This is a genomic window from Nocardia sp. SYP-A9097 (genome assembly GCF_009649815.1).
GTDB lineage: Bacteria > Actinomycetota > Actinomycetes > Mycobacteriales > Mycobacteriaceae > Nocardia.
On sequence record NZ_WJIC01000024.1, the window covers coordinates 1 to 54,656 of the forward strand.

A 54,656-nucleotide genomic window follows, 5' to 3' on the forward strand; every position below is an offset into this window, starting at 1 on the left:
ACACCGCCGCTGCGTGCGCGACTACGAGACCAGACCCGACCACCACGAAACGATGATCCACATCGCCATGATCGCCGTTATGTCACGCCGCCTCGCACGCCGATAACCGAGTTCTCAGACGCGGTCTAAGTCACAAGATGATCCACGACCAACCGAGGATCGGAGAAACGTTATGCCATCAGGAATGTTCCGGATCAGCAGTTTGACCGACGGCACACAACCAGCCAGTATCAACCCGACTCGACCGGCATTGCAGAAGGTCTACCTGGGTGGGCCTATCATCGAATGGGCCGTCAGGCGAATGGACGCCAATGTGTACAGCCTCTCCATCGGCGGCTACCCGCACACCAGCGTGGTGGACGGGAACCTCGCCGCCACTGTTTTCGAGGAGCAGGACGTGGACTGGCTGATCGAACGTCAGGAGTTCCAGGATGCCTTCACTATCGCGTCGAGCTCCGACCCGTCCATCGTGTGGACAGTGGCGAGCAGCAACGGCAGTCCCGCTGCGGTCTCGTTGAAGCCCCTCGTATCCACGGCTTCGATCCCTCCCAGGTCTCAGCTGTGGCGACTGGACCCAATGTGGGATTAGTGACCGCCTTCTAGAACAGCGACTGACGCTCGAGGGTGCTCGCTTGAAGGCACCTCGGATCCGTTCGAAGTTGCGCCCTCGAGCGCCACGCCGCTGACCAAAACATCCGGAACTGCCGCATGCCGTGCTGTTCGAAGCGGCCACACGGCTCGCTCAAAGAACAACACGCCGAGGTTATCTCGGCCTCGGGGACACGCCATCATGGTGAATCTCGCGCATTTGAGCGGCAACATCCGAACCTGGGGATGGGGTGTCTCAGTAGGCCAAACCGCTGCTCGTAGACAATCAGCTGGTGCGGGTTGTCGATCCACGACAGGATCCGGGTATGGGTGTCGATATCTATCCGGCCATCGCGCACTGGGATCGCGTAGCCGACACATTGAATGCGGCTGGTATTCAAGGTATTTGGCAGCTATTTGACGCCTTGCCGGACTGGGAAGTCGACGAACCTGATGACGTTCGCCTGCGGTGGCCTCTGCTCGTGGATTCGTGGTATGCCGAATGCACATTCCGTGGATTGGGGTCCACGGGATCGTACAAGCCGCACTTCTTCCTAGGGCATCTGTGGGAACACGCCCGTGAACGGCCCGATATGCCAGCTGATGTCGTGGCGCTGTTCGATGAGTTCATCGGCCGGCTCGTGCTCGGCGTACCTTCTGCGAGAGTCGATTTGTCAGAGCAGCTGCCCGGACAAGCTGAGCTGATGAACTGTTTTCCGCCGAGCGAGGTCTGCGGCCTCGCGCGGTTGTGGCGCGAATGCTCCGACCGGATCGGTGCATTGCGTCCGGTTTTGGCCGCGCAACTGATCGAAGATCGTTGGTTCGGTGATGTCGGGCAGGTGCTTTCACTGCTGCAGGGTTGGGGTGACGTCCTTCATGAGGCTGAGCGCCGCGGCTGGGGATTGTTCTATCTGACCTCGTGAACTACGTCCGCGCTTGCCGCATACCGCACTGACTGAACCGGCTACGCGGCCGTCTCGAAGCTCAACGCACAGAAGTCATCTCAGGACGACGGGCGAGAATGATCCCTCCGAGCGGACTCTCGGCCGAGGTGAGAGTTCGCTGTGCCTCGATGGCGAAGCCATGATCCTCGAGCCACACGCGCATCTGACTGTGCCCACGACGATGGACGTAGAGGTGCATCGGCTGCCCGCCATAGCCTTGGGTCTTAAATTGCGACTCGTCTCCGACGTGGAAGCCGATCAGCAGGGGTCCGCCGGATTGGAGTACTCGCTGGAAATGCGCGAAGACACAACTGATCTCGTCGTCGGGAATGTGGATCAGCGAATACCACGCGACCAGGCCAGATATAGAGGCGTCTGCGAAAGGGAGGTCCGTCATGGAGCCGATATCGAACCGGAGGCCGGGGTGATCGCGCCTGGCCGCCTCGATCATGCCGGGCGACAGGTCGATTCCGAAGGCATCCACACCCAACTGGCAAAGGTGCGCCGTGATCCGCCCTGTCCCACATCCAACATCCGCAACTGGACCCCCTCCCTGCGTGCGCACCCGGTCGGCGAACATCGCCAGGACAGCGCGCTCTTCGGGTGTTTCCTCGAGGAGGTGACGTGTCAGGTCTGCATAGCTATCGGCGACAGTGTCGTACGAGGTCCGTGTGTCTTCCAGCCAGTTGCTGCCGCTCAGTTCCATCCCCACGCCTCAGACTACCCAACGATGCCAGTGAGACGGCGTCCCATTCGGCTTGGATTCAATTGCGCCACAGTTGTTCCCAACTTCCAGACATGCCGCTTCCCGCATGGGTCGAAGCGGCCAGTCGACCATCCTCAAAGATCAACAGCCTGAGTCGGTCTCGTCGTCGGAGTGCACACTTCTGTCGACTCGAGAATATCCGTGGCGCGGATACACCGGCTCATGGTGGCGGTTGATAGAGGGTGATCGTGTGCTCGACGCAGCGGGTGATCAGCTCGGCGTCGATTGGTTCCGTTGTCACCAGTAGCCGGAAGTACAAGGGTGCGGCAAGGGTTTCCAGGACCTCTCGTGGGCGTGCGTCGGTGCGGAGGGTTCCGGCGGTGCGGGCACGTTCGACGACTGGCGCGATCTGGTCGAATCGGTTGTTCCAGAATGTCGTTCGGGCGTGGGTGAGTTCCGGATCGGCGTCGAGTGCGGCGGCGGTGCCCAGCAGCCGGGCGACACCTGGCCGGGTGATCAGGCGTGCGATCTGCTCGAGGATCTGTTGCAGATCCTCGCGGAGCGCCCCTGTCTGGGGCGGCGGATTGCCTACCGCCGCAAGATCATTCACCGCGTCCGTGATCAACGCGGTCCGCGAACCCCATCGGCGATAGATCGTCGTTTCCGAAACGCCGGCGCGGGCGGCCACAGAGCCGAGGGACAGCCCTTCGATTCCGTGGTCGAGGACCTGCTGCAAGGTGGCGGCGATTACGGCTTCTCGAACTCGTGCACTGCGTCCACCGCTCCGCCGGCGAGGTTGCGGTTTGTCGGGCCCGATATCGGAATTCATTGCCGCCCAGCTGTTGTCGCGGATTCGATCCAGTTCGAGAATTCACACGCCAGGTGCCAGCGAGGACCCGCGACCATTGTGGGCAGGGTCGGCAAGGGGAATTCGACGGTCAATCGAGCGTGGAAGCCGTCCTCGGTGTCGCGGAATTGGTGCCGGACTCCGCCGATCGCGGTGCCGTCCTGCGCGCGGGCAACACCGGTGACCTGGTAGGGGAAAGATGCGTCGGGTGGAGTGAGCAAGCTCGACACGTCGGCATAGTCGATGAAGAACAGCGCCGCGAAGGGACTCGAACCCGTCGTCTCGAGTACCTCCTGACCTCGTGCACCGAACGCGGAGTCGAAGTGATCCGGGCATGCGCGCAACATCGCGGTCGGATCGACGGCGTTCGTTGTGCTGTCGAACCAGGCCACGAAATCCGCGGCGGACCCGCCCGATACGCGAAGCTCGGCAACGCTGCGCCGCCGTTGCCGGCTCACCCGCGCTTGGGCGCGGGCGACGCGGTCGGCCCAGCGGGTATCGCGCGCCAACCGCCTCCGAATCTCCTGCGATCCGAGTTCGAGCTTCGCCCGCAGCAGTGCTTCCCTCCGCTCGGCGATATCGCCGAGCCGTGGTGCGGCCACGCCGAGTTTCTTCGCTGCGGCATCGATGCGACGGTCCTCCCAGGCCAGCACCTGCGCCCGCTCGACCCGGCGGCCTCCGATCTCGGCACTCTTCGATGCGGCCACACCGACTCCTTAAAGTTAGGATTACTACACTTAACAGGGTAGCCGATTCAATTCCGGGGAGTCGCGGAGTGCGGCGACAAAGGCGCGGTCATGCCGCATATCGCACGCAAGGGGCCTGTTCGTGGACGGTACTTTCGGTGCCGCAATTGCGGCATCTGTCAGCTGGCTACAGCCCTGATCTGTGCAGCGACGTGAGTGGGATCGACGGCGCGCGTGGTGTCGACGATGAGGGTGGGTGCCACCCCGAGCGGAGTGGCGTGCGATGCCCAGTTGTCCCAGTGCTGGGCCAAGCGTTGCTCGTCCCGGTAGAGGGCAGGCCGCTGACGGGACGCGTAGCGTGCCTTCGCAATTTCGGCGGGGACCTCGCACCAGATCTCGACAACTCTGCGAGTTCCTGCCCGCTCGATGCCCGCCCGCGCGAAAGCGAGATCACGTGGCTTGAACCACCAGGAATCGATGACCAAGTCGACCGGTGATGTCTGAGCCAGACTCCATATCGTGTCCATGGCGATCCCGCCGAGTTCCGGTATCCCGGCGGCGTTTTCGAGGCAGCCGGCCAACGCCTCCTTGATGGCGTCTTTGGACAGGAACCAGGCGTTCATGGTTCGGGCCACCGCGGTGCCCAGGGTGGTCTTGCCCGACCCGGGAAGTCCGTTCACCAGTACGAGAAGTGGGTCCATCGATCGATCATGACCGACATCGAACGTGGATGTCCGAACGCCCTATCTCGCCGCAAACCGTGCTGTTCGAAGCCGCCCCATCGCTCGCTCAAAGATCAACGCGCCGAGACTGTCTCGGCCTTGGGAACGCGTCACTGAACCGGCCGGCGCGATACCTCGGGAGATGTACGGGCAGGGGGCATCCGGCGACGGCTCCCGCGTCTGCGGGTCGAGGTACTGTCGGCGATCAGGAGGGGGATCGATGACAGATACAGTTACTCGGCGGGGTCGTGACCGTGCGGTTCGCGTGGGCCGGGTCGCGGTTGCGGCGGTGGCGCTGGTGGGGCTTCCGTGGTTCGGAATACATCGATTTCACCAGTGGCAGGACCGTTCGGTCGAGTCGGTGCGGATCGCCGGCGAGGTGACTGTCGCCGGGTTCGAGAGAGTCGCGGTCGTCACTTGGTCGCCGGGCGACGATCTGCCGGAGGGTTCGGCGTATTTCGCTGGGCAACAACCGGATCCGGATCCGGTTGCGGCTGTGACGGTCCCGTCGATTTCACTGCGGCCCGTCGATCGAGTACAGCAGAAGTCGGACCGATCGATCCAGGTCGCGAGCGGGTCGCGCCCCGATCGCTGCAGTGCTTCGGTGTATTTCAACCCCGACTTGACCATGTACATGGGGAACTACCCCGCAGTGTCGGCGAAACTGACCGCTGCCCGCAGTGCCGGGAAGCTCCTCATCCAGGTCCACGTCAGGGGTTGCGGAGTATGACCGTCGATCTGGAGCACGCGTACAACCGTCCCCAGGCCAACACCTTCGCGGTCCTCTCGGTAGTGGTCGGCCTGCTGGTAACGACCTTCACCGCACTCATATCTCTGATTGTGATGGCGAGCTACTCGGACTTCATCTACGGTGGCGGCGACTGGCATCGGCTCACCACGGGCGCGTCGAAATCGGTACCGGCACAGGCGTTTCTGTGGATGTCCTGGTTCATCGCGGGACTGACATGCATGTACCTCGGCGGGCGCGCAGTAGCGCGCGATCGAAATTTCGTGTGGGCACTCGTGATCGCCGTGATCATCTACGAGGTCGGACTGGACGTGACCATCGAGATCGCAACCCGTGGAGTGGATGCGGCCTACGATCGGCCTTGAGCGTCCCCGCCGCCTTGGTGCGGCTTCACGGATATCGAGGCGTCGGTATCCACGTGCCCAAGCTACTCAACCTGAACTGGCGACAGGCGACTATGTTTGCGCCACAGAAACATCCGCAATTGCCGCGCTGCGCGCTGACCGAACCAGCCAGCGCGGCCGGCGGACCCCGAGACACACTGCGGTGCAGCAACATTCGCTACCGCTGACGAGGGTGTCGTGGCATCCACACGAAATCGCAGAGCGGATCGACGCTCTCGGAACTAAATTCGGAGTGTGGACACCGAGGAGGACTGGCCAGTACTCGCTTCAAGACCTGTTCGAGATGTTGGGATTGCCCAGCGGTTTCGAGGACATCGACCAGTTCGTTACCAGGCATTCGATCCTGAAGCGGAGCATTCGTCTGTCCGAAGCTCATTTCTGGACTCCACAACAGCGGGAATTCTTCTGGGAACTGTACGAGGACGGACACTATGAACGAGCCCTCGACGAGCTTGATGACCTCCTGCGACGAACCTAGCTGCTACAGCTGTGCCCGTTGGTTGGCGGAGGCAGGGCCTGCGGGCCATGTCGATTCTTGCCGCTGAGGGTATGCGGGATCTGCCCTCCACGAACATCCGCGACTGGCTCCCATACCGCGCTGGCCGAACCGGCTAGTGCCGAGCAGTTGATGAGCGAGACCAACTGTGGAGCAGAGCATCCGCTACTTCCGAATGGGGGGTGGTTCAGAGCGAGTATCGCTGCTGTTCGGCTCGTGGTCCGGCGCCTCGGGTCACGGGCGGAAGCTCGAACGGCGGGCACTGCCAGCGTCTTTGCGGGCTCGCTCGCATAGCCATTGAGCGGCTCCGTATCAGCGATCGCCAAGTTGCATCGGTGAGGTGTGCCAGCGTTCAACGGCCTGGACCATCTCGCGGCCGAGGTAGTCGAGATATAGGCCGATCTCGGTCAGGCGGAGGCCCGCAGGGGTTGTTGCACCGAGGAGTTCCGCACCGCGGCGAGCGGCCTTGACCTTTTCATCGGAGGCGCGGGCAAGGTTGAGCGTGGTGCGGTACCAGGTGTGATCGTCGATGTAGTACCGGTCGCGGCGCGGCGAATCGCGGTCCCGGCGAATGAGATCCCGCTTTTCCAGTGCGCACACAGCTGTCGAGATGGAGGCCGGGCTCACTCCGAGGCGGGACACCAATTCGGCGGCGGTGAGACTGCCAGAGTCGGTGAGATGCAGGCAGGTCAGCACCCGCGCTTGCATTCGAGGCATCCCGTCGTACACGAACAGGTCGGTGAACTGCGCCGCAAACGCACTCACAGCATCGTCCGGAGCGGACTCGGCTGTCGGTGCCGTAGCCGATTGCGGGAGCACGGTTGTCTTGCTTCGTCGTAATCGTGTTGCGGTTGCGCGGTGCGCTCGGTCGGCGCGATACCGGCTGGGTCCGCCGTTGCGAGTTACCTCGCGGCTGACCGTGGAAGCCGGCCGCTCGAGCTGCCGGGCGATCTCGGTGTATCCCAACCCGTCGGCCAGTCCTGCTGCGATGCATTCTCGTTCCTGCAATGTAAGTCTGGCTCCCGGCATCGGTGCGGTTCCCTCTCGGCATCGTCGTGTCGGACCGGCATGCGTTCAACGGCATCTCATTGCAAACCAAATGTTCGTTCGTGCATTCTCTGGCATGGTCATTGCATTCACGATATTCATTCAATCTGCGGAAACTGCAGTCTCCCACAACATTCTCGTTGAGCGCTGACGGCCGTTGACCTACTGTTCGGTGCAGTCTGAACGTTAGGTGCTGGAAGGAACCCGATGACCGAACCTGCTCACCACGATGCCGAAACAGCAACCGCTGCTCCGACATTCGTGTTCGTACACGGCCTGACCAGTAACAGCTTCTATTGGGCGCCCGTGGTCCGCGAACTGGCCCTGCTCGGCCACCGCAGCCTGCCGGTGGATCTTCCCGGACATGGGCTCGATGCCTCGATACCACTGGCCTACCAGACGCAGGACATTGCCGGGTTCTCGGCGTCGCCGTCACCGATGGCCACAATCACAGTGCAGGACAATGTCACCCGCGTCATCGACGTGGTGCAGAAGGTGCGTCGGCACGGACCGGTCATTCTGGTCGGGCACAGCCTCGGCGGCATCACGATCGGTTTGGTCGGCAACGCCATACCCGAGGCCGTCCACCGCCTGGTCTACCTCTCCGCATTCTGCCCATCCACTCCGGATGCACCCAGTGCAATGGCGCTGAGTCAGACCCCCGAGGCCATGAAAGATGTGCCGATCCCCAACACCGACCACTCGCTGTTTCTGGGAATGGAACCGGTATCCCGCGGCCTCATACGCTTCAACCTTCGTTCCCCTGATCCCGTGGCCCTGGAGGACTTTCGGCTGACCAACATGCCCGAAGCCACCCTGGAGCAGACATTGACGGTGATCAACTACGGCATGCAACCCGAAGACGGGGCACAGACCAGCTTCGCCGACGCCCGAGTGGAAGCCGACACGTGGGGACGGATACCCCGCAGCTTCATCCGCCTCACCTGGGACAATGTGATCTCTCCGGCGCTGGCCACGAAAATGATCGACGACGCCGACCATCTCACACCGGACAATCCCTTCGATGTCCACAGTCTGGCATCCGGACACGTAGGTGTCGTCCTACAGGCCCGCGAGCTGGCCGCCATCCTCGACCGCCTCGCCTGAACCAACAACGACTTCTCGAAGATGTTGACGCGTCCCGAACTCAACTGAACCCTCGAGTTTTCGGGGGAGCGCCCGTACTGCGCCAACACACTGTCATGCCGCGTATCGCGCTGGCCGAACCGGCCAGTCCTGCGCGTCGGAAGATCAACGGGCGGAACCCAACCCGTGTCGGAGAACGCATTGAACTGCCGATGATCGAGCACCGTGAGTGCTGGTTCTTCAGCATCCGCTGCGATCATGGCCGGTGAGTCACCGAGGAGACAGGAGTCGAAATGGCCAAGCTCGATCGTGAGCAACTCATCGAACTGGTCGCGCGCATCGCGAGTGCCGAAGGTAGCGACGAGCAGCTGAATGAATGGCTCACTCAGCTACAAGATTCAGTGGCGGACCCACACATCTCCAACCATATCTTCTGGGACTTCTCCGACCCTCCGCTGACTCCTGAGCAGATCGTGGACAAGGCACTGGCCTACCAGCCGATCGCGCTGGGCGGACCGGATTAGCCGATGCTCGCCGCTGATTCTGTTGTCGGACAGGGGATATAGAGTCTGATTGACGGCCGGGAACAGGCCGTCGGATTCATTCTGGATTTGGGGGAAGCCATTCGTACTCGAGGTGTATGGGCTGCGGCGCTGGTCGTTTCGGCGCAGGTATGTGTGGGCTTGATGGTGGCGTCGCCGGCTCATGCGGCGGACCCAGAAGGGGCGCGGCTGGCCGGTTGCGACTTCGGTGTGGCCGTGTCGACGTACGACTATCGGATCATCGATTCATATATCAACGACATCCTCGACCGGACGACGGGCGAGTTCCGTGAGAAATTCCAGTCGGGTACCGATGGATTGCGGGGTGCGATCGTAGACGCACATGCCCACTCCGAGGCCAAGAAGGTGCAGTGCACGCTGCTGTCGGGCGACTCCGAACATGCCGAGATCACGCTGGAGTCCGACATAGTTCTCACCAGCGACGTGGCCGGGCACCCACCGCGTTCCTTCCACACCACCAGCACCCACGGCGTCGACAATGTGGACGGGCGCTGGCTGATCAGCAGCACGTCTTGAATCAGCCGTCCGCTCGATGATCGAGGGCGGACAGCGTCCTCACCCGAAACCCCTGCTGTCAGTGGGGGTTTCGCTTCAACTCATCCCCAAACGAAGGGAACTCCCACCGAGCCCCGGTTCGACGATCGAACCGGTTCACGCGCAGCTGAACGGCACATCCCAGAACGCGAGTTCGTGGCGCATGCCGGTCAGGAATAGCTCCTCCGCGTTGTCGCCGCCCGTTTCGTCGAGCATCTGGGCGCAGCGGGCGGTGAGCGCCGCGAAGCCGGGGTCGGCGTAGGTGTCGATCCAGCGCCGGTAGCGCGGGTCGGCGGGTGGGTTCGTTGCGAGGATGGCGCCGAGCGTCGAATAGCCCCACATGCAGGGGTAGAGGGCGGCTAGGCCGTCGGCGTAGTTCACGGCCGAATCAAGCAGGAACGCAGTGTATTTCGTGCACGGTTCACCCTTGACGGCGCCGTCGAGGTCGGCGCCGAACTCCGCGGCCAGAGCGCGGTGCAGCGAGAGTTCGTCGTGGAAAGTGGCGTGCGCGAGGTCGACCAGGTCGCCGAGGTGGGCGGCGGGCGCCTGCCAGGCAAGGCGCGAGAAGACGCGGACGTAGTCGAGTAGGAACAGGTAGTCCTGTTCCAGCCAGGAGCGGAACACCGGCTCGGCGAGGTTGCCTTTCGCGATCCCCGCCACGGTCGGATGCGCCAGCTGCTCCTCGACCAGCGGGCGGCCGAGCTGCTCCAGATGTGCTGCAAGACTCATACTCCACAATAGCGGGAATTCTTCTGGGAACTGCACGAGGACGGACACTATGAACGAGCCCTCGACGAGCTTGATGACCTTCTGAACCGATTCGTATCATCTGTGTACTCGCCTGTCAGCGAACAGCTTTCGCGGTAGGCGCGTCACAGCGGATACGCTTGCGCCATGGCGGTGGTGGTCACGGCGGCGGGTTTGAGTGCAGGTGAAACGATCGATTTCGACGGTGAGCCGGCGTTGATTCAGAGTCTGGCCCACCGGCGCACACCGAAGGGCGACGACGTTTACGACCTCGAGCTCGAGGTCTTGTGTTCAAGTGTCAGCATCGGGCGTTCTTTCCGTGCGGGCGACAAGGTCGAGCTGGTCGCGTGGAGGCAAAACCTGTCACGTTGGCGTCAGCTATCGCGGAGATCTCGACGTTCGCCGATTCCGACGGCTTGCTGTACGAGTTGAGCTGTGAAGACATCCAGCCGGCCGTCAAATACTTGTACGAAGGCACCCCGGAGATCTTCTACCTGAGCTTGTACAACGGCGAGGCTGTCACTGTACGACCTTCATCGCGGTCGTAATCCAGAACAGGCCGTGCCGGGCTGGCGGAATCGGCCTGAGCGGTCAGAGATCAAAGGCGGGCAGCGTATTTGCCGTCATGGCGGGGTTTGTGACCGATCAGGCCGCCCGAACTCCTTTCAGATGTACGGCATCTCACGCCGGTGGAAGGCATGTCAGGCCGATTATGTGGTGGGGCCGTCGGTCCAGATGTTCCACGAACCTCTGAGCACGTCGGAGTTGTGTGAACTGCGCAGGGTGCGCTCTTGCCGATGCCTACCGGATCAACGACGAAGAGCGCCGGTTGCTGATCTCCCTCTCGCAAGAACTTGCATCGGTCCAGAAGAACTGGTGGCGGGCCTTCGCCGACGAGATGAACCCCCGCTTCGACCACTACATCAGTCTCGAGGAAGCTGCCCAAAGGTTGGCAGTCTGGCGGGTTACGGTCATTCCCGGCTTGCTTCAAACTCCCGAGTATCGGCGTGCGATGGTTTGGGTAGAGCATCCGGAGATGCCGTCCGACCAGGTGGAGAAGCGGGTCGAGATCTCGGTTCGTCGGCAACCCCGGCTGGAAGATCCGGATTTCGCGGTGGATGTCGTGCTGTCGGAGGCGGTTCTCCGGGACTGTATCGGAGGTCGCGGGGTGATGGCGGGCCAGCTCCGACACCTCGCTGACGTGAGCGAGATGGCCAATGTCTCGATACGTGTGGCCCCTCTCGGTACCGCTTGCGGAAATTTGGGATCCATCGTCGGTTCCTTTGTGCTGCTGGAGTTCCCGAGTCTTCCCGCAACCGGATTGGTTGAACCCCCGGTAGTCTTCGTGGAGGGATACGCGGGTGATCTCTACCTGGAGAGGGAGACTGAAGTGAAGCGGTATCGCGACGCGTTCACCGAGATCGGCCGGGTAGCGTTGAGCCAGGACACAACCAGGCAGCTCATGCTGTCGATAGCCAAGGAGTTCGGCGAGTGAACATCGAACTGTCCGAAGCCACGTGGTTCAAGTCGAGCCACAGCAATTCCGGCGGCGACTGTATAGAGGCCGCACACCTGAACGGCGGCTCCGTCGGGGTGCGGGACTCGAAGCTGGGGGCAGCCAGTCCGGTCTTCGTCTTCGAGCCCGCGATGTGGGATGCGTTCAATACCGCTGTGCGAGCGGGGAAGTTCGACCAGTCCTAGGCGAGTTATCTTGCGAGACAGGGAGTTCGGGCATGATGCTCGAGCTCCCTTCGTCGTCGTATCGGTCGGCAGTCAGAGGAGTGAACCTCTCGCTTGCTGGAAGCTTGTGACGGCTGCTATGACAGCCTGCGTGTCCCGCAGGTCTGGCAAGGTCAGGTCTGCGCCTGCGGTCCGCAGTTCTTCCGGGCTCTCGGCGCCGGATGCGACTGCTATCACGTGCGCGCCACCGTTTCTGCCTGCCTGAACATCTCGGGACGTATCCCCGATGAGGACGGTGTTGGCTTTATCGAACGTGTCACCGTACTTTTCCGATGCTCGTCTTTGTGCGATGGCGACCAAGTTGTCTCGTACATGGTCATCGGAGCCGTATCCACCGACTTCGAAATCTATGAATCCGTTGAGGGTGAATGCCGAAAGTTTTGTGATCGCATTGGGTTTGATGTTCCCACTCAGGACGGACTGAATGATTCCCGGTGTCGACCGCAGGGCAGTCAGGGCTTCGCGCGCTCCCGGCAACTCATGGCCTTGCTCGCGCATCTTTTCGATTCTCGACAGCGTTGCGGACTCCAGCACAGACAGCACTCGATCGGAATAGTCGGCTGCCGGCTGTATTCCGTGCTCGATCAGCATGTTTCGCATGATCTCGGGCTCGGTTCGCCCCTCGGTTCTGGCGCGATGCTCGGCACGCGTACCGGTCAGCAACTCGAACGCCCAGCCGTAAATCTCTTTGTTTACACCGTAATTCTCGATCAACGTATGATCGATATCCCACAGCACAAGCAGATCGCCCATGGAGTGCGAGCCTACCGAGGTTGCTGCCGCTGTGGCCGGATCGGGTCGAGTGTGGTCGATAATGGTGGGGCCGAAACCTGTTGGAGGAGCTATGGCACTGGTCATTCCGGATGTGCTGACGGAGTCGTGTGCTACGCGGCAGGCGTTGGAGCGGCTGGCGGCGAAGTGGCGGATTCTGTTGGTTTATGCGCTGCTGGATGGTCCGCATCGGCCGGCGGATTTGCGGCGTCGGCTGCCGGGTATTACGCAGAAGGTGCTGACCGAGACACTGCGCGGGATGATCGAGGACGGGTTGGTGCTGCGGCATGTGTACAAGGAGACCGCGCCGCAGCATGTCGAATACGAGCTGACCGAGCTCGGAAAGTCGTTGCAGCAGCCGCTTGCCGCCATCTGCGAGTGGGCGGTGGCGTCGGCGACCTGATCGGATGGGTACCTCGAGGTGCCTTCTACCGGTGGCCGTCACCGTGACCTACCGTCGATTCCGCATTGCCGGAGAAGGTCTTCGGCAAAGACCGAGAAGATGGCGAGATGACAGTCAGTACAGTTCCGTTCAGTTTCATCAGTGCCGGTGATCGGCTGGTCGGCACGCTCTACCTGCCGGTGGGCGCGCCGACGGCGGTGGTGGTCACGACCGGACCGCTGACCTCTGTCAAGGAGCAGGCGGCGGGCGTGTACGCGGAGGCGCTGGCGCGGCGCGGGTTCGCGGCGCTGGCCTTTGATCACCGGACATTCGGTGAAAGCGAGGGCACGCCGAGGCAATTGGAGGATCCGCTGGGTAAGGCCGCGGATATCAGCGCGGCGGTCTCGGCGCTGCTGGCGGATGCGCGGTTCGAAGGCACACCGGTGGTGGCGCTGGGTGTGTGCGCGGGTGGCGGGTATATGGCGCGGGCCGTCGCGGATGATGCACGCCTGCGGGCTTTCGCCGGAGTGGCCGGGGTCTATGCGGATTCGTCCGCCAATCCGCCCGATCCGGCCGTGCTCGAGCGGGGTCGCCTGGCCCGCGAACGCCGACTGGCGGACGGCGTCGTCGAGTCGATTCCGGCGGTCGCCGCCGACCTGGGCGATGTGGCGATGCCATTGCATGAGGCATTCGACTACTACGGCACCCCGCGTGGCGGGGTCCCGAACTACACCAATGCCTTCGCGGTCGAATCCTTCGAGCACACAGCGGGTTTCGACGCCCAGGAGGCCGCCGAGCAGCTGACGGTGCCGTTCCTGCTGGTGCATTCCGAGCACGCGCTGGTCCCACCGTGGGCGCGAAAGTTCTACGGTGCGGTCACATCCGAGAAGTCGGAGCTGTGGCTGGATTCGGTCGGTCAGATCGATTTCTATGACGATCCGCGGCTGATCGAACCCGCCGCCGACGCGGCCGCCGCCTTCTTCGGCAAAGCACTGGCCTGACACGGCGAACGCCGCCCGATCCCATTGGGGCCGTGCGGCGTTCGGCTTCGATACTACGAGTGGCAGTCGTGCTTGAATGCCAGCTTTCCCGACCAGCGCTGCGAATTCGGGTCGTACGCTTGGACATACGAGTCGTTGCCGCCGGTGCAGGCTTCATGGTATCCGGTGGTCGGATCCCAGATATTGCTCTCGTAGCCAAAAGACCCTCCCGCATAACCGTTGTGCTGCCCGGCATTGACCGTGTAGGTCGCCAAACGTGCTCCGTTATTGCGATTGACGATGATGGTGACCGTGCCATTGTTGAAATGGTCGCCATTGATCTTGAACTGGCTCCCGGCATCGGACACCGCCGTGCAGACATTCCCGGTGCACTTGTTGCCCGAGGTGTACGTGGTGAGCCAAATGTTCAGTGACGCTTTACGATCCGCCGCCGCGGCATTGTCGTCCTTGGCCTGCTGACGGACCGCCGTGGTCACGCAGACGACGTCCCCGTTGTAGGCTTCGCGCCAAACGAACCCATTGACACAGGTATTGGGCCCGTAAGGCCCGCCACCTGCCTTGCGTGACGCGGCCGCGGAGTTGTCGTTCCGAGCCTGGTCGCGGGTGGCCGGTTTGACGCACACGTGATCGGCGGAGTTGGCTTCACGCCATACGTACCCCTCCAAACAGGTGTCCGGCCCGTAATCCCCTCCGGCATTGGCGACGGCCATGGTGCCGAACAGCCCGAAGGCGGCGGTTCCCGCGACCGCGGCGGCGAGCGCGGTCCGGGCGGCGGTGCGAGTGAATGCGGCGATCATCGGTGCGATCCTTCGTATCTGGGTTGATCGGGCTGATCTGAGAATGCGGGCGGGCACCAATGAACGACCAACGGAATACTCATGAAGGGCATCGGAGTGTGGCGCGGGGACGCGACCCCCGCAATCCATGTCGGCCGGAGGTCCTTACGGTGGGACATATCGCAGGGAATGTTCCGGTTGCCCTGTCGCGTGAGGAGGAGTGAGGCTGGCGTGGAGGATGCGATCGAGGCTCCGCCGCTCGACCTGGAGGCGTATCTGCCCAGGTTGACGGCTCGGGGGGTGATTCTGAGTCTGCTGGTGAGTAATCATCCGGCGCGGCCGACACCGGCGCAGGTGGTGCGGGCGGCGGGCGCGTTCGGGATCAAGGAGTCGGCGGCGCGGGTCGCGTTGAGCCGATTGGTTTCCGGGGACGAGTTGCTGCGCACGGCGGAGGGCTTCCGGCTGAGTGCGCGGCTGCTGGAGCGCCGGCAGCGGGTATTGCACGAGGTCGAGCAGCAGACGGTGCCCTGGAACGGGGACTGGGAGATGGTGGTGATCACCGGGACCGGGCGTGATCCCGTCGACCGTGCGTCACTGCGGTCGCGCCTGTCGCGGTTGCGGTTGGCGGAGTTGCGGGAGGGGGTGTGGATGCGGCCCGCGAATCTGCTGCGCCCGCTGGATATGCGGGCGGAGCCGGTACGGGTGCTGACGGGCAGTCCGATGGGTAATCCGGGTGAATTGCTCGGCGCGCTGTGGGATCTCCCGGCGTGGGAGGCCGATTCGGTGCGGCTGCTCGAGCTGATGGAGCGAGCCGAGAGTCCGGTGGACCGGTTCACCGTCGCCACCGCGATCGTGCGGCATCTGCTCGCGGATCCTGTTCTGCCACAAGAGCTTCGGCCGGATCCGTGGTCGGCGGGGCTGGTGCATGCGGCATGGATGGCGTATCAGGGCGAGTTCGTGTCGATTCCGGAGGTCGATCACCGCGACTGAGGAAAATATTACGTATTGACTTCAGCTGTTCGGAAAACGTAATGTCCGAATCAAGCAGACGAAGGAGTCGCTCATGCAGACACACGAGGTGTTCAACCAGTCCGTACCGCTGTACGGCCACAATGTCGCCGACGATCGGACCCTGCTCGACGCACTGGTCCGCGAGGGCGCGGAGTGGGCCGTCGAGGATGTGCGCCGGCTCGGCGAACTGGCCGGTACCGAGCAGGTGCAGGAGTGGGGCCGGATCGCGAATGAGAATCCGCCCGTCCTGCGGCCCTACGACCGGTTCGGGCATCGCATCGACGACCTCGAATTCCATCCGGCCTGGCACGAGCTGATGTCCGTGGCAGTGGCGAACGGACTGCACGGTGCGCCCTGGAGCGACCCGCGCACCGGCAGCCATGTGGCGCGCGCCGCCAAGTTCTACGTCTGGAGCAATGTCGAGGCCGGGCACACCTGCCCGATCTCCGCGACCTACGCGGCCATCCCCGCGCTGCGCGAAAACCCTGAACTGGCAGCGATTTACGAGCCGCTACTGTCCAATGCCTCGTATGAGGGCGGGCTGCGACCGCCACTGGCGAAGGCCGGTCTGCTCGCGACCATGTCCATGACCGAGAAGCAGGGCGGCTCCGATATTCGGGCCAACACCACCCGCGCGATCGCGCAGCCCGATGGCACGTATCGGCTCATCGGTCACAAGTGGTTCACCTCGGCGACCATGGCGGATCTGTTTCTCGTTCTGGCACAAACGGATTCGGGCGTGACCTGCTTCCTGGTGCCGCGGGTGCTGCCGGACGGCACGCACAACGAGGTACGCCTGATGCGGTTGAAGGACAAGCTGGGCAACCGCTCCAACCCGTCGGCCGAGATCGAGTACGAGAACGCCTTCGCCTGGCGTATCGGCGATGAGGGTCGCGGCGTGCCGACCATCATCAAGATGGTCAATATGACCCGCCTCGACTGCCTGATCGGCGCGGCCTCGGGTATGCGCCGCGGCGTCGTACAGGCCGTGCATCATGCGACGCATCGGCAGGCGTTCGGTAAATACCTGATCGATCAGCCGCTGATGCGCAATGTGCTCGCCGATCTGGCGGTGGAGTCCGAAGCGGCCACGCTGCTCATGATGCGCCTCGCGGGTGCGCACGACCGGGCCGCCGCGGGTGACAAGGCCGAGGCCGACTTCCTGCGGCTGGCGCTGGCGATCGGCAAGTACTGGGTGTGCAAGCGCTGGCCCGCACATGCGGCCGAGTCGCTGGAGTGCTTCGGCGGCAACGGTTTCATCGAGGAGTCGCAGATGCCGCGACTGTTCCGCGAGTCTCCGCTCAACGGTATCTGGGAGGGCAGCGGCAATGTCGCGGCCCTGGATGTACTGCGCGCGATGGTGAAGAGCCCGCATACGGTGGAGAGCTTCTTCGAAGAGGTCGCGCTGGCCGGTGCCGAACCGAGTATCGAGCAGGCGGTCGCCGAAATCCGTACCGAGCTCACGGATTTGGTGAATGCCGAGGTCAACGCGCGCCGCGTGATCGAGCATATGGCATTGGTATTGCAGGCGTCGCTGCTGGTGCGGCACGGTCATCCGGCGGTCGCCGAGGCGTTCATCGCCAGCCGGCTCCGGGGCGATCGGGGCAGCGTTTACGGAACTCTGCCCGCGAGCGTGGACTTTTCGGCGATCATCGATCGTGTTACCAGCAAGCTCGGCTGAGCAGCCGCGAACCCACGTCTAAGGATCGAAGTATGCAGGGAATCGGTGACTGGGCCACACAGCGGGCCCGGCTCAGTGGCGACAAGGTCGCGTTCGTATCCGGTGCGCGTTCGTGGACGTATAGCGAATTCGAGGACCGCGCAAACAGATTGGCGAACCGGCTGCGGGACAGCTTCGGCATTCGGCGCGGTGATCGCATTGCCGCGGTGATTCCGACCTCCGTGGAGTGCCTGGAAATCCTCTTCGCCACCGCGAAGCTCGGTGCGATCTTCACGCCGATCAATGTCCGGCTCACCGCCTCCGAAATCGGTTATGTACTGGCCGATCTCGGTGCCGAACTGCTCTTCGCGCACGCGGCGTTCCCCCAGGTCGCGGATGCGGTGCGGGAACCCGGCGTGCGGGTGCGTGCGGTGGTGGCCCTGGGCGAGGAGTACGACGATCTGGTGGCCACCGCCGATCCGACCCCGGTGATCCCGATGGCGGATCGGCACGATACCGCGGTGATCATGTACACCTCCGGAACCACCGGCCGCCCCAAGGGCGCGATGATCACCCACGAGAACCTGCGCGCCAACGCGGCCGCGGTGACCTCGGCGTTCGGATTGCGGGCGAGCGATGTCACCGTGACGGCCCTGCCGATGTTCCATATCGGCGGATTGGGGCTCTACACACTGCCTTTCATCTATGTGGGCGGCCGCAATGTGATCATGCCGTCCTTCGATCCGGTCGCGGTGCTGGACGCGGTGGTGGCGGAGAAGGCAACCCAGCTCCTGCTGGTGCCCACCATGTGGCAGGCCATCATGGCGGTCCCCGACCTGGACCGCTACGACCTGTCATCCCTGGACTGCGCCCTCACCTCCGGTGCCCCCGCCCCCACCGCGGTCCTGGACTTCCTGTCCCGCAGCGGAATTCCCTTCCGCGAGGGTTTCGGCATGACCGAATGCGCCCCCTCGATCGCCGTCCTGGACTCCGAATACGTCCGCGATAAGTCCGGCTCCATCGGCCGCCCGCTCTTCGGTATCGAAACCCGCGTGGTCGACGACCACGACCGCGACGTCCCGCTCGGCGAGGTAGGCGAACTCCTGGTCCGAGCCGACAATGTCTTCGCCGGCTACTGGATGCGCCCCGAGGAAACCGCCCAAGCCATGCGCGGCGGCTGGTTCCACACCGGCGATCTGGCCCGCTCCGACGACGAAGGCTTCCTCACCCTGGTAGACCGCAAGAAGGACATGCTCATCAGCGGTGGCGAAAACGTCTACTCCCGCGAGGTGGAGCTGGTCATAGCCGCAGCCCCCGGTGTCCGCGATGTAGCGGTAGTAGCCGCACCTCACGAGAAATGGGGCGAAACCCCCGTAGCCTTCATAGTCCCCGCCCCCGGCGCAACCCTCACCGAAGCCGACGTCCTGTTCTTCGTCCAAGAACGCCTGGCCCGCTTCAAAATCCCCACCCGAGTCGAATTCCTGGATGCCCTCCCCACCACCCCCACCGGCAAAATCCAGAAGAACCTCCTCCGCGCCCGCCTAACCCCGAACCCGGCCTAGCCCGACGGATTTCGCTCGAGCTCCCCATATTCTGGGACCTTTTGCCGCGCAACGGATTTCCGTAGCGTTGTAGGTCATCCGATGATGAGGGAGATTGTGATGATCGGTGCGCGGTATTGGGTACGGTGGCTGGTGGAGCAGGGGGCGCCGCGGTATGGGATTCGGGCGCAGACGTTTCGGGATGATCCGCTCGCGGAGTTGATGGGGAGTGCGGCGGGGTTGCGGGACCCGTTTCCGCCGATCGAGAAGTTGCGGGGGCGGGGGCGGCTGGTGTCGAGTCCGATCGCCTGGGGCACAGCGGATTACGAGATTTGCCGGGCGATTCTGCGGGATAGCAATTGGGGCGTGTACGGGATCACCGGGTTCGAACGAACCGGGGTGGTGCGCAGGATCGCCGATAGCGCGCCGATTCCGCCGAATCCGGTGGAGAAGCCGTCCATGCTGATCAGTGATCCGCCGGAGCACACTCGGCTGCGCAAATCGGTGTCGAAAGCGTTCACGCCCAAGGCAATCGGCCGATTGCGTGATCGGGTGGAGTCGGTGACCGCGGAGTTGCTCGATGCCCTGCCCGCCGATGGGTCGGCGGATCTGATCCACGATTTCGCGGCGCATGTGCCGATCGCCATCATCTCCGAGATGCTCGGCTTCCCGGACGAGTCCCGCGATACCTTCCTGGCGTGGGGTGATGTGGTGAGCCCGATGCTGGATATCGGTATCTCCTGGCCGCAGTGGCGAAATGCGGTGGTGTCCATGCGCGGTATGGACGGCTATCTCGACGAGCACATCGCCCGATTGCGGGCCGAACCGCGCGAGGACATTCTGAGCAGTCTGGTCTCCGCCGGAGATCTGACCGAGGGTGAACTCAAGTCCGCGGCGACACTGCTCATGGGTGCGGGCTTCGAAACCGCGGTCAATCTCATCGGAAACGGTGTGGTGCATCTGCTTTCGAATCCGGAGCAGTTGGCGATCCTGCGCGCGGAGCCCGAACTCTGGCCGAACGCGGTCGAGGAGATGCTCCGGTTCGAGGCCCCGATTCAGGCCGCGGCCCGACTTGCCTTGTCCGACACCGAGATCGCGGGCGTGAAGTTGAAGAAGGGCAGTCTGGTGGTGATGTCCCTCGGCGGCGCGAATCGCGATCCGGGTGTGTTCGAGAGCCCGAATGCCTTCGATGTCACCCGCTCGAATGCCAAAGACCACCTGTCGTTTTCGAGTGGCATCCACGCCTGTCTGGGTGCGAGTCTGGCGCGGATGGAGGGCATCTTCGCCCTGCGTGCGCTCTTCGAACGCTTCCCGGATCTGACGCTGACCGCCGAACCGCACCGCCGCCCGCTGTTCACGCTGCGCGGATACTCCTCCATGCCGGCGCATTTGGGCCAGCCGGCGCGCATCGCCTCCTGACGGAAAGCCGAAAAGCGGGGCCCGGCAACCGAATCGGTTGCCGGGCCCCGCTGTCGGGCCGAGATCAGCCCGCTGCCACGTCCGAAAGCCAATTGTGCAGCCATACGGTCGCGGTCGCGCCATTGCCATCCACCACATATCGCGGATACGACTGGTGGACACCGGAGCTGAGGAACTGCTGTACCTGCTTGGTCCACTGTTCCCCGGCCGGATTGTCCGGTGGCGCGGACATAATGGCCGACCAGCCGGGCAGTAGCGCCTCGGCGAGGATGGACTGCATGGTGATGATGTAATTGCCGATCTGCAGCGGATCCGGTGCGGACAGCTGCGTCGCGAATCCGGCGAAGCGCCCGGCGAGATCATCGACCGGCACCGAACAGTACAGATCGCCCGCCGCGCAGAAGGTTCGCACATTCGGGCTCAGCCAGCCGAAGCCGCCGACCCGTGCCCCGCCCGCCCCCGTGCCGGGTACCGCCGGGCCGATCAGCGCATCGGTGGGGGAGCGGCGCGGATCCGAGATCAGCCCGACCGCGACCACGCGGTCGGGTGGCACCACGCCGTGCCCGGTACCGATCTCGGCGGCCAGATCACCGGCCGCGTCCGCGCCCTGGCTGTAGCCGATCAGCGCGAAACGCGTTGCGCTGCAGCGTGCTGCCATATCCGCGATGATGCCGCGGGCATTGGTGACGGCCTCCCTCTTGGAGCGGCCGTACACCTCGCCCTCCCACGGCAGCGCGGTGGCCGCGTACCCGACGTAATCGGTACGCACATTTCTAGGTAGCCCACGGGTAACGATGGATAACATTCCGGTCGGTCCGGAATCATCGCGGCTCGTTTCCCAGGTGCCGGGTACGGCCACCACATTCAGATCCGGGCACCCGGGTGCCGCATTTGCCACCGGTGTCCCGACCGACAGCAACCCAGCCGCTACAGCCACGGTCGACGCGGCTGCGGCGCATACCATTCTCAAAGCCTGTGTTGTTCCAAAGGACAAGGCGCATCACTCCTTGCTCGGACCGTACATTGTTGGCAGATCTTCTCCGCAGACGTGGGTTGGCAACACTTCGGCATGCGCACCCGCCTCCCCGATGGTGCTCCGGTACAAGCGAATTACCGACAGACGGTGGGCGCGCCGGGCCGAACATACCAATAATCCGGCCGGTTCGGTCGACGCTTGCCAGCAGATTGCCGCATTATGATTCGCGGTCGCCCGGCCGACCGGCGGAGCAGCGCCGTGACGGGCCTGTTCAGGGCAGTGACACACCGCGCGGCGCGGAGTACGTGCACACCTACGTGTTTGGCCACCTATGGGCGAATTGTCGCGCGCCTCAGGAGATGCCGAGGGCGGCCGCGAACATGGGCCAGGACAAATGCAGATCCTGCTCCCAGTAATGCCAGGTGTGCGATCCGGCCGCACGGTATTCGACCTGAGCCGGTATGCCGAGTTCGGTCAGCCGATCGACGAGGCGATGCGTGCACGAATTGGTCGCGGCCTCGATGAGCCCGCCCAGCACCATCTGATTGGCCTTGGTCGCGATCTGCCCCGCGGAGTACGGCGGCTCGATGGCCTCGGCCTCACCGGGCAGGCCGGTCGCGCTGGAGAGATAGATTGCCTTGCCGCGCAGGCGTTCCGCATTGATGATCGCGTCATGGTCGCGCCAGTCCGGATCATCGTCGGTGCCCCACATATTCTTCGGGCTGGCACCGGCCCGGGCCAGCACCAGATCGATATAGGTGCGGCCGAAGGAATCGGTGGTGGAGGCGCAGCCGCTGTAGGAGCCGACCGCGCGGTAGAGGTCGGGGGCCGTGCCCGCCATGTACAGCACCGACGTCGCGGACATCGAAACCCCGGCAATCGCATTGACTCCCGAGGTGTGCAGGGTCGCGTCGATGATCGGCGGCAGTTCCCGGGTCAGGAAGGTCTCCCACATATTGCGGCCGAGTTTGGGATCATCACGCTGCCAATCGGTGTAGTACGAGAACGCGCCCACCGCGGGGGTCACCACATTCACATTCTTGTCGCCGAGGAACTGCACGATATCGGTCTGGTTGTACCAGCTGGCGAGATCCTCGCCACCGCCCGCGCCATTGAGCAGATACAGGGTCGGCCGGGGTGCGCTGGTATCGAAGGCGGTCAGAATCTGCAGCGGGATAATGCGATCCATCGCCGCGGAGTACACGTAGAAGACCTGCTGGCGTTGTCCGTCGCGATCGATGTGGTCCAGATGGGCCGCGGCTTCGGCATGGGATTTCCCCACGGAGCCCGGCAGGCCCGACGACAGCGACAGGGCGAGGGCGGCGGCTGCGATCAGCACCGCGGATTTACGCGCGAGCAAGAACTTTGTTCCTCGAAAGTGATTGGCGGATACCGGAATTCCGGATGGTACCCGGACCGTGGCCGATGCGGTCACACCACACCGGCCACGGGAGGGGATCAGCTGCCGATCAGGTTCTTCAGCACACCGCTGAGAATGTCGGTGACCGAACCGGTGGAGCTGAGCTGGCCGTCGGAGGAGCCGAGGCCGTTATTGCTCATGCTGCCCTGCACCGACTCGCCCGGGTTGGCGGCGCGGGCGGTGAAGCACGCGGTCAGGTTGGGGAAGCTGGCGCCGACGCCGACGGTGCCAGCCACGCCGATACCGCCGGAGGTGATCATCTGCCCGGCCTTGACGCTGCTCGGCACGTTGTAGGTGATCTTCATGGTGACCGGGTTACCGGAATTGACGAACCAGCCGGTGCTGGTGACCTTCCAGCCGCCACCATTCGGTTCGGGCGTCACGGCTTCTTCGGTCTGACCGCCAATTGCGTGGTACGCGGTAATGGTGGTCTTGACCGGTGCCGCGAAACCGGTCGGCGGGTAATCGGTAATGGTATTTACGTACGGGTTACCAATACTGGTGGTGCCCACCACGATTGTGTAGGTGACGGTCGTGCCGACGCCGATGGTGGCGGCGCTGGCGGTCTTGTCGTACACGTGCGTGATACCGACGGTGCTGATGTCCTGCTTGGTGTCGTGACTCGAAATCGCGCAGGTGGAGGTATCGGCCGACGCCGCACCCGTGCCGAGTGCGACGCTCGCGCCCGCGATGATCAGGGTGGAGGCCGCGATTCCGGCGGCCAATCGTGAAGTCTGAAGCATGTTTCCTTCCAGCGGTCCCGGATGGCGCCGGAACCAATTTCCTCATCGATGAGCGGCCCGCCTCCATTGACTGGTGACAGGCCGCTTGCGGATGAGTTAACCCGATAGCTGGACGATCGTCCAGGGTTTCTGGAAAACTTGTGAAAATATGTCATGTCACTTCGTTTCTCCCGTTAAAGGAATTCCGATCGGCGACATGAAAAAGGGCATAATTCAACGGATCGCATCGTATAGAACGTGTTCTCGTTTCGGGGCGGTTTCGGGAGAACTCGTGGCACGGATCGTGAAAACCCCTGGTGGTGACCGGGCGCGCCGACTGTCCGGGCAGCCGCTCGGTGTGATGAGACGATGAGACGGGGAAGCCCCGGGGACTAGCCTGCCCCGGGGCCTCGGTGTCCGCCCATTTGCAACACGCCGACACGTTTAAGAACGAACTCAGTTTGAAGGCGTAGCGCTCTGCGATTGAGCTACGACCCATTGGTGGCTGGGTCGGCAGGAGTTGAACCCGCAACCTCTACGCTTGAAGTCCGTTCCCTCGATTCGGCGTTCGGCGGAAAATACTGAAACTGGAGCGATAACGTGAGTTTGATGACACGGGTGCCTCTGCCGGTTGGGCTATCCCGCCGCGAGTGGCGGGAGGAGGACTCGAACCCCCACTGTGCCTGTGTGCCAGTCACATTGAACTTCTGATTCAGCTTGCGCTCATGCGCGACACCGACATTAGCCGGTGTCGCACTCCTCAGCCAAACAAATATCCGAAGACTTCCTCGCCGGGCTTGCGCTGGGTAATCTCGGCGTTATTGGCCTCCTCGCGCGCGAACTTCACCGCGTGCTGCAGCTTTTCGACCCGCTCGGTGAGATCGTTGACCCGCTTGGCGGGCAGCGCCCCGGAGAACTTGATGGTGCGCCAGTACCCCACCACCACATCCTCGTGATACACCTCGACCTGCGCCGGATGCTTCTCCGTCGCTTCGGCTTTCACGTGGTTGCGCGGAATCTTCTTGGTACGCACCGTCTGTACGGGCTCGGTGGCATAGCAGTCCGCGGAGGCGTCGTACTCCCAGGACTCCGAGGCGTCCAGCACCGGCAGCTTGCGCACGAAGGTGTGCAGATCGACCAGCTGCTTCTCCAGGAACAGCAGATAGGTGACCGGTGCGTCCTTCACCAGCGTACGTCCATCCACCACCACATCCGCTGTCGCGGTGCAGTTCGCCCAATCCTTCGTCGCGACCACGTCGAAGAGTTTGGTCAGAATCTCCGCCGTGGTCTGGAGCACCGCCTCCGACTTCACCTGCACCCGAGTCGATTCGGGCGGCAGCTGCTCGCCCTCCTCGTCCTTGGGGCGGTAGGTCCGCGAAATCCCGCTCAGCAGTGGGTTCTTGGCCAACTGGTGATGGGCCTCGGTGAGCTCGGAAAAAGTGCGGGACTTGATCCCCTTCTCCACGGCGACAATCTGATTCAAACGCGTCATGCCCGCACTGTATCGGCGCGCCCGCCTACCCGACCACCCGATTTCGGATCGCCGCGAGCGCCGCGGCGCCGACTTCCGCTGGGGGCGGGCATGAATCCTCCTGGACGAGTCATGTTTCGAGGTCGGCCCTACTTCGAGGGTGTTCATCGCTAGCATTGTGCTGGTGATCACACGTGCGGGGTACGGGGCGTTCGGGTTGGTGGCGTGCGCTCTACTGAGTGGCTGCGGTACGGCGGCCGATGAGCATGCGGGGCATACGTCGTCGGTGTCGCCTTCGGTGACATCGGTTGTGTCGCAGCCGAGTTCGACGGTGGCGGTCACCACGACGGGCGCCGCCGCCGGGACGAGTGTGCCCGCCGCGAGTGTCACGGTGGGGGAGGTGCCCGGGAATCCGAACGCGGCCAAGGCGGTACAGCCCTGGGTGCGGGATCTGGTCGGGGCTGATATCGAGCAGTTGGTGCGCAAGTGCTGGACCATCGAGCCGCAGAATGTCCGGAGTATGTATGCCGATAAGGACGGGATTCTGGCGGCGGTCGCGCAGCCTGGGATCGACGGGCAGTTCGCGGTGATCTGGAAGGGGCCGGTGCAGACGGTCAGCGTGAAACGGAGTGAGATCGCTTCGGGGTATGCCTGTCCGCGTGTTGCTCCGGCCGGTGCCGCCAGCACCTTCAATGAAGCCGATGCGCGGTACACGGTGCAGCGGTACCTGTCCCGGTGGACCGGCAATCCGGTCGACAAGGACGATGTCGAGGGGAGGTATCCGCTGGTCTGTGCCGGATCGGTACTGGCGAACAATCCCGGAAGGCTTACCGGGACAACCGCTTTCGGTCAGCTGACCTCGAAGTCGGCGGGGATCTCCGACGTCGATGTGTCGGCGTCGGTGACGAACTCCTCGGGTGTGGCGCAGCCGATGGTGTTCAAGACGACCATCGGGCCCGAGGGCTACTGCATCAACGACATCAACTGAGCTCAGCTTGCTCGGGATGCCTTGGTCAATTCGACTGTCGCCGAACGGAGTTCAACGATCGAATCGATCGGGGACAGGTAGCCGACGCGGGTGACGGCAATTCCGCGCGGAGTCGTGACTCGCAGATCCAGGCCGTAGCGGTCGGCACGTTCGCAGATCGCTGAAGTCGCATCGGGGTAGCCGCCGCGCGCCTTGGCCATATCCAGCAGTGCGTCGGCGTGGTCGTCATTGAGGTGTGCGATGGCGCGACCGGCCACCGAAACAATCGGGTCCGCACCGGCGGCCGCGTAGTCGGTATCGGTCGCCGAGTCCATGCGGCCGTAGCCACCCACCCAGCGCACCCGCTCCACCCGCAGCACCCAGACGGTGAAATCGCTGAAGTCGATGTAGTACTTGGCCGATGGCACCGCCGCCAAATGCGCCTCGCGCGCGGCGGCAGCCTCCTCACCCTGCGGCTGTTCGACCCGTCCCGCCAGCGTCACCCGGGTCCCGGCCAGCGGATCGGATGGCAGATCCGGCGTGACGATCGACAGGCTGGCCCGTGCGTCACCGGCGAGATTGCGCCCGTGCTCGGCCAGCCGCGAAACACACAGCACCGGCTGACCATCGAGCAGACCGTAGGTGACGAATGACGCCCACGGTGCACCGTCGGCGCTCAGCGAAGCCAATGTCGCGGTATTCGTCGCCGCCACAACACTTCTCGCCTCCTCCGCCGGAGTCGGCCGCCGGTCGTTGACGACCGCGGTCAACGGCTGCGGGGTCGAGGGGGCATCACCGGGATCACCGTGGTCGAGAGGCACACGCCCAGGCTACGCGCCGCGGACCCGGATTCTCACCCCGCTTCGGCGTTTGTTCGACAGGGCTGCTCGGTGTTTGTTCAGGAGGCAGTGCGGCGTCCGGGCCGACCATCAGCATCCGCGCTGGGTGACGATTCGGGCGTGCGGTAGAAAAGGACAGGCGTTCCGCACGTTTCCGGGGTGCCGCCGACGAACCCCGTTCGTGCGGCCACGCAACTACATCTGTCGAATGGAGAGAGGCTGTTTTATGGCGACCTCTACAGCGCGCGCCCAGATCGGCGTCACCGGCCTGGCGGTCATGGGTAGCAATATCGCCCGCAACTTCGCACGCAACGGGTACACCGTCGCGCTGCACAACCGCAGTGTCGCGAAGACCGACGCGCTGCTCGCCGAGCACGGCGGCGACGGCGATTTCGTACGCACCGAAACCGTCGAGGAGTTCGTGGCCGCGCTGGAGAAGCCGCGCCGCGTCCTGATCATGGTGAAGGCCGGCGATGCCACCGACGCCGTGATCGAGGAGCTCGCCGCGGCCATGGAGCCTGGCGACATCATTATCGACGGCGGTAATGCGCTGTACACCGACACCATTCGCCGCGAGGCCGCCATGGCCGCGCGCGGGCTGAACTTCGTCGGCGCGGGCATCTCCGGTGGTGAGGAGGGCGCGCTCAACGGCCCCGCCATCATGCCGGGCGGTCCGAAGGAGTCCTACGAGTCCCTCGGCCCGATGCTGGAATCCATTGCGGCACAGGTCGATGGCGTGCCCTGCTGCACCCATATCGGACCCGACGGCTCCGGCCACTTCGTGAAGATGGTGCACAACGGCATCGAGTACGCCGATATGCAGCTCATCGGCGAGGCGTACAACCTGTTCCGCGATGCCCTCGGCTTCGATGCCAAGCAGATCGCGGACGTGTTCACCGACTGGAACTCCGGCGAACTGGAGTCCTACCTGGTGGAGATCACCGCCGAGGTGCTCAACCAGGTCGACGCCAAGACCGGTAAGCCCCTGGTCGATGTGATCGTCGATGCCGCGGAGCAGAAGGGCACCGGCCGCTGGACGGTCAAGTCCGCGCTCGATCTCGGTGTGCCGGTGACCGGTATCGCCGAGGCCGTGTTCGCCCGCGCCCTCTCCGGTTCGCGTGCCCAGCGTAAGGCCGCGCAAGGCCTGGCCTCGGGTCAGCTGTCGGAAAAGCCCACGGACGTGGCCGAATTCACCGAGGCCATCCGCCAGGCGCTGTACGCCTCCAAGATCGTCGCCTACGCGCAGGGCTTCGACCAGATCGAAGCCGGTAGCACCGAATACAACTGGGATCTGCACCCCGGCGACCTGGCCACCATCTGGCGCGGCGGCTGCATCATCCGCGCCCGCTTCCTGAACCGCATCAAGGACGCGTACGACGCCGACCCGGATCTGCCCAGCCTGATCCTGGCCCCGTACTTCCGCGAGGCCATCGAAACCGCCATCGACAGCTGGCGTCGCGTGGTCGCCACCGCGACCCTGCTCGGCATCCCGGTCCCCGCCTTCGCCTCCTCCCTCTCCTACTACGACGCCCTCCGCGCCGAGCGCCTCCCCGCCGCCCTCACCCAGGGCCAGCGCGACTTCTTCGGCGCCCACACCTACGAGCGCATCGACCTCCCCGGCAAGTTCCACACCCTGTGGAGCGGTGACCGCACCGAAATCGAGGCGTAGCAACACCTTTCGACCCCAACCGTAAACGGGCGGAGACCGTGCCTCAGCGCACGGTCTCCGCCCGTTTCCCATGACATCGACCATGATCAACGGGACTTGGCGGAGGCATCGTGCGAGAGGCCGCCGCCCCGAGGTCCCGTCGATCATGGAAGACCAAGATCACCAGGCAATGGGCGTGGTATCGGTCGAGTGGCCGGCACGGGGAGTGCCTGGTGATCGGGTGACCGAGTTGCGGTGGGCTCGGGTTGATTAGCAAGTCGAACGGGTTGGTACGTTGGCGCGGTGAGCCGAGTGAGTGAGACGACCTGGACGGATGACGCCGAGACCGGCGATCGGGTGGCTACGCCTGCTTATTTCCTGCCGCTGGGGGCGGTGGATGGTGGGTATGAGCGGTTTCTGGCCACCGAATCCGCGGTGAGCGTGTGGGCGCACACCATGCAGCATGGTGCGCCGCCTTCGGCATTGCTGGCTCGTGCGGTGGAGCAGTGCTCGCCGCGCGAGGGGATGCGGGTTACGCGGCTGACCATGGAGATTCTCGGGCCGATTCCGGTGGCGGAAGTCGATGTGCGGGCCTGGGTTGAGCGGCCGGGCAAGCGGATCGAATTGGTCGCGGCCGAGCTTGCCGCGCTACTGCCCGATGGGACTCGGCGCGTGGTCGCCAAGGCCAGTGCTTGGCGGATCGCTACCACCGATACTGCCGGTGTCGCATTGGCGGCAGATGCTCCGCTACCTCCCGTGCCGCCTACGACAGAGGCCAGCTGGGATGTTCCGGCCGGGTGGGATGTCGGCTATGTGCGGACCGTCGATATTCGGGTGCTGCCCGAATCCGCTGGGGCGCGGCATGTTTGGGTGCGCTCGCACAGTGCGGTGGTGGATGGTGAGCCGGTGACTCCGATCGGCACCGTTTTCGCGGTCGCCGATATCGCCAATGGTATTGGCGCGCAACTCGATCCGGCGCACTACACCTTCCTCAACACCGATCTCACCGTCGATCTCTTCCGTCTGCCGGTCTCCGAATGGATCGGCCTGTCGGTCGCGACCTCGATCGGCCCCGACGGTGTCGGCATGTGCTCCACCGTCCTGCACGACGAGCAGGGCCCCATCGGCCGCGCGCTGCAGATCCTGGAAGTCCGTGCCCGCGACTGAGAATCGCACCGGCGCAACCTTCTCGGCCTAGCACAAAAGGGTTCGGCGAGTGGCTTAGAGGTTACTGGGGATCGCCATGGAGGTTACCGGGAGAATCGCACAGGGTATCTGATAAAGCCTTGCCGGGCAGTACTTTTCGAAATGTCCTCATCAGACACCCTCGAAGATTACGTACTGCTCGAAAGGTTCCCTGAATGCTTATAGCGATTCTGCTCACGGCGTTGTGCACGGGTAGTGCCATTGCCTCGGGAGCGGCCGGTAGCGCCGCGATGACGGTGGCCAATATGTGATTCGCGGCGGTGGTAGCCGCCTGAGGGAAACGCCGGTAGCGGAAGTAGGGATCCGCTACCGGCTTTTCAATTGCGGCTGGACGGGATCAGGGCGCGGCCATGGCGTCGCGCACGGAGGTTTCCTGTTTCCCGAGGAAGGTGGGTTCGGGGCGGAACAGGATGGAGTAGACCGCCTTCGTGGCCGCCAATTGATCACGCAGCCAGCACTTTCGGTAGACGTCGCTGTGCGGTTGCGGGGTATCGCCGACCGCGACCGCGTCGATGCCGACGGCTCGGCACAGCGCGATGGTGCGGGGGACACTGAAGTCCTGGGTCACCGCTACGGCGCTGTGGACGCCGAAAACATCGTGTGCGCGGGCGCAGGATTCGTAGGTGCTGAAACCGGCGTAGTCGAGGGCGATCTTGGCGGCGGGGACGCCGTGCTCTATCAGATAGGCGCGCATGGCTTCCGGCTCGTTATAGCTGGCGCGGCCATTGTCGCCGGTCAGCAGCAGGGCCTTGACCTTGCCGGATTCGAGCAGGGTGCGGCCCAGATCCAGCCGGGCGGCGAGGTAGGGCGAGGGTTTTCCGCTGCGGTAGACCTCCGCGCCGAAGACTATCGCCACCTCGGCTTGCGGCGCATTGTCGGCGGTGTACTGAAAGTTTCGGGTGCTGAAGTGAATCCATGCGATGGAGCCGAGGCCGAGCAGTAGGGTGGCGGCGACGACGGTGATCAGGATTTTGGCGACGCGGCGGCGCGGGAACCAGGCGGCTAGTCGGGTTCGGGTGGTTCGCACGGCGGCGTGGAGCTCCATGGCGTCAGTCTGCCCGACTCCGGCCCCAGGAATTGGGGGCGGGAGGGATTACTCGAATCGGGGTGGTGCGGGGCTGCGGCTTTGTACACTTCCGCTGAAGTGAATAGCGAACACTTCAGTTCATGATTCGAGGGTCTCCATGAAGTCTTGTGCCCCAATCCGATCCACCGTTCGCGCCATCGCGACCGTGGTCGGCGCAGTACTACTGATCGGCGGGGCGGCGGCCTGCGCGAACAGCACCGATTCGGGCGGATCGCCGAGCCCGACCACCACCACCGCGGTGCCGGCGACCAGCGCCGCACCCATGATCAGCGCCGCACCTGCGAGCAGCCCGGCACCCGCGACAACGGAAGCGCCTGCCGCGCAACCGGTCGCGCCCGCACAGCCGCCCGCACCGCAGCCGGTCGCGCCCAAGCCGGTACAGCAGGAACCCGCGCAGACCGTGCAGAAGCCCGCACCGCCGACCCTGGACGTCCCCGGATTCGAACCGCGTGCCGGGTACTGAGGGGGCGTCCGGTGTTCGGCAATAGCGGGCGATGGGCGTGCGCGGTCGCCATGGCCATCGCCGCCGCGGTGAGTGGATCCGGCAGCTCCGGGGCCGACCCCGCACCCGCGGGCAAAGAGCTTGTGGTGCTGGGTGATTCGTTCACCGCCAACAAGTGGGACTTCCTCTCCGAAGAGGTTCAATGCGTGCACGGCGATACCGCCTGGCCCGCGCAACTGGTCCGGTTGATGCGGACCGACGACTATCTGGACGCCTCCTGCCCGGGCGCCTCCATCGATACTCCGCCCGGATACACGCTCGCCATGGAGGCCCGAAAAGCCGATAAGGCAGGAGCTTTCGGGCCGCGCACCAAACTGGTGACGCTGCAGATCGGGCTCAATGACCGCTGGGGCGCCACCGACATGATCATGTGGTGGTCGCTGCAGAAATGCATCTTCAACCTGATCGACGGCTGCGGGCCGGAGGCGGCCGAACAGGGCCGGATGACCGACTACCGGGGTGTGTCCGGCGCGACCTTCGCACAGCGCATCGGCAATGTGGTCACCTACATCAAGTACTACGCACCCAATGCGCGCATAGTGCTGGTCGGATACCCGGAACTGTTCCCGTCCGGCCAGGACACCGTGTGTATCAACCTCTTCGGCATCGCACCCTTCATCCAACCGCGCGGGCGCGCGGCCATCGAATACCTCGATCGCATCAACCGCGCGCAACGCGAGGCCGCAGAGCTACTCGGAATCGACTTCCTCGACACCCGCACATCCACGCTCGGACACGGATTGTGTTCCGCCGAACCATGGTTGAACGGAGTCCTGGACTACCGCACCGATATCGGCGGACTGCCCTTCCACCCCTCCACCCGCGGTGACGCGGTCGTCGCGAACGCCCTCTACGAGAGGTACGGCCGATGACGACCACGGGAATCGAACTGACAGACGGTTCCGGGTCGGAAAGTGTTGTGGCGCGGGCGGATCGGGAGCGACCGGCGCTGCCGTCGCTGACGGGGGCGCGGTGGTGGGCGGCGTGTGCGGTGTTCCTGGTGCACGCGCTGGTGTTCCTGCCGGTGTATCCGTTTCAGAAGTCCGAGTTGTTCCGGACGATTCACCAGTGGATTCCCATGCAGTTGGGGGCCGCGGGCGTCACGTTCTTCTTCGTACTGTCGGGGTTCATCATCTACTGGTCGTTCCGGCCCGGGAATTCGGTACGCGGATTCTATCGGCGGCGGGTGCTCAAGATCTATCCGACGCATGTGCTCGGTGCGGCGGCATTCATTGTGGCAGCGGGGGTTCCGCTGCACCGCCTGGTCGTGTGGGCCCCGAATCTGCTGCTCATTCACACCTGGGTGCCGAAGTGGACCACGGTGGGCGGGCTGAATGTGCCGTCCTGGTCGCTGGCGGCTGAGGTGCTGTTCTACCTGAGTTTTCCATTGGCGCTACCGCTGATTCGGCGCATACCGACCCGGCGACTGCTGCTTGCCACGGCCGTGATTCTGCTCTTCGTGGTGGCGCTGCATACCGCGTACTACCTGTGGGTGCCCGGACCCAAGGGCACAGCGAATGTCTTTGTGCCCCGGCTGGTTCCGGGTGACACCTCGCCGTACTACGAACTGCACTCCTCGCCCGCGTGGTTCGCGCAGCCGGATATCCCGGTCTCGCCGTCGTATTGGCTGAGCTACACCTTTCCGGCCTCGCGACTACCGGAGTTCTACCTCGGCGTACTGGCCGCGCGCATGGTGCTCGAAGGACGTTGGCGCAATACGCGATTGGCGATTCCGCTGCTGGTACTCGCGCTCTCGTATGCGGCGACCTGGGTGGTGCCGGTCAACTACAAGATGTCCGCGCTCGTGCTCGCACCGATGACGGCGGTGGTCGCCACCTTCGGCGCGCGGGATATGCACGGCATCAAGGGAATCACCTCGCATCCACGCCTGGTATGGCTCGGCAATGTCACCTTCGCGTTCTATCTGGTGCAGTTGCCGGTGATGGTGGTGATCACCCGATATCTCATCGGCGGCAGGCAATTCGGTGTCCTCGGCTGGGCCGGGTTCGCGGTGCTGAGCCTGGTGGTCTCACTCGCGCTGGGCGCTCTGCTGTACCACTGCGTGGATGTCCCGATCATGCGCCGCTTCGCCGGGCGGCGCACCACGCGTCAGGCCGGTTGAACGCCGATCATCGGAAGTACTGTGCGCCGGGCGAATTCGCGGGCGGCCTGCTCGTCACCGAGCGGGATCAGGCCGTCCGGGGTGAGCGCCAGCGACTGCCCCAGGCGGGCAAGGACTTCCGCGACCAGGTCGGCGTCGAAATCCGGTACGCTGCCCGATTCCTGTAGCGCGCGCAGCTTTTCGGCCAGATAGGTGCGGCCCACCGCGAGCACCGGTCCGGCATCGGTGGTGAGCCGGGGCAGGATCACATCGGGTTCGGTGCGCAGAAGTCGTTGCAGCAGTTTGTTATTGGCCAGATTGGTAATGAAGGCGACGAAGATCTCGACCAGCTGATCCTCACCGTTCTGCCCATTGTGTGAGACCTGCTGTACCCGCTCATCGATCTCGGCGATGAACTGCTGCGCCTCACGCACGCCCACCGCTTCGACCAGATCGTTCTTGGATTCGAAGCGGCGGTACAGCGTCGCCGGGCTGATGCCCGCGCGACGTGCTATCTCTCCCATACTGGTTCGCTTGATACCGAAGTCCAGGAAGGCCGAGAGCGCACTCTCCAGCAACTGTTCGCCTTCTGCGCGCGGCTTCTCCAGAATGCGCTGCAGGATGGCGGGCACGGACGGCATCGAGTCTCCAGTCGAGTCGGTTGGCACCCGCTGCACTGCGGTGACGACGGCCATGGCGGAAAAGGTCAACCGCATTATCGCATCGCGGCGTGCGCGCCGAAGCCTCGCCGTGAACCTACTGTCCAGTCACTGGACCTCGAGCGCCGCCATCTCGCGTTCTATCGCGTTCGCGGCGAAATCGATTCCATTGGAACGTAATTCGTGAACCCGGCGCTGCAGCGCCTCGATACCCCCCGGCTGATCCGCAATGTCGGCGACGCTGATCCGCCGTCGGTGCATACCGTTCTGCTCGTACGACACCGTATGAAACCTCCTGCTAGCCCAGAGCACGCACCCGGCTAGCGGCGGCACAGCCCGGGCCGCCGGGAACGCTTCGTCGAATGCTAACAGCGGTCCGATATGGTCGATTATTCAGTGTGGGAGTTCTCACACGCTCGCCGTTGTCACACCTCTTGACCATTACGGTGCAGGATCGTGTTGTGCAGGTAGACTGCCGCATTCAGTCGAATCCGATCCAGCTCGGCTTCGCCCAGCTCGCGCCGCACCTTGCCCGGCACACCCGCCACCAGCGATCCCGGCGGAATCTGCGCACCCTCCGGAATCAGCGCATTCGCCGCGATAAGACTGCCCGCGCCGATTACCGCGCCATTGAGCACCGTCGCACCCATGCCGACCAGCACATCGTCACCGACCGTGCAGCCGTGCAGAATCGCATTATGCCCCACCGAAACTCCCGCGCCCACGGTGCACAGGAAGCCGGGATCGGCGTGCAGCACACAGCCGTCCTGGATATTGGTGCCCTTGCCGACGGTGATCTCCTCCATGTCCCCGCGCAACACCGCCGAATACCACACGCTCACATCGGCTTCCAGCCGCACGCGGCCGATCACCGTCGCATTGGGCGCGATCCACGCGCTCTCGTCGATCTGCGGCGCGTTGTCACCCAGCTGAATCCTCATGATCGAGAACCTATAACCGTGCGCCGGAACAGCGACCGGTGGGTCGCCGGGCTGGTCCCGAGCTGGCGATGGAAGTGATGACGCAGATTCACCGCGGTACCCAGACCCGATTCGGCGGCAATGCGTTCCATGGTGTCATCGGTCGACTCCAGCAACAGGCGAGCATGGTCCAGGCGTTGTTGCAGCAACCACTGCTGCGGGCTGGAACCGGTGCGATCGCGGAAGCGACGGGTGAAGGTGCGGCGCGACATGAGAGCGGTGCGCGCCCAGGTATCGAGATCGACGGGTTCGTCGAGATGTGTTCGCGCCCAGACCATCGCATGCTCGATGGGGTCGTCATCGATCGCCTCGGGAACCGCGACCGGAATGTACTGCGCCTGTGAACCACTGCGGTGCGGGGCCAGCACCAGGGCGCGCGCCAGTTCGGTGGCATGCCTGCTGCCGAGATCGCTGCGCACCAGATGCAGGCAGCAGTCCAGGGCGGCGGCGACACCGGCGGAGGTGATCAGATCGCCGTGATCGGACCACAGGGTGTCGGCGCGGACCCGCACCGCCGGATAGGCGCGGGCCAGCTCGGCGGCGGCGGACCAGTGCGTGGTGATCTCCCGGCCGTCGGCCAGGCCGCTGTCGGCGATCGCCCACGAACCCAGGCATAGACCGACAATTCGGGAACCATTGGCGTGCGCGCGATGCAGGGCCGCACGGGTCGGCTCGGTGAGCTGCTGTCCGCGCTGCCAGCTCGGGATGATCACCGTCTCGGCGCGCTCCAGGGTGTCCAGCCCGTGCTGCACGATGATGTCGAATCCCGCTGGTGTGGAGATGATTCCGGGCCGCTCCGCACACACATCCACGTGATATGGCGCATCCCCGCCCGCGCCGACGCGCCCGAACACCAGGCTCGGCACCGACAGATGGAACGGGCTGATCCGATCGAACGCCAAAACCGCGACAGCATGCATGGCCCGATCTTAGCGATAAGCGGCCTTCGGGCCACTGTTGCGCTCATGCTGCTTCGGCCAAGCTCTATCTCATGACGAACACGATCGAAAGCACCACCGGCACCATCGAAATCCTGCACATCGGCGGACCCACCGTGCGCTTCCGCTACGGCAACCTGACCTGGCTGACCGATCCCACGTTCGACGCGCCCGGCGACTACCCCGGCCCCATCACCCTGCACAAGCTCACCGGCCCCGCGATTGCGGCGGATCAGGTCGGACCGGTCGACGCGGTACTGCTCTCACATGACCAGCACGCCGACAATCTCGACAACTCCGGACGCGAATTCCTCTCGACCGTCGAGCGGGTGCTCTCCACCTCCGATGCCGCCGGACGCATGGAAGGCGTTCAGGGACTGGCGAATTGGGAATCGGTACAGCTCGGCGACGTGACCGTCACCGGCGTACCGGCCCTGCACGGCCCCGAAGGCGCGGAGACGCTCTCGGGTGTGGTCACCGGTTTCATCCTGCGGGGCGAGGGCCTGCCGACGGTCTATGTCTCCGGCGATAACGCCTCGGTCGACCTGGTGCAGCAGATCGCAGACCGCATCGGCCGCATCGACGTAGCCATCCTCTTCGTAGGCGCGGCCAATATCGACCGCTTCGGCGACAGCGACGTAACCCTCAACGGCCGCAGCGCCGTCCGCGCCGCCGCCGCTCTCGGCGAAGCCGTCATCGTCCCCGTACACGGCGAGGGCTGGGGCCACTTCTCCGAATCCCTCGACTACCTGGCCCGCAACTTCGAATACGCCGGCCGCACCGCCCAACTCCGCATCCCCACCCCCGGCGAAACCCTGACCCTGGCTGCGCACTAGCGCCGCGTGGCGGTCGTGGTGCTCACGCGGTGGTTGGTCCACGATGGCGGTATGCAAATTGGGGTTCCGAAGGAAGTCAAGGAGCAGGAGTTCCGGGTGGCGCTCACCCCGGCCGGTGCCGGAGAGTTGGTGCACGGCGGACATCAGGTGTTGATCGAGGCCGGGGCGGGAATCGGATCGGGCTTTCCCGATGCCGACTACCTCGGCGCCGGTGCGCGCACCCTGCCCACCGCCGACGACATCTGGAGCACAGCCGATCTGATACTGAAGGTGAAAGAACCTATAGCCCAGGAGTATTCGCGCATGCGCGGCGGGCAGGTGCTCTTCACCTTCCTGCATCTCGCGGCCTCGCGGGAATGCACAGAGGCGATTCTCGAGTCCGGGATCACCGCCATCGCCTACGAGACCGTGCGCGCCGCCGACGGATCACTGCCGTTGCTCGCACCAATGAGTGAGGTCGCGGGCAAGCTCGGAACCCAGGTCGGCGCATACCAATTGATGTCACCGCAGGGCGGGGAAGGCGTACTGCTCGGTGGTGTGCCCGGCGTACGTCCCGCCTATGTACTGGTGCTCGGCGGCGGCGTCGCGGGTACCAGCGCTGCGACAGTCGCCGTCGGCATGGGTGCGCGAGTTAGCGTGCTGGACACCAATATCGCGCGCCTGCGTGAACTCGATGCCCGCTTCAACGGCCGCATCACCACCATCGGATCCAATGCCGCCGAGGTCGAAAAAGCCGTCCCCGCAGCCGATCTGGTGATCGGCTCGGTCCTGGTCCCGGGTGCGCGCGCCCCGAAACTCGTGCCGGACAGCCTGGTCGCCCTCATGCGACCGGGCTCGGTGCTGGTGGATATCGCCATCGACCAGGGCGGCTGCTTTCAAAGCTCACGCCCCACCACGCACGCGAAACCCACCTTCCCGGTGGCGAATTCGCTCTTCTACTGCGTGGCGAATATGCCCGGCGCGGTGCCCCACACCGCCACGGTCGCCCTCACCAATGCCACCCTCCCGTACGTCCGCGCCATCGCCGACCGAGGCTGGCGAGCCGCCTGCGACGCCGACCATGGCCTGGCCCAAGGTCTCACCGCCGCTGTGGGCGAGCTGTACTCCCCGGAGGTGGCCGCCGCCCACGGCCTCCACCCCGTGGGCAATTGAGCCGCGACAGCGGGCCCGCAGCCGGGCCCGCTTTGTCGGGATTACTCGGGGGCTTGCTCGCCCAGCGCCCAGTCCGGCTCGCCATCCTCGGGCAGGTTGTGCAGCTTGTCCGGATTGCGGACCACATCGATATTCGTGATGCGGCCGTCGTCGATCGTGAACGAGAAGACACCGGTGCTCTTGCCGTCGAAAACCACCAAGCCGGGACGGCCATTGACCAGAACCGAACGGCCCCACGCCCCACCGACCTCGCCCGCGAACCGCAGGAACCCGAGCAGCGTCTCGGCGACCGTGGACGCACCGTGCAGCGGATGCCGGAACGCGTTCACCTTGCCGCCACCGTCGGCGGTGAAGGTGACATTCGAATCCAGCACGCCGAGAAGGGCACTCAGATCACCGGAGCGCCAGGCCACCGCGAACGCGGACACCACCTTCTCATGCTCAGCGGGGCTGGCAGGGAAGCGCGGGGTGCCCGACTCCACATGCTTGCGGGCGCGAGAAGCCAACTGCCGCACCGCCGCCGGAGTACGGCCGACCACCTCGGCGACCTCCGGACCGGTCATACCGAAGACATCCTGGAGTACGAACGCGGTGCGCTCGGCGGGGGAGAGGGATTCCAGGACCACCAGCAACGCGGTCGTCACCCGCTCATCCTGGGACACCCGGTCCGCCGGATCATCCCAGCTGGTGATCTCCGGCTCCGGCAGCCATTCGCCGACATACTGCTCCCGCCGCGCCCGCGCCGATCCGAGATGGTCCAGCGCCAGCCGTCCGGTCACGGTCGTCAGCCAAGCGCGCAGGTTTTCGATCTCCGCGCCGTCCGGGCTGGTCTCGTAATACCGCTGCAGCCGCAGCCAAGCGTCCTGCACCACATCATCGGCATCGCTCAAACTGCCCAGCGTGCTGTAGGCGACCCGCCGCAGATAACCCCGATGCTCCTCGAACCGCCGTGCCAACTCCGCCTGGTCGGGTACCCCGTGCCGTTCGTCGCTCATTGCCGCCTCACCATCCATAACCACTCGCCATTCGGACGACCCTCGCCGAACCGACGAAACAGACTTCCACACTGTGACACTCCGCAGGTGTGTCAGGCACGCGGGACCCGCCGGCGAATGTGAGATCGAGGCGTCAGCGGCGGGCGCAGGCGATCGCGGCAGCGGCCAGAACGCTGACGACCTGCACCGCCTCCGACAGGCGCACCGCGCGTCGCAGGTCCGGGACGCGCGGAGTCGGTCCGTCGCCGAGCGCCGGCCGCATTTCGATTCCATGCCGATACTCGGTGCGTCCACCGAGTCGCACGCCGAGCGCACCCGCCATAGATGCCTCCGCCACACCGGCATTCGGGCTCGGATGCTTGCTCGCATCGCGTCGCCATGCCCGCCACGCATCCGCCGGACGACCGCCCGCCACCGGTGCGAGCAGGGTCGTAATCACCCCGGCCACCCGAGCGGGCCCCAAATTGGCTACATCGTCGGTCCGCGCGGCAGCCCACCCGAACCGCGCATACCGCGCATTCCGATAGCCGACCATCGCATCGAGAGTGTTCACCGCCCGATACCCGAGCAACCCGGGCACTCCCGCCACCGCACCCCAAAACAGCGGTGCCACAGTCGCATCCGAGGTGTTCTCCGCAATCGACTCCAGCGCCGCCCGGGCCAACCCATCCGCATCCAACAGCGCCGGATCGCGCCCGCACAAGGAAGGCAACAACTCCCGCGCCCCCTCGATATTCCCGGCCTCGAGCAGGTCGGCCATCTCCCGTCCGGTCCGCGCCAGTGTGGTCCCGCCCAGCACAGTCCAGGTGGCGGCAGCCGTCAGCGCGATCTCGCCCAGACCCCGGCCCACCTGCCGCGCACCGGAATTCGCACGAACGCCGCGCCGCGCCGCGGCGCCCAGCGCGACAACACCCCCGACAAGCACCACCTCATGCAGCACCCCGGCCCCCAGCCCATCCCGATAGGTGACCTTCTCCAACTCCATCGCCGCGGTCCCGAAGCCCGCCACCGGATGCCCCCGCCGCGGATCCCCGAGCCACCGATCCAGCGCAAACCCGATCAACAACCCACTCGCAGCAACAGTCCCGGAACGCACCCGCCGAGGTTATCCACCCACCTCCGCAATTACCCCACCGGATCCACCCAGGCCATCGAATGTAAGGGCTGATGGATCGAGATACGGGCTGCTCGGTGGGAAAGCGAGGAAGTCAGCGGCGGGTTCCGCCGTAGCGATCTGCCAGGCGAGCTTCATTTGTCGGGGGTTTGTTGGTGGTCGGGGCTGCGGGCTTTGCCGGGTCCGTTGCTGTAGGGGGCGCGTCAGTTGGACTGATCGGGTCTGTGGGAGTCGCGGGCTCCGGGGTGGATTCGGCGCGTTCGCGGCGGCGGGCTCGGATTTCGGCGTAGACGAAGTAGCCGAGGCCGAGGGGGGCCATGATGCCGAAGGCCAGCCATTGGAGGCCGTAGGAGAGGTAGGGGCCGGCGTCCAGTTGGGGGAGGGGGACGGGGGCGAAGGCGCCGGGCTGATTCTCGTCGAGTTGGAGGTAGCCGCCGCGGTCGTTGGTGGGGATGGGGGTCAGGGGGAGGTGCAGGACTGTTGAATCCTGTTGGGTGTCAATGGAATAGACCTGGCGGTAGCCGTCCTCGGTCATGGGGGGCTTGGTGTCGACGGTGCCTTCGGAGGCTCGGACCCTCGCCTGCAGATGCTGTTTGCCCGACGGCGGGGCGGGGACCTGGGGTGGGCGGGAGCCGTTGACGGCGGCGATCAGGCCGCGATCGACCAGGACGGTGCGGCCGTCATCGAGGGTGAAGGCGGTCAGCACCGAGAAGGCGGGGTCCTGGCCGAGGTGGCGCAGGCGCACCAGCACGGTGGAGTCGGGGACGTAGCTGCCATCGGCGGTGACTCGACGCCATTCGGTGTCCCGGCCGGGGCCGCCGAGCATCGTGCTCACATCGACGGGATCGGCGTGCACCGAATCCGCGATGCGCTGATTGCGTTCGGAGGTGGTGGTGTTCTTGCCCAGCTGCCATGGCGCGAGCACCGAAAAACACAGGTACGCGAAGCCCGCGACCACCACCGCGAGGATCACCCAGCTCGGGCGCAGCAGAAAAGTGAGGCGGCGGAACAGGGAGCTCATGCGGGATCGCCTTCACCGAGCTGTTCGCGCACCCAGTCCAGCAGTCCGGGCACGGCGGCCTCGATCTGCTCGCGGACGAGTGCGAAATCGGATTGATCGCCGTAATACGGGTCCGGCACATCCGGTCCGTCGGCGTTCGGGTCGAAGCTGCGCAGCAGGCGCCGCCGCTCGGACGACACACCCAACTGCGCGAGCGCGCGCTCATGCCCGGAGTCGAGGGCGATCAACAGATCGGCGTCCAAATGGTCGGCACCGATCACCGCCGCCCGATGCCCGACCGGATACCCATGGCTCCGCAACTCGGCGGTGGTCCGCCGGTCAGCGTCATCGCCGACATGCCAGCTCCCGGTCCCGGCGCTGCTCACGCGCACCCGATCACCGAGACCCGCCCGTTCCAGATGCGCCGCGAACATCTTCTCGGCCATCGGAGACCGGCAGATGTTCCCGGTACAAATAAACGACACATGCAGCTCGCCCACGACAGCCATTCTGTCCGGTGACCCCCAACCCGGGCCACGTAGGGTGTTCGCTGTGCCGAAGCACACCACCCCGAACCCCGCTCCCGCCGACCCTGAGGCCCCTTTCCAGGACACCGGCGACCCAGCCCATGCCGCTGGCGTCGTCGACTATGCGAAGTTGCGGCATCACGGGGATGTGGAGACTCGGGTGGGGATGCTCGACTTCGCGGTGAATGTGCAGGGGAGTGGGCCGCCGGACTGGCTGCGGGAGCGGTTGGCCGAGCGGTTGGGGGAGCTGGGGCGGTATCCGGATGCGGGGGAGGAGCTGGCCGTCCGGGAAGCGGTGGCGGCTCGGCACGGGCGACGGGCCGACGAGGTGCTGCTGCTGGCGGGAGCCGCCGAGGGATTCGCCATGCTGCCTCGGTTGGGGTCGAAGTTGGCCGCGGTGATTCACCCGTCCTTCACCGAGCCCGAACTCGCGCTGCGCGAGGCGGGGGTGCCGGTGGCGCGGGTGGTGTTGGAGACGCCGTACACACTGAATTCTGTTGTGGTGCAGCCGAATACGTCGGGTGTTGGGGCTGGGGCGTCGCACGGCGCGATGCAGGCGGTGGCTGGCGGGGTGCCCGAGGGGGCGGATTTGGTGGTGGTGGGGAATCCGACCAATCCGACTTCGGTGTTGCACGCGCGGGAGAGTTTGCTTGCGTTGCGGCGGCCCGGACGGGTTGTCGTTGTTGACGAGGCATTCGCGGATGCGGTGGTGGGGGAGACGGAATCGCTTGCCGGGGTGGGGCTTTCGGATGTGCTGGTGTTGCGGAGTTTGACCAAGACCTGGGCGCTGGCCGGATTGCGGTGCGGGTATTTTCTCGGGGATCCGGAGTTGCTGGCGCGGTTGAATCATGGGCGGGCGCATTGGGCTTTGGGGACATTGCAGTTGGAGGCTATCGCGGCTACCTGCTCGGCCGAGGCGGTCGCGGAGTCGCAGCGGATGGCGGAAAGTATTGCGGCGCATCGGGAAGCGATGATTCCGCGGCTGCGGGGGCTCGGAATCGAAGTGCATGAGCCTGCGCGCGGGCCGTTTCTGCTGATTCGGGTTCCGGATGCGGAACTATTGCGGAAGAAACTCGCGGACCAGGGGATCGCGGTGCGGCGCGGGGATACTTTCCCGGGGCTGGAATCCGGATTCCTGCGATTGGCGGTACGCCCGGCAGCGGAGGTGGATCGGCTGGTGGATGCCATCGCCGAGGTCGGACTGTAATGAAAATGACTGTGTCGGAGGAGGTTCGGTGATGGCGGTGCGACTGGCCGAGGTGATCGCGGCGCTCGATGCGGCATATCCACCGGGGCTGGCCGAGTCGTGGGACTCGGTCGGGCTGGTCGCCGGGGATCCGGCGGAGCAGGTCTCGCGGGTACTGTTCGCGGTGGATGCCACCGCGACCGTCGTCGACGAGGCAATCGACTGGGGCGCACAGGCTTTGGTGGTGCACCACCCGCTGCTGCTGCGCGGCGTCGACACCGTGGCGGCCGATACGCCGAAAGGCGCTCTGCTGCACCGGCTCATCCGCTCCGGGTGTGCGCTGTTCACCGCCCACACCAATGCGGACTCCGCCGATCCGGGTGTTTCGGACGCGCTCGCGCACGCCATCGGATTGACGGTCATCGGACCGCTTGAACCGAAACCCGTTACCGCCCTGGACGAATGGGAGGTGATCGTCCCGAGCACGCACACCGAGCAGGTGTTGAACGCGCTGTTCGCGGCGGGCGCGGGCGGGATCGGAAACTATCGCGACAGCGCCTGGCGGTCGGCGGGCACGAGCCAATTCCGCCCGGTCGAAGGCGCGAATCCCGCAGTCGGCGAGATCGGTGAACTGCACCGCCAGGACGAGGATCGCATCGAGGTCGTCGCCCCGCCGTCCCGCCGTGCGGAGGTGCTCGCGGCCCTGCGCGCCGCCCACCCCTACGAAGAGCCCGCCTACCACGTCACCGAACGCGCCAAGCTCCCCTCGACCCTCGGCATCGGCCGGATCGGCGAGCTCGCGGCCCCGGAAACCTTGCGCGAGTTCACCGCTCGCGTCACCAAGGGCTTGCCCGCGACCACCTGGGGCGTCCGCGCCGCCGGTGATCCGAACCGCCTGATCCGCACGGTCGCGGTCTGCGGCGGCGCGGGCGACTCCTTCCTGAACACCGTCGCCCGACTCGGCGTGGACGCGTACGTCACTTCCGACCTACGCCACCACCCAGCCGACGAACACCTGCGCGCCGGCGGCCCCGCCCTCATCGACGCCGCCCACTGGGCCACCGAATTCCCTTGGTGCGCACAGGCGGAGGCCGTCCTCCGCACCGCCCACCCCACCCTCGAGACACGCGTCTCCGCAATCCGCACCGACCCATGGACGGTCGGCGCGGCCGACTGCTGACGGAGTGATTTGCCCCCGGAGATGACGGGGCTGCTCGGGGTTGCTCGCGGCGAGTCCATCGGGTGGTCGGGTTCAGTCCGCCACGATGATCGTCGGCTCGTGTGCCACCGGGAAATTTACCGAATTGGCGATGAAGCATTTCTTGTGGGCCTCGGTATGTAGGGCGGCGGCCCGCTCGGTCATTTCCGGCTGGCGAATGGTGACTCGGGGCCGCAGGGTGACCTGCTGGAATCGCACGTCGTCCATGATTCCCTCGGCGGTGTCGTGGTAGTTCGTCACCACGATGCCCGCTTCGGCGCACAGGTGCAGGTACCAGAGCATGTGGCAGTCCGATAGCGAGGCGACCAGCAGTTGCTCCGGATTCCAGCGCGTCTTGTCACCCCGGAATTTGGGGTCGGAGGTGGCGGCGATGGGTGGCCGGCCGTCGGCGTGCAGTTCGTGGTCGCGGGTGTAGTCGCGGTATCCGGTGGTCGCACCGGACCACGTGACCTCGACCTCATAGCGGTGTTCTCCCATCCGCCGACCCTCGCATATCGCCCGGTCGCGCGTCCGGCTATTTTCCGGCGAGAGCCAGTCTCGCGAGCAAATGTCCAGGTTGCGGTGGGGTTGGGTAATCGGGGTGCTCCGGACGGGTACGGTGGGAGTCTTGAACCGTCCATAGCGTCCAGGAGACCTTCCGCGTTGAATGCCGAACCTTCGATCCAGTCCAAGCTGCTCGACCTTGCCGCCGTCGACGCCGAACTGACCCGGATCGAGCACCGCCGCAAGGTGCTGCCCGAGGAGCAGGAGGTGCAGCGGCTGGAGGCCGAGCGGACGGCGCGCAAGGACGCGGCGGTGAAGGTCGAGATCCTCATCGACGACCTCGACCGCGATATCCGCAAGCTGGAGGGCGAGATCGACGCCGTCCGCAAGCGTGAGGACCGCGACCGCACCATGCTGACCTCCGGTTCGGTCGGCGCCAAGCAGCTCTCCGAACTGCAGCACGAGCTGACCAGCCTGGAGCGCCGCCGCAAGGTCCTGGAGGACGACGAGATCGATGTGCTGGAGCGCCGCGAGGCCGCCGCCGCCGATCACTCGCACGCCGGCGCCAACCTCGACCAGGCCGAACAGGACCTCGTCGACGCCGAACGCCGCCGCGACGACGCCGTCGCCGACCTGAATGTCGCCCAGCAGCGCTGCGAATCCGACCGCAAGGTCCTGGCCGCCGGTTTCCCCGCCGACCTGCTCGCCGCCTACGACAAACAGCGCAGCTCCTACGGCGTAGGCGCGGCCCTGCTGCAGGCCCGCCGCTGCGGCGCCTGCCGCATCGAACTCGACCGCGGCGAAATCTCCCGCATCGCCAAGACCGCCCCCGATGTGGTCCTGCGCTGCCCCGAATGCAACTCGATCATGGTGCGCACCAAGCACTCCGGACTCTGAATCGCCCCACCATCGCCGATCCCGCGCATCGCGTCCGATTCACGCGATGCGCGTGGGCAACCGCGTGCGAGGGAGGCGACCGGCGAGTCCTCGACCGCACCGGACGGCGAAGGTTCTCGATTCGACGGGCCGACAGTCGAACTCGGCATCCCGGCAACGGGTGCCGGTGCGTTGCGCGGGTGGCGTCGCCCGGCTGACCGCGGTGGCCTGGCAGGATGTGGCGTATGAGCCCGCGGCCGATCGAGCGGCGCAAGGCATAAGGCGGTGGCACCTCGCTTCCTGAGTTGCCGCCAGGCACCTATGGAAGGTGAGTTGCGGTGATGGACAAGGTTGTTGTCGAGGCCGACGGTGGGTCGCGGGGGAATCCGGGGCCTTCCGGGTACGGCGCTGTGGTGTGGGACGCCGATCGCGAGCATGTGCTCGCCGAGCGCAAGGAGTTCCTCGGCGTCGCCACCAACAATGTCGCCGAGTACCGGGGTTTGATCGCCGGGTTGGAGGCCGCTGCCGAACTGGGTGCGCGCGAAGTCTCCGTTCGGATGGACTCCAAGCTCGTGGTCGAGCAGATGTCCGGGCGCTGGAAGGTCAAGCACGAGTCCATGATTCCGCTGGCGGATCGCGCCCGGCGGCTGGTGGCCGGATTCGATCGGGTGAGCTTCGCGTGGATTCCGCGCAAGGAGAATTCGCACGCGGATCAGCTCGCCAACGAGGCCATGGATGACGCCCACATCGTCGATGAGGTACGTACCGCGCTCGCACAGGCCGAGCCGGTGGCACCCGCCCGCGTCGCGGATTCGGTTCCAGCCCAGTCCGACTCGGCCACCTCCGCGCAGCGGGAGTCCGCGATATCCGCCGGACCCGCTCTACAGAATTCGGCCACATCCGCCGCAGCCGTGCAGCCAGATTCCGCGGGGTCTGCCACCGCCGTGCAGCCGGATTCCGCAGGCTCCGCCACGGCCGTGTTCTCGGGTTCGGCGAGTTCCGGCGCAGCCGCGCAGGCGAATTCAGGTCCTTCCGCATCGCCCGCGCCCGGGTGGACCGGCGCGGTGGGGCGACCCACTCGGATGCTGTTGCTGCGGCATGGGCAGACGGAATTGTCTGTGGAGCGCAGGTATTCGGGGCGGGGGAATCCGGCGCTGACCGAGGTGGGGCGGGGTCAAGCCGCGAGTGCGGCGAAAATGCTTGCCACCAAAGGGAATATCGCGGCGATCGTGTCCTCGCCGCTGGGGCGGGCGCGGGAGACCGCCGAGGCCGCGGGTGCGGCGCTCGGGTTGCCGGTGCGGGTGCTCGACGGCTTGATCGAGACGGATTTCGGTGCGTGGGAAGGGCTCAGCTTCCGCGAGGCCGCCGAACAGGACCCCGAGTTGCATGCTCGCTGGCTGGGCGATCCGTCGGTCGCGCCGCCCGGTGGGGAGAGCTTCGATCAGGTACGCGAGCGCATCGAGGGCGTGCGCCGCGATCTGGTCGCACTGTATCCGGGCGCGAATGTGCTTGTGGTGAGCCATGTCACGCCGATCAAGATGCTGCTGCAGCTCGCGCTCGGCGTGGGCCCGTCGCTGCTGTACCGCCTGCACCTGGACCTGGCGTCGCTGTCCATCGCCGAGTTCTACCCGGATGGCGGCTCATCGGTCCGCCTGGCCAACGACACGTCCTACCTGTGACTTCCCCGTCATTCTGGTCTGGAACTTCCCTCGTCATTCCGGCGTGCTCTTGGCCGGAATCCACCGTGTAGCTGTGGATCCCGGCCAAAAACATGCCGGGATGACGGGCGGGGAGCATGCCGGAATGACGGAAATCTCGACGTGCGCTTTTACGGTCGCAGTGTCGCGGTGAGGAACTCGATCTGGTCGTAGACGGCCTTCTCGAACCAGTCGTCGAAGTAGATGTCGAAGTGCCCGATCGGGTACTGTTTCACCACGGCGTGCTTGGTTCGCTCGGCCGCGCGCAGGGTCGGCCCGGCGGGTGCGACGGTGTCCTTCTCGCAGATGGCGTAGAATACCGGCGCCTTGATGTCCTTGGCGCGCCGCGCAGGTGAGTCGAACAGTGTCGACATGCCGATGCGGGCAGGCACTTTCGGCCGGTACTGGGTGGATTCCTCAGCGAGCCTGCCGAATCCGTCCGGCACATCCGCCGCACTCATCAGCGCGGCGGAGTGCTTCTTACCCGCCAATCGCGCCGAGATCGGCCGCCGGATCACCGGCCCGACGATCATGTCCGTCAGGGCGAGCGTCCCGGTTTTCACCAGATTGATCGGCCCCTTCACCATGGCCGAGGACCACCCGCTGGTGAACGGACACTGCGCGACCACCGCCGCGATGTAGTGATCGTCCGGAGCCACCGAGAGCACATGTCCACCACCGAAGGAGCTGCCCCACAACGCGATTCGCGTCGCGTCGATACCTCGAACGGTGCGCGCGTAGGCGATGGCCGCATGCCAGTCCTCGCGCTGCCGCGCGATATGTATGACATGTCGCGGCTCACCCCCGCTCGCTCCGAAACTCCGATAATCGAAGGCCAGCACCGCGATTCCCGCCGCGGCGAATCGCCGCGCATACCGATCCAATCCCATTTCCCGATCGGCCCCGAGCCCGTGCCCCATCACCAGCAGGGGGCGCGGCCGCATCGGCCCATCCGGCAGATACAGCCATCCCGCACACTGTTCACCACCGGAAGGGAACCCCACCTCGACACGCTCCATGGCCCATTACCGTACCCTGGTGGCCGCGGACGAGTCGGTTGGGCGGCCGCGGCGCTGGGAACGGGCATGCGAATGCCGCTGCCCAGCGTCGAGGAAAGTCCGGACTCCACAGAGCAGGGCGGTTGCTAACGGCAACCCGGGGTGACCCGCGGGACAGTGCCACAGAAAAGAAACCGCCGGTGGTGGGCTCGCAAGAGTTCACCTGCCGGTAAGGGTGAAACGGTGCGGTAAGAGCGCACCAGCGTGCCGGGTGACCGGTGCGGCTAGGTAAACCCCGCCCGGAGCAAGGTCGAAGGTCACACTCGCGAGAGTGCGACTGCGCAGGTGCCTGAGGGCTGCTCGCCCGAGCCTGCGGGTTGACTGCTCGAGGCACCCGGCAACGGTGTGTCCAGATGGATGGTCGCCACCCGGTGTTCGCACCGGGGACAGGATCCGGCTTATATACCGACTCGTCCGCCCTTTCGGGGGTGTTCGCCCAGTGCCATGATGGAAGGTGGGCCGCGGCCGGATACCCGTGGCACAGTGGGAAATTCGCGGTGCGAACAATGGCCGTTCTATATGTGCTGGTCGCTACGATCGCAATTCTGGGTGTCATCACCGGGATGGTCCTCGCCACCGGGGTCCGGGTGGTCACCCAATACGAGAAAGGCGTGGTCTTCCGGCTCGGCCGGGTCCGCGCGGTGCGGGAACCGGGTCTGCGCCTGCTACTTCCGGGCGTGGACAAGATGCGCAAGGTCACCATGCAGGTGATCACCATGCCGGTCCCCGCGCAGGAGGGCATCACCCGCGACAATGTGACGGTTCGGGTGGATGCCGTCGTCTACTTCCGGGTCATCGATCCGATGCGCGCCATTATCGAGGTGCAGGATTATCTGTTCGCCGTCGCCCAGGTCGCGCAGACCTCACTCCGCTCGATCATCGGCAAGAGCGAACTCGACGATCTGCTCTCCAATCGCGAAGAGTTGAACAAGGGCCTGGAGCTCATGATCGACAATCCGGCCGTGGGCTGGGGCGTGCATATCGATCGCGTGGAGATCAAGGACGTGGCGCTACCGGATTCGATGAAGCGCTCCATGTCCCGCCAGGCCGAGGCCGAGCGTGAGCGCCGCGCCCGCATCATCTCCGCCGAAGGCGAATTGCAGGCCTCCTCGATGCTCACCGAGGCCGCCACCCGCATGTCCGCCGCACCCGCCGCACTACAACTGCGACTTCTGGAAACGGTGGTTCAGGTTGCGGCCGAGAAGAACTCGACCCTGGTACTCCCATTCCCCGTCGAGTTGCTGCGCTTCCTCGAGAGCGGGACCACCCGCAACGAGAAGAATGAAGAAGAAGGATGAGGACAATGTCCACCTCGATGCTGATCCAGCCGCTGGCCGTAATCGTGCTCTTCACAATCGCCTACCTGTTCAAGTTGATCTCGGCGACGCTGCCGGGCGGACTGCGCGGCAGATAGCGGCCGGCCGGGCAAATCCGGCCCGGCCCCGACCGAACCTCGAAGCGGCGTGAGATACACCGCCGGGGCAGACCTGTGCGAAAACCGCCGAGTTGGACGACAATGACGGCGCGTCGCAAGGTGCGTATCGGCGCGGCTCGGCGTGTCGAACGGGTGATTGGCCCGGAAGTGGCATCGAACGTGATCGACGTCATAAAGTGTGCGCGTTGGAAAGTTCCGTTGCGGCCTGCAACGGGCAAAGGGTCTCAACATCGAACGTCGGAAAGCAGGTCTCGTCTTTATGCGAATTGCTCGCAAATTGGCAGCAGGTGCCCTTCTCGCCGCTGCCGCCTCCGTTTCGGTTGTGCTGGGTGCCGGCTCGGCCTCCGCGTTTGCGGTGACTCCGCTTCCGGGCGGAGTGCAGGTGGATCTCACCGCGGCGGACACCGCCTGGGTGGCGAATTCTCATATCGGGCAGGCGATCGCGGGCCTGCCGCATCCGTCGGCCGCGTCCTTCGGTGAGTCGCTGGATTCGGCTGCGGCGATGTCGTCGCAGTTCCCCGGCGGTCGCGTGGTCTTCACCGTGTACGGCCCGTTCGATCAGTTGAACGGCACCATGCTGGCTCTGCAGTAGGGTCAGCGCCCCTCAGTGGAACTGCATCAGCGGATTCTGTCGGCGCCGGTCGATTTCGGCGCCGTCCGAACCGAATTCGGATTGGCCTCGGACTACCCGTCCGAGGCCGTCTCGGAGTCCCGCGACGCGCTCGACGCGTTCGCGGGTGCCCGGGTCGATCGCACCGAGATCGAACTCGTCACCATCGACCCACCCGGCGCCATGGATCTGGACCAGGCGCTCGCGCTCGAACGCACTCCCGCCGGCGGATTCCGGCTCTACTACGCGATAGCCGATGTGGCCGCGTTCGTCGCACCCGACGGACCCCTCGCCCGCGTCTCCCTGGCCCGCGGCCAGACCTTCTATCTGCCCGACGGCACCGTGCCCCTGCACCCGAACGTGCTGTCCGAGGGCCGTGCCTCGCTGCTGCCCGATCAGAACCGCCCGGCCGCGCTCTGGACCATCGACTGCGATGAAAACGCCGAGCCGCAACAGTATTCGGTGACGCGCGCCCTGGTGCGCTCCCGTGCCCGGCTCGACTACGCCACCGTGCAGGCCGACGCCGACGCCGGCCGCCTGCACCCCTCCATCGTCGCCCTCCCGGACTTCGGCCGCCTGCGTATAGAGGCGGGCCTGAACCGCGGCGCGATCAACCTCCGCCTGCCATCACAGAGCGTGGTGCGCGTCGACGGACCCGATGACGCCCAGCCATTCGGAACAACTGGCGCGCGGAACGATTCCGCGACAGGTACGGACCACTGGCAGTTGGTGATCGAACCGCGCACAGCGGCCGACGACTGGAACGAGCAGGTATCGCTGCTCACCGGAATATGCGCGGCACGAATCATGTTGGAGGCCGGGGGATCCGATCACCTGGGCCTGCTGCGCACCATGCCGCCACCCGCCCCGGCGACCGTGGATTCCCTGCGCCGCACGGCCGCGGCGGTCGGCGTGCCCTGGCCCGAAGGTGCGGCCGTCGGCCGCATGCTGGCCGGACTGGACCCCAATTCGCCTGCGGCCCTTGTCCTCATGTCCGAGGCCACCGGCCTGCTGCGTGGCGCCTCCTACACGCTGCTGAACGGTCAACCCCCGGACACGGTGCAGCACAGCGGAATCGGAGCGCCCTACGCCCACGTGACCGCCCCGCTACGCCGTCTCTCGGACCGCTACAGCACCGAGATCTGCCTGTGCCGCTGCGCGGGAACCGGTGTCCCGGACTGGGTTCGCGACGGACTGGCCGCAGCGGCGGAATCCATGCGCCGCAGCGACGCGGTGGCGGGCAAACTCGAACGCGCCTGCATAGACCTCACCGAATCCACCCTCCTGGCCGCGCGCGCGGGCACCGACTTCGACGCCGTCGTACTCCGCGAACACAATGGCACCCGCCCCGCCGAAATCTTCGTAGCCGACCCACCCGTCCTGGCCAAATGCACCGGCGAACCCCCCGAAGGCAAACAGGTCCGAGTCCGCCTCACCATCGCCGACCCCGCCACCCGCACAGTGACTTTCGCCTACCCACCGGAACCGCCACCGGAGGGTTGATCATTCGGCGCGGCCCGCGTCGATGATGCGTCACCTCTGGTTTACTGCGGCAGGAGCGGCCGGTGTTGCCCGAGTGGCGGGGGCTGCTGACCCGGATACTGCTGTTGATACCGCGGCACCGGCTGATACTGCGATTGCGGCTGGAACTGTGTGTGTGAGACCGGCTGCGGCTGTGGTGGTTTCGGCGGTTGCCCGTCCTGCTTCTCCGCCGATTCGGCGCGCTCCTTGGCGGATTCGACGCGGTAGCCGATGACCACGGTTCCGACCAGTGCCACCGAGATAATGCCCTCGGCGATGAAGAACGAGGTGAAGTCGATCAGCGAGCCGATCGGGGGCGTGCCCGGCACCGCATTGCGCAGCGGCACGAGCGCGAAAAGCAGTGCGCCCATCATGGATACGGCCGGGAACATCAGGCCGCGTTTGCCCGCGAGCACGTAGTGGCACGCGGTCGCGGCGGCCACCGCGAGGCCGAGCATGAGCAGCATGATGAACATGGCGAACACCATCGACGGGAGGGAGCGCTCGGCGTACAGGTCCACGTCGATGCCGTTCACCACCCCGTCCACCGGCGACTCGGTGACCTCGAAGAAGGTGTCCCCGCTGGAAATGCTCGCCGACACCGGCAGTTCGGTCTCACCGCTGAACACGTCGAACGCCAGCACGCTGTCATAGCTGTCGAACGGATAGTCGGTGATCGTCCCCTCGACCACGACCTTCACCTCGGCGGCTGAAATAGGCTGGCCCGCTTTGATTTTGATCGGATCGGCCTTGAGCGCCGAAGTGAAGATGGTGGCATCGGATTTGAAGAACCCGTACTTGTCCGCCAGCGCGCCGAGCGGATGCGCCATCACTTCGAGGGTCGCGGTCTGGGTGGTGGTGTCGATCTTGCCGACCCACACATTCAGTTCGACGCGATCCTTGACGGTGGTCTTTCCGAACGGATGCGAAGCCTCCGAACGGGTTCGGCCGACCTCATAGGTCGAGAGTGCGAGCACCAGGCCCACAATGGTCAGCGCGACCGTCGTGACGACCCAGAAGGCCCCGCCGCGGCGTTTCTTCATTCCGTGTTGCACGCCCCGAAATTAGTCGCGCGCAATAATTTTCAGGTCACCCGAACATCATTCCCACGCACCCTCGCGGCGGGTCTGCCAGCCATGACGCCGGAATTATCGATCCGTGACAACCACCGTGCTGTATTGGGCCCCATGGCCTTTCCATCCCAGTCGATACTGCCTACCCAACCCCAGGCGCGTAACCTCGGCTACTTCATCTTCCTGAGCCGGTGGCTCCAATTCCCGCTCTATCTCGGTCTGATCGTGGCGCAGGCCGCGTATGTGTGGCAGTTTCTGCGCGAGCTGGTGGAGCTGGTGCGTGGTCTCTTCGACCACGGCAGCGAGGAGACCACCATCATGCTCTCGGTGCTGGGCCTGATCGATGTCGTGATGATCTCCAACCTGCTCATCATGGTGATCGTCGGCGGCTACGAGACTTTCGTGTCCAAGCTGCGCATCGACAATCATCCGGATCAGCCGGAGTGGCTGGCGCAGGTCAATGCCAATGTGCTCAAGGTCAAGCTGGCCATGTCGATTGTCGGTATCTCCTCGATCCACCTGCTCACCACCTTCATCAAGATCAGCTCGGATCCGAATCCGGGCGAGCACAATGCCCGCTATATGTGGCCGGTCATCATTCACCTGAGCTTCGTCGTCTCGGCGGTCATGCTGGCCTGGATCGACCGGATCATGCCGCACGCCGCGCACAAGCAGGCGAATCACGCTGCCCACCAAGAGAGTTCGTCAGCACACAGCCAAGCCGAACGGTGGGTCGGCGTCTAGAGCGCGTGGTGCCGGAGGAATTCGATGGCGGCCGGGTACTCCTCGAGTGCCTTGGCGGCCGCCGCTTCCTCGGCATCGCAGAGGCGCTGGAATGCGGGCTCCTCGGCCGCGGCGGCATGTGCGCGCAGCGTTTCCAGCGCCTCGATGGCGTCACGGTGATCGCCGAGCACGGTCTGCAGCTGTTTGGCGCGCCGCGCGAGCAACGCGGCGGGTTCGCCGAGCATGTCTGTAGCGGCCTCGGCCGAATACCGCAATCGCTTGGCGGCCTTGCGGATTTCGTGCAGATGCTCGATGCGCTCGGCCTCGCTGCCCTGCGGTTCGGCGCGCACCAGGCGCCGGAGATCGCGGAAATCGTGCCGCAGCACATCGGCGAATACTTTATCGGCGGGTTTGTCGGCCTGCGCCGAACGCAGCGGCGGATCGGCGAGAGTGCGGCGCAGCCGGCCCAGCAGCGTCCGGTAGCGCCGGGTATCGAAGGCCGCCACCGCCTCCGCGAGCGCCGCCTCGTAGCGCGCCCGCTCCTCGGCGACCAGTCGCGCCCCGAAATCATTTCGGGGCGTTGACTTCTCACCCGGAGCGGCCTTGTCGTCGAACAACGCGCCGTTCTCCCCGAGCAGCCCCGCGAACCGCTCGCCACGCACCTCGGCATCCCGCGCCACCCCGAGTAGCCCTGCCAGCCAGCGCAATTCATCACTGAGCTCGCCCACCGGTTTGCGTGCGAGGGTCCGCCGATACGAGCGCAGCAGACTGCGCAATCGCCGCGTCGCCACCCGCATCTTGTGTACCGAATCCGGAAGATCCTGGCGCACTTCGGGTTCGGCGGCACGCAGCCGGTCCACGTCGGCGGTGAGGGCGTCGACCAGGGCGGGACCGGCTGTGCTTTTCATTTACGTCCTGTATCTGTCCGTGGCCTCGACCAGATGATGGGTGATGCCGGGTTCGGCGGCGGCATGCCCCGCGTCCGGAACCATGTGCAGCTCCGAATTCGCCCAGGCCTTATGCAGATCCCACGCGCTCACGGCCGGGCAGACGATGTCATGCCTGCCCTGCACGATGACGCCGGGGATATGCGCGATGCGGTCGATATCGCGCAGCAGCTGACCGTCATCGAGGAAGCCACGATGACGGAAGTAATGGTTCTCGATACTGGCGAAGGCCACCGCGAACCGCGGATCGGCGGTCTCGACGACCCGAT

Annotated in this window: 61 protein-coding genes, 1 other RNA gene and 1 pseudogene (1 of these 63 running past the window's edge); 34 read left to right on the forward strand and 29 right to left on the reverse strand. The window is 65.1% G+C overall.

Annotation, left to right across the window (positions count from 1 at the left end; translation table 11 throughout):
* Window positions 1–172: 172 nt before the first annotated feature.
* Complete coding sequence (locus GFY24_RS31950) at window positions 173–589, forward strand: I66 family serine proteinase inhibitor (RefSeq protein ID WP_153808845.1); 417 nt, start codon at window positions 173–175, stop codon at window positions 587–589.
* A 325-nt stretch (window positions 590–914) separates the two neighbouring features.
* Window positions 915–1,511, forward strand: coding sequence for a hypothetical protein (locus GFY24_RS31955; protein ID WP_153808846.1), 597 nt, complete (start codon window positions 915–917; stop codon window positions 1,509–1,511).
* A gap of 61 nt (window positions 1,512–1,572) precedes the next feature.
* On the opposite strand, the gene GFY24_RS31960 is transcribed toward GFY24_RS31955, so the two are convergent.
* The 4 genes from GFY24_RS31960 to GFY24_RS31975 form a co-directional block, all read right to left on the reverse strand.
* A complete protein-coding gene (locus GFY24_RS31960; protein WP_228566843.1) occupies window positions 1,573–2,238 on the reverse strand; it encodes a class I SAM-dependent methyltransferase in 666 nt (221 codons plus the stop codon).
* A gap of 220 nt (window positions 2,239–2,458) precedes the next feature.
* Window positions 2,459–3,067, reverse strand: coding sequence for a TetR/AcrR family transcriptional regulator (locus tag GFY24_RS31965; RefSeq protein WP_153808847.1), 609 nt, complete (start codon window positions 3,065–3,067; stop codon window positions 2,459–2,461).
* Entirely contained in the window at window positions 3,064–3,792 is a 729-nt protein-coding gene (locus GFY24_RS31970; protein ID WP_309231595.1) for a hypothetical protein, read from the reverse strand. The genes GFY24_RS31965 and GFY24_RS31970 overlap by 4 nt, the downstream gene beginning before the upstream one ends.
* A 158-nt stretch (window positions 3,793–3,950) precedes the next feature.
* Entirely contained in the window at window positions 3,951–4,472 is a 522-nt protein-coding gene (locus tag GFY24_RS31975; protein WP_153808848.1) for an AAA family ATPase, read from the reverse strand.
* Between the two features lie 241 nt (window positions 4,473–4,713).
* Here GFY24_RS31975 and GFY24_RS31980 point away from each other — a divergent pair, with 241 nt between their 5' ends.
* The 3 genes from GFY24_RS31980 to GFY24_RS43870 are packed head-to-tail and all read left to right on the forward strand — an operon-like array spanning window position 4,714 to window position 6,123.
* On the forward strand, window positions 4,714–5,223 hold the full coding sequence (locus GFY24_RS31980) for a hypothetical protein (protein WP_153808849.1): 510 nt from the start codon (window positions 4,714–4,716) through the stop codon (window positions 5,221–5,223).
* Window positions 5,220–5,606: a hypothetical protein gene (locus GFY24_RS31985; RefSeq protein ID WP_153808850.1), complete on the forward strand. Its 387-nt coding sequence runs from the start codon at window positions 5,220–5,222 to the stop codon at window positions 5,604–5,606. Before GFY24_RS31980 ends, GFY24_RS31985 begins: the two co-directional genes overlap by 4 nt.
* Window positions 5,584–6,123 carry a DUF2789 family protein gene (locus tag GFY24_RS43870; protein ID WP_153808851.1) on the forward strand — a complete coding sequence of 180 codons (540 nt, stop codon included), beginning with the start codon at window positions 5,584–5,586 and terminating at the stop codon, window positions 6,121–6,123. The genes GFY24_RS31985 and GFY24_RS43870 overlap by 23 nt, the downstream gene beginning before the upstream one ends.
* Before the next feature lie 330 nt (window positions 6,124–6,453).
* Here the strand turns inward: GFY24_RS43870 and GFY24_RS43485 are convergent, their stop codons facing one another.
* Complete coding sequence (locus GFY24_RS43485) at window positions 6,454–6,906, reverse strand: helix-turn-helix domain-containing protein (protein ID WP_309231611.1); 453 nt, start codon at window positions 6,904–6,906, stop codon at window positions 6,454–6,456.
* Between the two features lie 141 nt (window positions 6,907–7,047).
* Window positions 7,048–7,170, reverse strand: a pseudogene (locus tag GFY24_RS43490) (helix-turn-helix domain-containing protein); the annotation flags it as partial.
* Window positions 7,171–7,395: 225 nt separating this feature from the next.
* Between GFY24_RS43490 and GFY24_RS32000 the strand changes: the two are divergent.
* The 3 genes from GFY24_RS32000 (at window position 7,396) to GFY24_RS32010 (ending at window position 9,353) form a co-directional block, all read left to right on the forward strand.
* Window positions 7,396–8,295, forward strand: coding sequence for an alpha/beta hydrolase (locus GFY24_RS32000; RefSeq protein ID WP_153808853.1), 900 nt, complete (start codon window positions 7,396–7,398; stop codon window positions 8,293–8,295).
* A 272-nt stretch (window positions 8,296–8,567) separates the two neighbouring features.
* Window positions 8,568–8,798, forward strand: coding sequence for a hypothetical protein (locus tag GFY24_RS32005; protein ID WP_153808854.1), 231 nt, complete (start codon window positions 8,568–8,570; stop codon window positions 8,796–8,798).
* Between the two features lie 162 nt (window positions 8,799–8,960).
* Entirely contained in the window at window positions 8,961–9,353 is a 393-nt protein-coding gene (locus GFY24_RS32010) for a hypothetical protein (RefSeq protein ID WP_153808855.1), read from the forward strand.
* 135 nt (window positions 9,354–9,488) lie between these two features.
* Here the strand turns inward: GFY24_RS32010 and GFY24_RS32015 are convergent, their stop codons facing one another.
* On the reverse strand, window positions 9,489–10,100 hold the full coding sequence (locus GFY24_RS32015) for a TenA family protein (RefSeq protein ID WP_153808856.1): 612 nt from the start codon (window positions 10,098–10,100) through the stop codon (window positions 9,489–9,491).
* Between the two features lie 165 nt (window positions 10,101–10,265).
* On the opposite strand from GFY24_RS32015, the gene GFY24_RS32020 reads away from it, so the two are divergent.
* From GFY24_RS32020 to GFY24_RS32030, 3 genes are all read left to right on the forward strand, one after another.
* Complete coding sequence (locus GFY24_RS32020; RefSeq protein ID WP_153808857.1) at window positions 10,266–10,550, forward strand: hypothetical protein; 285 nt, start codon at window positions 10,266–10,268, stop codon at window positions 10,548–10,550.
* 337 nt (window positions 10,551–10,887) lie between these two features.
* Complete coding sequence (locus tag GFY24_RS32025) at window positions 10,888–11,613, forward strand: DUF5753 domain-containing protein (RefSeq protein ID WP_153808858.1); 726 nt, start codon at window positions 10,888–10,890, stop codon at window positions 11,611–11,613.
* The gene (locus tag GFY24_RS32030; protein WP_309231596.1) at window positions 11,610–11,819 is read left to right on the forward strand and encodes a DUF397 domain-containing protein; all 210 of its coding nucleotides are present in this window, start codon (window positions 11,610–11,612) and stop codon (window positions 11,817–11,819) included. Before GFY24_RS32025 ends, GFY24_RS32030 begins: the two co-directional genes overlap by 4 nt.
* A 72-nt stretch (window positions 11,820–11,891) precedes the next feature.
* On the opposite strand, the gene GFY24_RS32035 is transcribed toward GFY24_RS32030, so the two are convergent.
* Entirely contained in the window at window positions 11,892–12,611 is a 720-nt protein-coding gene (locus GFY24_RS32035) for an HAD family hydrolase (protein WP_194853098.1), read from the reverse strand.
* Window positions 12,612–12,702: 91 nt separating this feature from the next.
* Here GFY24_RS32035 and GFY24_RS32040 point away from each other — a divergent pair, with 91 nt between their 5' ends.
* Window positions 12,703–13,032, forward strand: a complete 330-nt coding sequence (locus GFY24_RS32040) for a helix-turn-helix domain-containing protein (RefSeq protein WP_153808860.1) — start codon at window positions 12,703–12,705, stop codon at window positions 13,030–13,032.
* 107 nt (window positions 13,033–13,139) lie between these two features.
* Window positions 13,140–14,012, forward strand: coding sequence for an alpha/beta hydrolase (locus tag GFY24_RS32045; protein ID WP_153808861.1), 873 nt, complete (start codon window positions 13,140–13,142; stop codon window positions 14,010–14,012).
* Window positions 14,013–14,065: 53 nt separating this feature from the next.
* Here GFY24_RS32045 and GFY24_RS41320 read toward each other — a convergent pair whose 3' ends face one another.
* On the reverse strand, window positions 14,066–14,809 hold the full coding sequence (locus tag GFY24_RS41320) for a hypothetical protein (protein ID WP_194853099.1): 744 nt from the start codon (window positions 14,807–14,809) through the stop codon (window positions 14,066–14,068).
* Between the two features lie 210 nt (window positions 14,810–15,019).
* Here GFY24_RS41320 and GFY24_RS32055 point away from each other — a divergent pair, with 210 nt between their 5' ends.
* The 4 genes from GFY24_RS32055 to GFY24_RS32070 all read left to right on the forward strand — a co-directional run bounded on the left by GFY24_RS32055 (window position 15,020) and on the right by GFY24_RS32070 (window position 20,419).
* Window positions 15,020–15,778 (forward strand): PaaX domain-containing protein, C- domain protein, encoded by a 759-nt coding sequence (locus GFY24_RS32055; RefSeq protein ID WP_309231597.1) that lies wholly within the window; start codon window positions 15,020–15,022, stop codon window positions 15,776–15,778.
* A gap of 73 nt (window positions 15,779–15,851) precedes the next feature.
* Entirely contained in the window at window positions 15,852–17,480 is a 1,629-nt protein-coding gene (locus tag GFY24_RS32060) for an acyl-CoA dehydrogenase family protein (protein ID WP_153808862.1), read from the forward strand.
* Window positions 17,481–17,512: 32 nt separating this feature from the next.
* On the forward strand, window positions 17,513–19,021 hold the full coding sequence (locus tag GFY24_RS32065) for a long-chain fatty acid--CoA ligase (protein WP_153808863.1): 1,509 nt from the start codon (window positions 17,513–17,515) through the stop codon (window positions 19,019–19,021).
* A 102-nt stretch (window positions 19,022–19,123) separates the two neighbouring features.
* Complete coding sequence (locus tag GFY24_RS32070) at window positions 19,124–20,419, forward strand: cytochrome P450 (RefSeq protein ID WP_375336130.1); 1,296 nt, start codon at window positions 19,124–19,126, stop codon at window positions 20,417–20,419.
* A gap of 64 nt (window positions 20,420–20,483) precedes the next feature.
* On the opposite strand, the gene GFY24_RS32075 is transcribed toward GFY24_RS32070, so the two are convergent.
* The 4 genes from GFY24_RS32075 to GFY24_RS32090 form a co-directional block, all read right to left on the reverse strand.
* Window positions 20,484–21,383: a cutinase family protein gene (locus tag GFY24_RS32075; protein ID WP_153808864.1), complete on the reverse strand. Its 900-nt coding sequence runs from the start codon at window positions 21,381–21,383 to the stop codon at window positions 20,484–20,486.
* 364 nt (window positions 21,384–21,747) lie between these two features.
* Complete coding sequence (locus GFY24_RS32080) at window positions 21,748–22,755, reverse strand: alpha/beta hydrolase family protein (protein WP_228566845.1); 1,008 nt, start codon at window positions 22,753–22,755, stop codon at window positions 21,748–21,750.
* 98 nt (window positions 22,756–22,853) lie between these two features.
* Window positions 22,854–23,558, reverse strand: a complete 705-nt coding sequence (locus GFY24_RS32085) for a hypothetical protein (protein WP_153808865.1) — start codon at window positions 23,556–23,558, stop codon at window positions 22,854–22,856.
* Window positions 23,559–24,297: 739 nt separating this feature from the next.
* Window positions 24,298–25,029: a hypothetical protein gene (locus GFY24_RS32090; RefSeq protein WP_153808866.1), complete on the reverse strand. Its 732-nt coding sequence runs from the start codon at window positions 25,027–25,029 to the stop codon at window positions 24,298–24,300.
* 163 nt (window positions 25,030–25,192) lie between these two features.
* Here GFY24_RS32090 and GFY24_RS32095 point away from each other — a divergent pair, with 163 nt between their 5' ends.
* Entirely contained in the window at window positions 25,193–25,996 is an 804-nt protein-coding gene (locus GFY24_RS32095; RefSeq protein ID WP_153808867.1) for a hypothetical protein, read from the forward strand.
* 2 nt (window positions 25,997–25,998) lie between these two features.
* Here the strand turns inward: GFY24_RS32095 and GFY24_RS32100 are convergent, their stop codons facing one another.
* Window positions 25,999–26,796 carry a DUF2470 domain-containing protein gene (locus tag GFY24_RS32100; RefSeq protein WP_309231598.1) on the reverse strand — a complete coding sequence of 266 codons (798 nt, stop codon included), beginning with the start codon at window positions 26,794–26,796 and terminating at the stop codon, window positions 25,999–26,001.
* 244 nt (window positions 26,797–27,040) lie between these two features.
* Here GFY24_RS32100 and gndA point away from each other — a divergent pair, with 244 nt between their 5' ends.
* The gene (gndA, locus tag GFY24_RS32105) at window positions 27,041–28,483 is read left to right on the forward strand and encodes an NADP-dependent phosphogluconate dehydrogenase (RefSeq protein WP_153808868.1); all 1,443 of its coding nucleotides are present in this window, start codon (window positions 27,041–27,043) and stop codon (window positions 28,481–28,483) included.
* A gap of 336 nt (window positions 28,484–28,819) precedes the next feature.
* Window positions 28,820–29,629: a thioesterase family protein gene (locus GFY24_RS32110; RefSeq protein WP_375336131.1), complete on the forward strand. Its 810-nt coding sequence runs from the start codon at window positions 28,820–28,822 to the stop codon at window positions 29,627–29,629.
* A 376-nt stretch (window positions 29,630–30,005) separates the two neighbouring features.
* Here the strand turns inward: GFY24_RS32110 and GFY24_RS32115 are convergent, their stop codons facing one another.
* Complete coding sequence (locus tag GFY24_RS32115; RefSeq protein WP_153808869.1) at window positions 30,006–30,713, reverse strand: vancomycin high temperature exclusion protein; 708 nt, start codon at window positions 30,711–30,713, stop codon at window positions 30,006–30,008.
* A 120-nt stretch (window positions 30,714–30,833) separates the two neighbouring features.
* Complete coding sequence (locus GFY24_RS32120) at window positions 30,834–31,019, reverse strand: hypothetical protein (protein ID WP_153808870.1); 186 nt, start codon at window positions 31,017–31,019, stop codon at window positions 30,834–30,836.
* Between GFY24_RS32120 and GFY24_RS32125 the strand changes: the two genes are divergently transcribed.
* Genes GFY24_RS32125 through GFY24_RS32135 form a run of 3 tightly spaced genes read left to right on the forward strand, consistent with a single transcriptional unit; the run spans window position 31,018 to window position 33,379 of the window.
* The gene (locus tag GFY24_RS32125; RefSeq protein ID WP_153808871.1) at window positions 31,018–31,218 is read left to right on the forward strand and encodes a hypothetical protein; all 201 of its coding nucleotides are present in this window, start codon (window positions 31,018–31,020) and stop codon (window positions 31,216–31,218) included. The genes GFY24_RS32120 and GFY24_RS32125 overlap by 2 nt on opposite strands.
* An 11-nt stretch (window positions 31,219–31,229) precedes the next feature.
* Window positions 31,230–32,129: an SGNH/GDSL hydrolase family protein gene (locus tag GFY24_RS32130; protein ID WP_153808872.1), complete on the forward strand. Its 900-nt coding sequence runs from the start codon at window positions 31,230–31,232 to the stop codon at window positions 32,127–32,129.
* Window positions 32,126–33,379 carry an acyltransferase gene (locus GFY24_RS32135; RefSeq protein ID WP_153808873.1) on the forward strand — a complete coding sequence of 418 codons (1,254 nt, stop codon included), beginning with the start codon at window positions 32,126–32,128 and terminating at the stop codon, window positions 33,377–33,379. The genes GFY24_RS32130 and GFY24_RS32135 overlap by 4 nt, the downstream gene beginning before the upstream one ends.
* Here the strand turns inward: GFY24_RS32135 and GFY24_RS32140 are convergent.
* From GFY24_RS32140 to GFY24_RS32155, 4 genes are all read right to left on the reverse strand, one after another.
* Window positions 33,367–33,999 (reverse strand): TetR/AcrR family transcriptional regulator, encoded by a 633-nt coding sequence (locus GFY24_RS32140; RefSeq protein WP_153808874.1) that lies wholly within the window; start codon window positions 33,997–33,999, stop codon window positions 33,367–33,369. The two genes, GFY24_RS32135 and GFY24_RS32140, sit on opposite strands and share 13 nt — an antisense overlap.
* A gap of 126 nt (window positions 34,000–34,125) precedes the next feature.
* Complete coding sequence (locus GFY24_RS32145; RefSeq protein WP_153808875.1) at window positions 34,126–34,299, reverse strand: hypothetical protein; 174 nt, start codon at window positions 34,297–34,299, stop codon at window positions 34,126–34,128.
* A 143-nt stretch (window positions 34,300–34,442) separates the two neighbouring features.
* Window positions 34,443–34,958: a gamma carbonic anhydrase family protein gene (locus tag GFY24_RS32150; RefSeq protein WP_153808876.1), complete on the reverse strand. Its 516-nt coding sequence runs from the start codon at window positions 34,956–34,958 to the stop codon at window positions 34,443–34,445.
* The gene (locus tag GFY24_RS32155; protein WP_153808877.1) at window positions 34,955–35,917 is read right to left on the reverse strand and encodes a GlxA family transcriptional regulator; all 963 of its coding nucleotides are present in this window, start codon (window positions 35,915–35,917) and stop codon (window positions 34,955–34,957) included. The genes GFY24_RS32150 and GFY24_RS32155 overlap by 4 nt, the downstream gene beginning before the upstream one ends.
* A gap of 71 nt (window positions 35,918–35,988) precedes the next feature.
* Between GFY24_RS32155 and GFY24_RS32160 the strand changes: the two genes are divergently transcribed.
* Window positions 35,989–36,771 (forward strand): MBL fold metallo-hydrolase, encoded by a 783-nt coding sequence (locus tag GFY24_RS32160; RefSeq protein ID WP_153808878.1) that lies wholly within the window; start codon window positions 35,989–35,991, stop codon window positions 36,769–36,771.
* Between the two features lie 51 nt (window positions 36,772–36,822).
* Window positions 36,823–37,923: an alanine dehydrogenase gene (ald, locus tag GFY24_RS32165; RefSeq protein ID WP_153808879.1), complete on the forward strand. Its 1,101-nt coding sequence runs from the start codon at window positions 36,823–36,825 to the stop codon at window positions 37,921–37,923.
* 41 nt (window positions 37,924–37,964) lie between these two features.
* Here ald and sigJ read toward each other — a convergent pair whose 3' ends face one another.
* The 4 genes from sigJ to GFY24_RS32185 form a co-directional block, all read right to left on the reverse strand.
* Window positions 37,965–38,918 (reverse strand): RNA polymerase sigma factor SigJ, encoded by a 954-nt coding sequence (sigJ, locus tag GFY24_RS32170; protein WP_153808880.1) that lies wholly within the window; start codon window positions 38,916–38,918, stop codon window positions 37,965–37,967.
* 133 nt (window positions 38,919–39,051) lie between these two features.
* Window positions 39,052–40,014 carry a cobalamin biosynthesis protein gene (locus GFY24_RS32175; RefSeq protein ID WP_309231600.1) on the reverse strand — a complete coding sequence of 321 codons (963 nt, stop codon included), beginning with the start codon at window positions 40,012–40,014 and terminating at the stop codon, window positions 39,052–39,054.
* Between the two features lie 112 nt (window positions 40,015–40,126).
* A complete protein-coding gene (locus GFY24_RS32180; protein WP_153808881.1) occupies window positions 40,127–41,053 on the reverse strand; it encodes an SURF1 family protein in 927 nt (308 codons plus the stop codon).
* Entirely contained in the window at window positions 41,050–41,541 is a 492-nt protein-coding gene (locus tag GFY24_RS32185) for a low molecular weight protein-tyrosine-phosphatase (RefSeq protein ID WP_153808882.1), read from the reverse strand. The genes GFY24_RS32180 and GFY24_RS32185 overlap by 4 nt, the downstream gene beginning before the upstream one ends.
* Window positions 41,542–41,725: 184 nt before the next feature.
* Here GFY24_RS32185 and cobC point away from each other — a divergent pair, with 184 nt between their 5' ends.
* Window positions 41,726–42,766 carry an Rv2231c family pyridoxal phosphate-dependent protein CobC gene (cobC, locus tag GFY24_RS32190; RefSeq protein ID WP_255458782.1) on the forward strand — a complete coding sequence of 347 codons (1,041 nt, stop codon included), beginning with the start codon at window positions 41,726–41,728 and terminating at the stop codon, window positions 42,764–42,766.
* Between the two features lie 31 nt (window positions 42,767–42,797).
* Window positions 42,798–43,925, forward strand: a complete 1,128-nt coding sequence (locus tag GFY24_RS32195) for a Nif3-like dinuclear metal center hexameric protein (RefSeq protein ID WP_153808884.1) — start codon at window positions 42,798–42,800, stop codon at window positions 43,923–43,925.
* A gap of 72 nt (window positions 43,926–43,997) precedes the next feature.
* Here GFY24_RS32195 and GFY24_RS32200 read toward each other — a convergent pair whose 3' ends face one another.
* Window positions 43,998–44,441 (reverse strand): OsmC family protein, encoded by a 444-nt coding sequence (locus GFY24_RS32200; RefSeq protein WP_153808885.1) that lies wholly within the window; start codon window positions 44,439–44,441, stop codon window positions 43,998–44,000.
* Window positions 44,442–44,606: 165 nt separating this feature from the next.
* Between GFY24_RS32200 and GFY24_RS32205 the strand changes: the two genes are divergently transcribed.
* Complete coding sequence (locus tag GFY24_RS32205) at window positions 44,607–45,344, forward strand: zinc ribbon domain-containing protein (RefSeq protein ID WP_153808886.1); 738 nt, start codon at window positions 44,607–44,609, stop codon at window positions 45,342–45,344.
* A 320-nt stretch (window positions 45,345–45,664) separates the two neighbouring features.
* Window positions 45,665–47,002 (forward strand): bifunctional RNase H/acid phosphatase, encoded by a 1,338-nt coding sequence (locus GFY24_RS32210; protein WP_153808887.1) that lies wholly within the window; start codon window positions 45,665–45,667, stop codon window positions 47,000–47,002.
* Between the two features lie 149 nt (window positions 47,003–47,151).
* Here GFY24_RS32210 and GFY24_RS32215 read toward each other — a convergent pair whose 3' ends face one another.
* Window positions 47,152–48,039, reverse strand: coding sequence for an alpha/beta hydrolase (locus GFY24_RS32215; protein WP_153808888.1), 888 nt, complete (start codon window positions 48,037–48,039; stop codon window positions 47,152–47,154).
* A 30-nt stretch (window positions 48,040–48,069) separates the two neighbouring features.
* Here GFY24_RS32215 and rnpB point away from each other — a divergent pair.
* The 4 genes from rnpB (at window position 48,070) to GFY24_RS32235 (ending at window position 51,626) form a co-directional block, all read left to right on the forward strand.
* Window positions 48,070–48,495, forward strand: an RNA gene (rnpB, locus tag GFY24_RS32220) — RNase P RNA component class A.
* A 146-nt stretch (window positions 48,496–48,641) separates the two neighbouring features.
* Window positions 48,642–49,376, forward strand: a complete 735-nt coding sequence (locus GFY24_RS32225; RefSeq protein WP_375336132.1) for a slipin family protein — start codon at window positions 48,642–48,644, stop codon at window positions 49,374–49,376.
* 414 nt (window positions 49,377–49,790) lie between these two features.
* Window positions 49,791–50,105, forward strand: a complete 315-nt coding sequence (locus GFY24_RS32230; protein ID WP_228566846.1) for a hypothetical protein — start codon at window positions 49,791–49,793, stop codon at window positions 50,103–50,105.
* Between the two features lie 15 nt (window positions 50,106–50,120).
* Window positions 50,121–51,626: an RNB domain-containing ribonuclease gene (locus tag GFY24_RS32235; RefSeq protein ID WP_309231602.1), complete on the forward strand. Its 1,506-nt coding sequence runs from the start codon at window positions 50,121–50,123 to the stop codon at window positions 51,624–51,626.
* Between the two features lie 41 nt (window positions 51,627–51,667).
* Here the strand turns inward: GFY24_RS32235 and GFY24_RS32240 are convergent, their stop codons facing one another.
* Window positions 51,668–52,699 (reverse strand): DUF4436 family protein, encoded by a 1,032-nt coding sequence (locus tag GFY24_RS32240; protein ID WP_153808891.1) that lies wholly within the window; start codon window positions 52,697–52,699, stop codon window positions 51,668–51,670.
* Between the two features lie 132 nt (window positions 52,700–52,831).
* Here GFY24_RS32240 and GFY24_RS32245 point away from each other — a divergent pair, with 132 nt between their 5' ends.
* Window positions 52,832–53,461, forward strand: coding sequence for a TIGR00645 family protein (locus GFY24_RS32245; RefSeq protein ID WP_153808892.1), 630 nt, complete (start codon window positions 52,832–52,834; stop codon window positions 53,459–53,461).
* On the opposite strand, the gene GFY24_RS32250 is transcribed toward GFY24_RS32245, so the two are convergent.
* Complete coding sequence (locus tag GFY24_RS32250; RefSeq protein WP_153808893.1) at window positions 53,458–54,348, reverse strand: CHAD domain-containing protein; 891 nt, start codon at window positions 54,346–54,348, stop codon at window positions 53,458–53,460. The two genes, GFY24_RS32245 and GFY24_RS32250, sit on opposite strands and share 4 nt — an antisense overlap.
* Window positions 54,349–54,656: the 3' end of a prolyl aminopeptidase gene (pip, locus tag GFY24_RS32255; protein WP_153808894.1), read on the reverse strand. It continues 649 nt past the right edge of the window; only the last 308 of its 957 coding nucleotides appear in the window; the start codon falls outside the window, past its right edge; it ends in the stop codon at window positions 54,349–54,351.

What these genes read in the sequence shown, in the direction of transcription:
- GFY24_RS31950 (WP_153808845.1), top strand. Translation starts at nt 173, where the DNA reads ATGCCATCAGGAATGTTCCGGATCAGCAGTTTGACCGACGGCACACAA.
- GFY24_RS31955 (WP_153808846.1), top strand. Translation starts at nt 915, where the DNA reads ATGGGTGTCGATATCTATCCGGCCATCGCGCACTGGGATCGCGTAGCC.
- GFY24_RS31960 (WP_228566843.1), bottom strand. Translation starts at nt 2,238, where the DNA reads ATGGAACTGAGCGGCAGCAACTGGCTGGAAGACACACGGACCTCGTAC.
- GFY24_RS31965 (WP_153808847.1), bottom strand. Translation starts at nt 3,067, where the DNA reads ATGAATTCCGATATCGGGCCCGACAAACCGCAACCTCGCCGGCGGAGC.
- GFY24_RS31975 (WP_153808848.1), bottom strand. Translation starts at nt 4,472, where the DNA reads ATGGACCCACTTCTCGTACTGGTGAACGGACTTCCCGGGTCGGGCAAG.
- GFY24_RS31980 (WP_153808849.1), top strand. Translation starts at nt 4,714, where the DNA reads ATGACAGATACAGTTACTCGGCGGGGTCGTGACCGTGCGGTTCGCGTG.
- GFY24_RS31985 (WP_153808850.1), top strand. Translation starts at nt 5,220, where the DNA reads ATGACCGTCGATCTGGAGCACGCGTACAACCGTCCCCAGGCCAACACC.
- GFY24_RS43870 (WP_153808851.1), top strand. Translation starts at nt 5,584, where the DNA reads ATGCGGCCTACGATCGGCCTTGAGCGTCCCCGCCGCCTTGGTGCGGCT.
- GFY24_RS32000 (WP_153808853.1), top strand. Translation starts at nt 7,396, where the DNA reads ATGACCGAACCTGCTCACCACGATGCCGAAACAGCAACCGCTGCTCCG.
- GFY24_RS32005 (WP_153808854.1), top strand. Translation starts at nt 8,568, where the DNA reads ATGGCCAAGCTCGATCGTGAGCAACTCATCGAACTGGTCGCGCGCATC.
- GFY24_RS32010 (WP_153808855.1), top strand. Translation starts at nt 8,961, where the DNA reads ATGGTGGCGTCGCCGGCTCATGCGGCGGACCCAGAAGGGGCGCGGCTG.
- GFY24_RS32015 (WP_153808856.1), bottom strand. Translation starts at nt 10,100, where the DNA reads ATGAGTCTTGCAGCACATCTGGAGCAGCTCGGCCGCCCGCTGGTCGAG.
- GFY24_RS32020 (WP_153808857.1), top strand. Translation starts at nt 10,266, where the DNA reads ATGGCGGTGGTGGTCACGGCGGCGGGTTTGAGTGCAGGTGAAACGATC.
- GFY24_RS32035 (WP_194853098.1), bottom strand. Translation starts at nt 12,611, where the DNA reads ATGGGCGATCTGCTTGTGCTGTGGGATATCGATCATACGTTGATCGAG.
- GFY24_RS32040 (WP_153808860.1), top strand. Translation starts at nt 12,703, where the DNA reads ATGGCACTGGTCATTCCGGATGTGCTGACGGAGTCGTGTGCTACGCGG.
- GFY24_RS32045 (WP_153808861.1), top strand. Translation starts at nt 13,140, where the DNA reads ATGACAGTCAGTACAGTTCCGTTCAGTTTCATCAGTGCCGGTGATCGG.
- GFY24_RS41320 (WP_194853099.1), bottom strand. Translation starts at nt 14,809, where the DNA reads ATGATCGCCGCATTCACTCGCACCGCCGCCCGGACCGCGCTCGCCGCC.
- GFY24_RS32060 (WP_153808862.1), top strand. Translation starts at nt 15,852, where the DNA reads ATGCAGACACACGAGGTGTTCAACCAGTCCGTACCGCTGTACGGCCAC.
- GFY24_RS32065 (WP_153808863.1), top strand. Translation starts at nt 17,513, where the DNA reads ATGCAGGGAATCGGTGACTGGGCCACACAGCGGGCCCGGCTCAGTGGC.
- GFY24_RS32075 (WP_153808864.1), bottom strand. Translation starts at nt 21,383, where the DNA reads ATGGTATGCGCCGCAGCCGCGTCGACCGTGGCTGTAGCGGCTGGGTTG.
- GFY24_RS32085 (WP_153808865.1), bottom strand. Translation starts at nt 23,558, where the DNA reads ATGCTTCAGACTTCACGATTGGCCGCCGGAATCGCGGCCTCCACCCTG.
- GFY24_RS32090 (WP_153808866.1), bottom strand. Translation starts at nt 25,029, where the DNA reads ATGACGCGTTTGAATCAGATTGTCGCCGTGGAGAAGGGGATCAAGTCC.
- gndA (WP_153808868.1), top strand. Translation starts at nt 27,041, where the DNA reads ATGGCGACCTCTACAGCGCGCGCCCAGATCGGCGTCACCGGCCTGGCG.
- GFY24_RS32115 (WP_153808869.1), bottom strand. Translation starts at nt 30,713, where the DNA reads ATGGAGCTCCACGCCGCCGTGCGAACCACCCGAACCCGACTAGCCGCC.
- GFY24_RS32125 (WP_153808871.1), top strand. Translation starts at nt 31,018, where the DNA reads ATGATCAGCGCCGCACCTGCGAGCAGCCCGGCACCCGCGACAACGGAA.
- GFY24_RS32120 (WP_153808870.1), bottom strand. Translation starts at nt 31,019, where the DNA reads ATGGGTGCGGCGCTGGTCGCCGGCACCGCGGTGGTGGTGGTCGGGCTC.
- GFY24_RS32135 (WP_153808873.1), top strand. Translation starts at nt 32,126, where the DNA reads ATGACGACCACGGGAATCGAACTGACAGACGGTTCCGGGTCGGAAAGT.
- GFY24_RS32140 (WP_153808874.1), bottom strand. Translation starts at nt 33,999, where the DNA reads ATGCCGTCCGTGCCCGCCATCCTGCAGCGCATTCTGGAGAAGCCGCGC.
- GFY24_RS32150 (WP_153808876.1), bottom strand. Translation starts at nt 34,958, where the DNA reads ATGAGGATTCAGCTGGGTGACAACGCGCCGCAGATCGACGAGAGCGCG.
- GFY24_RS32155 (WP_153808877.1), bottom strand. Translation starts at nt 35,917, where the DNA reads ATGCATGCTGTCGCGGTTTTGGCGTTCGATCGGATCAGCCCGTTCCAT.
- GFY24_RS32160 (WP_153808878.1), top strand. Translation starts at nt 35,989, where the DNA reads ATGACGAACACGATCGAAAGCACCACCGGCACCATCGAAATCCTGCAC.
- ald (WP_153808879.1), top strand. Translation starts at nt 36,823, where the DNA reads ATGCAAATTGGGGTTCCGAAGGAAGTCAAGGAGCAGGAGTTCCGGGTG.
- sigJ (WP_153808880.1), bottom strand. Translation starts at nt 38,918, where the DNA reads ATGAGCGACGAACGGCACGGGGTACCCGACCAGGCGGAGTTGGCACGG.
- GFY24_RS32180 (WP_153808881.1), bottom strand. Translation starts at nt 41,053, where the DNA reads ATGAGCTCCCTGTTCCGCCGCCTCACTTTTCTGCTGCGCCCGAGCTGG.
- GFY24_RS32185 (WP_153808882.1), bottom strand. Translation starts at nt 41,541, where the DNA reads ATGGCTGTCGTGGGCGAGCTGCATGTGTCGTTTATTTGTACCGGGAAC.
- cobC (WP_255458782.1), top strand. Translation starts at nt 41,726, where the DNA reads ATGCTCGACTTCGCGGTGAATGTGCAGGGGAGTGGGCCGCCGGACTGG.
- GFY24_RS32195 (WP_153808884.1), top strand. Translation starts at nt 42,798, where the DNA reads ATGGCGGTGCGACTGGCCGAGGTGATCGCGGCGCTCGATGCGGCATAT.
- GFY24_RS32200 (WP_153808885.1), bottom strand. Translation starts at nt 44,441, where the DNA reads ATGGGAGAACACCGCTATGAGGTCGAGGTCACGTGGTCCGGTGCGACC.
- GFY24_RS32210 (WP_153808887.1), top strand. Translation starts at nt 45,665, where the DNA reads ATGGACAAGGTTGTTGTCGAGGCCGACGGTGGGTCGCGGGGGAATCCG.
- GFY24_RS32215 (WP_153808888.1), bottom strand. Translation starts at nt 48,039, where the DNA reads ATGGAGCGTGTCGAGGTGGGGTTCCCTTCCGGTGGTGAACAGTGTGCG.
- GFY24_RS32225 (WP_375336132.1), top strand. Translation starts at nt 48,642, where the DNA reads ATGGTCCTCGCCACCGGGGTCCGGGTGGTCACCCAATACGAGAAAGGC.
- GFY24_RS32245 (WP_153808892.1), top strand. Translation starts at nt 52,832, where the DNA reads ATGGCCTTTCCATCCCAGTCGATACTGCCTACCCAACCCCAGGCGCGT.
- GFY24_RS32250 (WP_153808893.1), bottom strand. Translation starts at nt 54,348, where the DNA reads ATGAAAAGCACAGCCGGTCCCGCCCTGGTCGACGCCCTCACCGCCGAC.